The organism is Polaribacter porphyrae, from assembly GCF_002954685.1.
GTDB lineage: Bacteria > Bacteroidota > Bacteroidia > Flavobacteriales > Flavobacteriaceae > Polaribacter > Polaribacter porphyrae.
In genome coordinates this window covers 270485-328155 of sequence record NZ_MSCN01000001.1, presented here as the reverse complement: position 1 = coordinate 328155, position 57671 = coordinate 270485, and the positions used below count along the sequence as shown (strand labels likewise).

At 29.0% G+C, this 57671-nt stretch carries 49 protein-coding genes (1 of these 49 cut by a window edge); 30 read left to right on the top strand and 19 right to left on the bottom strand.

The window, feature by feature from the left end:
• From BTO18_RS01480 to BTO18_RS17550, 8 genes are all read left to right on the top strand, one after another.
• A protein-coding gene (locus BTO18_RS01480; RefSeq protein WP_105014519.1) for a DUF6452 family protein crosses the window boundary here: on the top strand, nt 1-75 show its final stretch. The gene continues 408 nt to the left of window position 1, outside the view; 75 of the gene's 483 nt are visible here — the last part of the coding sequence; the start codon falls outside the window, past its left edge; it ends in the stop codon at nt 73-75.
• Complete coding sequence (locus BTO18_RS01475; protein WP_105017465.1) at nt 56-778, top strand: DUF6048 family protein; 723 nt, start codon at nt 56-58, stop codon at nt 776-778. The genes BTO18_RS01480 and BTO18_RS01475 overlap by 20 nt, the downstream gene beginning before the upstream one ends.
• Nucleotides 779-905: 127 nt before the next feature.
• Nucleotides 906-1853 (top strand): isopenicillin N synthase family dioxygenase, encoded by a 948-nt coding sequence (locus BTO18_RS01470; RefSeq protein ID WP_105014518.1) that lies wholly within the window; start codon nt 906-908, stop codon nt 1851-1853.
• Nucleotides 1853-2176 (top strand): translation initiation factor, encoded by a 324-nt coding sequence (locus tag BTO18_RS01465; RefSeq protein ID WP_105014517.1) that lies wholly within the window; start codon nt 1853-1855, stop codon nt 2174-2176. Before BTO18_RS01470 ends, BTO18_RS01465 begins: the two co-directional genes overlap by 1 nt.
• 52 nt (nt 2177-2228) lie before the next feature.
• Complete coding sequence (locus BTO18_RS01460; RefSeq protein WP_105014516.1) at nt 2229-3173, top strand: DUF1835 domain-containing protein; 945 nt, start codon at nt 2229-2231, stop codon at nt 3171-3173.
• The gene (locus tag BTO18_RS01455; RefSeq protein ID WP_105014515.1) at nt 3174-4043 is read left to right on the top strand and encodes a nucleoside phosphorylase; all 870 of its coding nucleotides are present in this window, start codon (nt 3174-3176) and stop codon (nt 4041-4043) included.
• Nucleotides 4044-4904 (top strand): substrate-binding domain-containing protein, encoded by an 861-nt coding sequence (locus tag BTO18_RS01450; protein WP_105014514.1) that lies wholly within the window; start codon nt 4044-4046, stop codon nt 4902-4904.
• A gap of 3 nt (nt 4905-4907) precedes the next feature.
• Nucleotides 4908-5060 (top strand): hypothetical protein, encoded by a 153-nt coding sequence (locus tag BTO18_RS17550; RefSeq protein WP_170063216.1) that lies wholly within the window; start codon nt 4908-4910, stop codon nt 5058-5060.
• Between the two features lie 122 nt (nt 5061-5182).
• Here the strand turns inward: BTO18_RS17550 and BTO18_RS01445 are convergent, their stop codons facing one another.
• Nucleotides 5183-5848, bottom strand: coding sequence for a uracil-DNA glycosylase (locus BTO18_RS01445; protein ID WP_105014513.1), 666 nt, complete (start codon nt 5846-5848; stop codon nt 5183-5185).
• Nucleotides 5849-5877: 29 nt separating this feature from the next.
• On the opposite strand from BTO18_RS01445, the gene BTO18_RS01440 reads away from it, so the two are divergent.
• From BTO18_RS01440 to BTO18_RS01425, 4 genes are all read left to right on the top strand, one after another.
• Nucleotides 5878-7584 (top strand): T9SS type A sorting domain-containing protein, encoded by a 1707-nt coding sequence (locus tag BTO18_RS01440; RefSeq protein ID WP_105014512.1) that lies wholly within the window; start codon nt 5878-5880, stop codon nt 7582-7584.
• A gap of 15 nt (nt 7585-7599) precedes the next feature.
• Entirely contained in the window at nt 7600-9798 is a 2199-nt protein-coding gene (locus BTO18_RS01435; protein WP_105014511.1) for an endonuclease MutS2, read from the top strand.
• 60 nt (nt 9799-9858) lie between these two features.
• Nucleotides 9859-10608: a DNA/RNA non-specific endonuclease gene (locus tag BTO18_RS01430; RefSeq protein ID WP_170063215.1), complete on the top strand. Its 750-nt coding sequence runs from the start codon at nt 9859-9861 to the stop codon at nt 10606-10608.
• A gap of 180 nt (nt 10609-10788) precedes the next feature.
• The gene (locus BTO18_RS01425; RefSeq protein WP_105014509.1) at nt 10789-11148 is read left to right on the top strand and encodes a hypothetical protein; all 360 of its coding nucleotides are present in this window, start codon (nt 10789-10791) and stop codon (nt 11146-11148) included.
• A gap of 62 nt (nt 11149-11210) precedes the next feature.
• Here BTO18_RS01425 and BTO18_RS01420 read toward each other — a convergent pair whose 3' ends face one another.
• Nucleotides 11211-11435, bottom strand: coding sequence for a DUF8828 family protein (locus BTO18_RS01420; RefSeq protein WP_105014508.1), 225 nt, complete (start codon nt 11433-11435; stop codon nt 11211-11213).
• Between the two features lie 23 nt (nt 11436-11458).
• The gene (locus BTO18_RS01415) at nt 11459-11968 is read right to left on the bottom strand and encodes a DinB family protein (RefSeq protein ID WP_105014507.1); all 510 of its coding nucleotides are present in this window, start codon (nt 11966-11968) and stop codon (nt 11459-11461) included.
• Between the two features lie 46 nt (nt 11969-12014).
• Between BTO18_RS01415 and hutI the strand changes: the two genes are divergently transcribed.
• The 5 genes from hutI to secA all read left to right on the top strand — a co-directional run bounded on the left by hutI (nt 12015) and on the right by secA (nt 18167).
• Nucleotides 12015-13247 carry an imidazolonepropionase gene (gene hutI / locus BTO18_RS01410; RefSeq protein WP_105014506.1) on the top strand — a complete coding sequence of 411 codons (1233 nt, stop codon included), beginning with the start codon at nt 12015-12017 and terminating at the stop codon, nt 13245-13247.
• The gene (locus BTO18_RS01405) at nt 13247-13738 is read left to right on the top strand and encodes a hypothetical protein (protein ID WP_105014505.1); all 492 of its coding nucleotides are present in this window, start codon (nt 13247-13249) and stop codon (nt 13736-13738) included. Before hutI ends, BTO18_RS01405 begins: the two co-directional genes overlap by 1 nt.
• A gap of 60 nt (nt 13739-13798) precedes the next feature.
• Complete coding sequence (locus tag BTO18_RS01400; RefSeq protein ID WP_105014504.1) at nt 13799-14371, top strand: cob(I)yrinic acid a,c-diamide adenosyltransferase; 573 nt, start codon at nt 13799-13801, stop codon at nt 14369-14371.
• A gap of 92 nt (nt 14372-14463) precedes the next feature.
• Nucleotides 14464-14685, top strand: a complete 222-nt coding sequence (locus BTO18_RS01395) for a DUF2795 domain-containing protein (RefSeq protein WP_105014503.1) — start codon at nt 14464-14466, stop codon at nt 14683-14685.
• A 140-nt stretch (nt 14686-14825) separates the two neighbouring features.
• Entirely contained in the window at nt 14826-18167 is a 3342-nt protein-coding gene (gene secA / locus BTO18_RS01390; RefSeq protein ID WP_105014502.1) for a preprotein translocase subunit SecA, read from the top strand.
• 126 nt (nt 18168-18293) lie between these two features.
• On the opposite strand, the gene BTO18_RS01385 is transcribed toward secA, so the two are convergent.
• From BTO18_RS01385 to nadC, 11 genes are all read right to left on the bottom strand, one after another.
• Nucleotides 18294-19391 carry a redoxin family protein gene (locus tag BTO18_RS01385; RefSeq protein WP_105014501.1) on the bottom strand — a complete coding sequence of 366 codons (1098 nt, stop codon included), beginning with the start codon at nt 19389-19391 and terminating at the stop codon, nt 18294-18296.
• Between the two features lie 44 nt (nt 19392-19435).
• On the bottom strand, nt 19436-20404 hold the full coding sequence (locus BTO18_RS01380) for a hypothetical protein (protein WP_105014500.1): 969 nt from the start codon (nt 20402-20404) through the stop codon (nt 19436-19438).
• 5 nt (nt 20405-20409) lie between these two features.
• Entirely contained in the window at nt 20410-21021 is a 612-nt protein-coding gene (locus BTO18_RS01375; protein WP_105014499.1) for a HEAT repeat domain-containing protein, read from the bottom strand.
• Between the two features lie 150 nt (nt 21022-21171).
• The gene (locus BTO18_RS01370; RefSeq protein WP_146106869.1) at nt 21172-21702 is read right to left on the bottom strand and encodes an RNA polymerase sigma factor; all 531 of its coding nucleotides are present in this window, start codon (nt 21700-21702) and stop codon (nt 21172-21174) included.
• A gap of 120 nt (nt 21703-21822) precedes the next feature.
• Nucleotides 21823-22011, bottom strand: coding sequence for a hypothetical protein (locus tag BTO18_RS01365; RefSeq protein ID WP_105014497.1), 189 nt, complete (start codon nt 22009-22011; stop codon nt 21823-21825).
• A 226-nt stretch (nt 22012-22237) separates the two neighbouring features.
• Complete coding sequence (folE, locus tag BTO18_RS01360) at nt 22238-22906, bottom strand: GTP cyclohydrolase I FolE (RefSeq protein ID WP_105014496.1); 669 nt, start codon at nt 22904-22906, stop codon at nt 22238-22240.
• 132 nt (nt 22907-23038) lie between these two features.
• Nucleotides 23039-24457: a histidine--tRNA ligase gene (gene hisS, locus BTO18_RS01355; RefSeq protein WP_105014495.1), complete on the bottom strand. Its 1419-nt coding sequence runs from the start codon at nt 24455-24457 to the stop codon at nt 23039-23041.
• A gap of 268 nt (nt 24458-24725) precedes the next feature.
• The gene (locus tag BTO18_RS01350) at nt 24726-25670 is read right to left on the bottom strand and encodes a YihY/virulence factor BrkB family protein (RefSeq protein ID WP_105014494.1); all 945 of its coding nucleotides are present in this window, start codon (nt 25668-25670) and stop codon (nt 24726-24728) included.
• 42 nt (nt 25671-25712) lie between these two features.
• On the bottom strand, nt 25713-26189 hold the full coding sequence (locus BTO18_RS01345) for a hypothetical protein (protein ID WP_105014493.1): 477 nt from the start codon (nt 26187-26189) through the stop codon (nt 25713-25715).
• Nucleotides 26186-26770: a pentapeptide repeat-containing protein gene (locus BTO18_RS01340; RefSeq protein ID WP_226789135.1), complete on the bottom strand. Its 585-nt coding sequence runs from the start codon at nt 26768-26770 to the stop codon at nt 26186-26188. Before BTO18_RS01340 ends, BTO18_RS01345 begins: the two co-directional genes overlap by 4 nt.
• A gap of 67 nt (nt 26771-26837) precedes the next feature.
• Nucleotides 26838-27695, bottom strand: a complete 858-nt coding sequence (nadC, locus tag BTO18_RS01335) for a carboxylating nicotinate-nucleotide diphosphorylase (RefSeq protein WP_105014491.1) — start codon at nt 27693-27695, stop codon at nt 26838-26840.
• 160 nt (nt 27696-27855) lie between these two features.
• On the opposite strand from nadC, the gene rlmH reads away from it, so the two are divergent.
• Complete coding sequence (gene rlmH, locus BTO18_RS01330; protein ID WP_105014490.1) at nt 27856-28329, top strand: 23S rRNA (pseudouridine(1915)-N(3))-methyltransferase RlmH; 474 nt, start codon at nt 27856-27858, stop codon at nt 28327-28329.
• Between the two features lie 61 nt (nt 28330-28390).
• Here the strand turns inward: rlmH and BTO18_RS01325 are convergent, their stop codons facing one another.
• Nucleotides 28391-29206: a helix-turn-helix domain-containing protein gene (locus tag BTO18_RS01325; protein WP_105014489.1), complete on the bottom strand. Its 816-nt coding sequence runs from the start codon at nt 29204-29206 to the stop codon at nt 28391-28393.
• Nucleotides 29207-29409: 203 nt separating this feature from the next.
• Between BTO18_RS01325 and BTO18_RS01320 the strand changes: the two genes are divergently transcribed.
• The 4 genes from BTO18_RS01320 to BTO18_RS01305 all read left to right on the top strand — a co-directional run bounded on the left by BTO18_RS01320 (nt 29410) and on the right by BTO18_RS01305 (nt 32981).
• Nucleotides 29410-29991 carry a non-canonical purine NTP diphosphatase gene (locus BTO18_RS01320; RefSeq protein WP_105014488.1) on the top strand — a complete coding sequence of 194 codons (582 nt, stop codon included), beginning with the start codon at nt 29410-29412 and terminating at the stop codon, nt 29989-29991.
• Nucleotides 29992-30022: 31 nt separating this feature from the next.
• Entirely contained in the window at nt 30023-31051 is a 1029-nt protein-coding gene (locus BTO18_RS01315) for a FecCD family ABC transporter permease (RefSeq protein ID WP_105014487.1), read from the top strand.
• A 5-nt stretch (nt 31052-31056) separates the two neighbouring features.
• Entirely contained in the window at nt 31057-31854 is a 798-nt protein-coding gene (locus tag BTO18_RS01310) for an ABC transporter ATP-binding protein (RefSeq protein WP_105017464.1), read from the top strand.
• Between the two features lie 68 nt (nt 31855-31922).
• Nucleotides 31923-32981, top strand: a complete 1059-nt coding sequence (locus BTO18_RS01305) for a M28 family metallopeptidase (RefSeq protein ID WP_105014486.1) — start codon at nt 31923-31925, stop codon at nt 32979-32981.
• Nucleotides 32982-33053: 72 nt separating this feature from the next.
• Here BTO18_RS01305 and infB read toward each other — a convergent pair whose 3' ends face one another.
• From infB to rimP, 3 genes are read right to left on the bottom strand one after another with little or no spacing between them, the layout of a single operon-like run.
• Nucleotides 33054-35837: a translation initiation factor IF-2 gene (gene infB, locus BTO18_RS01300; RefSeq protein ID WP_105014485.1), complete on the bottom strand. Its 2784-nt coding sequence runs from the start codon at nt 35835-35837 to the stop codon at nt 33054-33056.
• 59 nt (nt 35838-35896) lie between these two features.
• Nucleotides 35897-37153, bottom strand: coding sequence for a transcription termination factor NusA (gene nusA / locus BTO18_RS01295; RefSeq protein WP_105014484.1), 1257 nt, complete (start codon nt 37151-37153; stop codon nt 35897-35899).
• Between the two features lie 12 nt (nt 37154-37165).
• Nucleotides 37166-37627, bottom strand: coding sequence for a ribosome assembly cofactor RimP (gene rimP / locus BTO18_RS01290; protein ID WP_105014483.1), 462 nt, complete (start codon nt 37625-37627; stop codon nt 37166-37168).
• 183 nt (nt 37628-37810) lie between these two features.
• Here rimP and BTO18_RS01285 point away from each other — a divergent pair, with 183 nt between their 5' ends.
• Genes BTO18_RS01285 through BTO18_RS01275 form a run of 3 tightly spaced genes read left to right on the top strand, consistent with a single transcriptional unit; the run spans nt 37811 to nt 39331 of the window.
• Nucleotides 37811-38641: a universal stress protein gene (locus BTO18_RS01285; RefSeq protein ID WP_105014482.1), complete on the top strand. Its 831-nt coding sequence runs from the start codon at nt 37811-37813 to the stop codon at nt 38639-38641.
• Between the two features lie 39 nt (nt 38642-38680).
• Nucleotides 38681-39091, top strand: a complete 411-nt coding sequence (locus BTO18_RS01280; RefSeq protein WP_105014481.1) for a lipocalin family protein — start codon at nt 38681-38683, stop codon at nt 39089-39091.
• A gap of 48 nt (nt 39092-39139) precedes the next feature.
• Nucleotides 39140-39331, top strand: coding sequence for a hypothetical protein (locus BTO18_RS01275; protein ID WP_105014480.1), 192 nt, complete (start codon nt 39140-39142; stop codon nt 39329-39331).
• 208 nt (nt 39332-39539) lie between these two features.
• Here the strand turns inward: BTO18_RS01275 and recR are convergent, their stop codons facing one another.
• The gene (gene recR / locus BTO18_RS01270; protein ID WP_105014479.1) at nt 39540-40157 is read right to left on the bottom strand and encodes a recombination mediator RecR; all 618 of its coding nucleotides are present in this window, start codon (nt 40155-40157) and stop codon (nt 39540-39542) included.
• Nucleotides 40158-40250: 93 nt separating this feature from the next.
• On the opposite strand from recR, the gene BTO18_RS01265 reads away from it, so the two are divergent.
• From BTO18_RS01265 to BTO18_RS17545, 5 genes are all read left to right on the top strand, one after another.
• Nucleotides 40251-41690, top strand: a complete 1440-nt coding sequence (locus tag BTO18_RS01265) for a sodium:solute symporter (protein ID WP_105014478.1) — start codon at nt 40251-40253, stop codon at nt 41688-41690.
• Between the two features lie 14 nt (nt 41691-41704).
• Nucleotides 41705-42130 carry a hypothetical protein gene (locus tag BTO18_RS01260; RefSeq protein ID WP_105014477.1) on the top strand — a complete coding sequence of 142 codons (426 nt, stop codon included), beginning with the start codon at nt 41705-41707 and terminating at the stop codon, nt 42128-42130.
• 2 nt (nt 42131-42132) lie between these two features.
• The gene (locus BTO18_RS01255; RefSeq protein WP_105014476.1) at nt 42133-43581 is read left to right on the top strand and encodes a glycosyltransferase family protein; all 1449 of its coding nucleotides are present in this window, start codon (nt 42133-42135) and stop codon (nt 43579-43581) included.
• A gap of 443 nt (nt 43582-44024) precedes the next feature.
• On the top strand, nt 44025-54056 hold the full coding sequence (locus BTO18_RS01250; RefSeq protein WP_105014475.1) for a tandem-95 repeat protein: 10032 nt from the start codon (nt 44025-44027) through the stop codon (nt 54054-54056).
• An 868-nt stretch (nt 54057-54924) separates the two neighbouring features.
• Nucleotides 54925-57671 (top strand): hypothetical protein (locus tag BTO18_RS17545; RefSeq protein ID WP_170063214.1); only part of this gene is annotated, 2747 nt, incomplete at its 3' end.

The following is a 57671-nucleotide window of genomic DNA, read 5'->3' as shown; positions in this document are numbered from 1 at the left end:
TGGATAAAAGGTTTTACTCCAAATACATCAACAATAGAAAATCAAGATGAAGCACATGTCCAAATTTTTCATTAGTCTATTTTTTCTTTTTTGTCTTGTTGATGGTTTTTCGCAAGAGAAATCTAAAGATAGTATTAGCTCTAACAAAGATTCTATTGTATATAAATCTCCTTACGGAATTCGTATAGGAATAGACATCAGCAAGCCAATAAAAGCTTCAATTGATGGAGAATACAATAGTGGTATTGAACTTGTAGGTGATTATAGAATTACCAAAAGATTATTTATTGCAGCAGAACTGGGTTATGAAAGCGAAACTACTCAAGAAGATTTTACAAACTCTACATCTAAAGGAAGTTACATGAGACTAGGTATCAACTTTAATGCTTATGAAAATTGGTTAGATATGAACAACGAGGTTTTTGTGGGTTTTAGATATGGTTTAAGTATTTTTGAGCAGACTTTAAATAGCTTTACACCAAATGTAGTTACTGGGCAGTTAAACACCCCTCCTTATTTTACAGGAAATGTAAACAATGTACCAGTATCAAGCGATTTGAATGCACATTGGTCTGAAATTATGGTAGGCATAAAAGTGGAAACATTTAAAAACTTTTTTATAAGTGCTAGCGTATCTTATAAAGTAATGATAAGTAATACAGAACCCAATAACTTCAAAACCTTGTATTCACCTGGATTCAACAGAATTTTCGAAAGCGGAACTGGTTTTGGTTTTAACTATACACTTTCTTATTTAATACCATTCAAAAAGAAGTAGTTTTTCATAAAAATTCATTCTAACCTCTTAAAAAAATAGATTACCTAATTTTCATGGCTTTTTTTTATGATTTTTGGTAACCTTTTTTTTGTAACTTTAAACCCGTTTTATTTTAAATCAATCAACAATGAATAAAATACCTAGTGTAAATCTTGCAGATTTTTTATCTAATGATAAAAACAGAAAACAAAAATTTATTGATGAAATTGGACATGCTTATGAAAATATAGGTTTTGTTGCTTTAAAAGGTCATTTTTTAGATGATAAATTAGTAAGTGATTTATATACAGAAATCAAAAACTTTTTTGATTTACCAACAGAAGTAAAAGAAAAGTATGAAATACCTGGAATAGGAGGTCAAAGAGGTTATGTTTCTTTTGGTAAAGAATCTGCAAAAGGCAAAAAAGAAGGGGATTTAAAAGAATTTTGGCATTTTGGACAATATGTAGATGCTGATTCTAAATACGCAAACGAATATCCAGATAATGTAACAGTTGAAGAATTACCTAAATTTAATGAAGTTGGTAAAGAAACCTACCAAATGTTAGAAAAAACAGCAAAATATGTGTTGCGTTCTTTGGCTTTGCATTTAGGTTTAGAAGAAACCTATTTTGATGATTATATTAAAAACGGAAATAGTATTTTACGTCCTATTCATTATCCACCAATAAAAACTGAACCAAAAGGAGCAGAAAGAGCAGCAGCTCATGGAGATATTAATTTGATTACCTTATTAATGGGTGCTCAAGGAAAAGGTCTACAAGTTCAAAACCATAAAGGAGAATGGATTGATGCTGTTGCAGAACCAGACGAACTAATGATTAATGTAGGAGATATGTTGTCTAGACATAGTAACAATAAATTAAAATCTACGATACATAGAGTTACAAATCCACCAAAAGAAATGTGGGGCACTTCACGTTATTCTATTCCGTTTTTTATGCACCCTGTTTCAGATATGAAACTTGATGTTCTTGAAAATTGTATAGATGGAGATAATCCAAAGCAATTTGATGATATTACAGCAGGTGAGTTTTTAGATGAGCGTTTAAAAGAGTTAGGATTGAAAAAATAATGGATTTAAAAGATCAATTAAAAAACTTGTTTCCAGATCATAAAGAGACTCTAGAACCTAAAGTTGAAAAATCTAATGTTTGGCTACAAAATGAACCAATTCTTTGTAAGTATGAAAAAAGAAAAGGGAAACCTATTACTATTTTAGATGGTTATAATGGAGCAACACAAGATTTTAAGATTCTTGCTAAAGAAATAAAAAAAACACTTTCTGTGGGTGGTAGTTTTAAAGATGATAAAATTATTATTCAAGGAGATTATAGAGATAAAATAATGGCTATGCTAAAAGAAAAAGGATTTAAAGTAAAACGTGTTGGTGGTTAATCTTCATCAACATCACACAATTAAATAAAACCAAAAAACGTTAGTAATTTTTATGGGGGCTTCAATTTTACACATAACAAATGGAGATAGCACAACAGATTATCTTAAAAAACTAAATTTTTCAGGTGATTTTATTACTTGGAGAGAAATGCTTTGTGAAGGCAAAACTACTATAGATGTTGGTAGTGAATCTTTCTGGAAAAACAGATTTGATTTTTTTAAAACATCCTATAAAATAACAAAGAAAAAATTTATAGATTATACTCTAAAAGAATATAGAAATCTTTGTAACAAGAAGAATACAAAAGAAATAGTTCTCTGGTTTGAACACGATTTATTTTGTCAAATTAATATGATTGCTGTAATTAGTTGGTTAAAACGTTACAGAAAAGGCTATCATATTTCTTTAGTTTGTAGTGGTAAGGTTAAAGGATCAAAAAAATTAAAAGCTTTAGGAGAACTTACAGAAAATCAACTAAAAAATCATTATAAGAACAGGGTAGAATTATCTCAAGATGATATAGAATACGCAGATTATATCTGGCAATTATACTGTTCAGATTCGCCTTTACGTTTAGAAACTGTTAATAGCTTTAATACTAGCAATACATTTCAATATTTAGTAAGTGCAATAGAAGCTCATATGTTACGTTTTCCATCAATTGAAAATGGTCTAAATACTATAGAAAACACTATTATTAAAACTGCAAATTCTCGCAACTTTTCTAACCAGAGAGAATTAGTTGATCAATTATTAAAAGATGAAAAAAATTATGGTTTTGGAGATTCACAATACGAAAACAAAATAAATAACCTTAAAAAATTATTTACTTCATTCAATCCTATAAAACTCAATAAAAAAGGAAAAGCTGTTTTAGAAAATCAAATTAATTTTTATGGAGAATTAAGAAATGATTTATCTTATCTTGGTGGAGCTAAAAAATACAGTTTTCTACGTCACAATGAAACTGATAAACTGTTACAAATAACATCATAAATGTCATTGAAACAATCTGAATTAATTTTAAATGATGATGGTAGTATATATCATTTGAATTTAAAACCAGAAAATATTGCTCAAAATTTTATTTTTGTAGGGGATCAAGAAAGAGTAGATAAAGTAACCAAACATTTTGATTCTATTGAATTTACAACACAAAAACGTGAGTTTAAAACAACAACTGGTACTTATAAGAACAAGAGAATAAGTGTTATTTCCACAGGTATTGGACCAGATAATATAGATATCGTTCTAAACGAATTAGATGCTCTAGTAAATATTAATTTAAAAACTAGAGCAATTAAAAAAGAACACACAGCGTTAAATATTGTTAGAATTGGTACTTCTGGTTCTTTACAAAAAGATATTCCTGTAGATTCTTTTTTATTAAGTTCTCATGCAATAGATTTGAATGGAATGTTACAAGCTTATCAAGTTGATGAAATTTCGCATCCAGAAATTGAAGATGCTTTTGTAAAACATACCAATTGGAGTCTTAAAAAAAGTCATCCTTTAGTAATTTCTAATGCAAATAAACTAGCCACAAAAATCACTTCAGAAAAAACATATATAGGAATTACTGCAACTGCTGGAGGTTTTTACGGCCCACAAGGAAGAGTTTTAAGATTAAATTTACAAGACGCAAATTTAAACTCAAAGATTGATAGTTTCAATTTTATAGATAACAGAATTACAAATTTAGAGATGGAAACCTCTGCCATTTATGGTTTATCAAAATTATTAGGGCATAATGCTGTTTCTATGAATGCGATTATTGCTAACAGAGCTAATGGTACTTTTAGCGAAAACCCAAACAAAGTTATTGCAGATTTAATTATATACACACTTGATAAATTAGTGGAATAAATGACAAATCTTAAAGTTGGTGGAGTTCCAGAACATTTTAACTATCCTTGGTACATCACTCTAAAAAATAAAGAATACAGCAAACATAACATCAATTTACGCTGGCAAGATTATCCTGGAGGTACAGGTCAAATGTGTAAAGCCTTAAGAGAAGGCACAGTTGATATTGCTATTGTGTTAACAGAAGGAATTATCAAAGATATTGCTGCTGGTAATCCTTCTAAAATTCTACAAACTTTTGTAAAAACACCTTTAATCTGGGGAATTCATGTAAGTGCAAAATCAAAATTTAAAACTATTGCTGATTTAGAACACGCAACAATTGCGATTAGTAGATTTGGTTCTGGTTCTCATTTAATGGCAATTGTAAATGCATATAATCAAGGTTGGGATGTTTCTAAACTAAAATTTAAAGTGATTAAAAACCTACAAGGAGGTATTGATGCACTCACAGCTGGAGAAGCAGATTATTTTATGTGGGAACATTTTACAACAAAACCATTAGTAGATAATGGTACTTTTAGAAGAATTGACAACTGCCCAACTCCCTGGCCTTGTTTCGTAATTGCAGTTAGAAACGAAGTTTTATCAACTAATTTTGATGAAGTAAAACAAGTTTTAAATATTATTAATAACGAAACAAAAGATTTTAAAAAAATAAATAATATTGATAAAATTCTTGCAAAAAGGTATGAACAGCAATTAGAAGATATTCAAGATTGGCTAAAAATCACAAAATGGAATGCTGGAAAACCAATGACGAAAAATTTAATTACACGTATCCAAAATAAAATGGTGCAATTCAACGTTATTGAAGAGAAGAAAAATTCGGAAGATTTCATAAAAAATATGTATTTTTAAACCATGAAAAAAATCACAGTTAAAAAAGTAGCATTTATTGCGATTTGTATTTTAAGTCTTATCAGTTTTTCTTCTTGCAGAAGTACTTCTAGTTCTTGCGGTTTAGCAGAAAATATAACTATTCAACCAGTTAATCAACAAGCTGATTTCATGTAAATCTAGTTTGTTTCTTAATTTCAAATTCAATAAATCCGCTTTTAGCGGATTTTTTCCTTTATTATACTAAACTTGTTTCAGTATCTCTTAAATTACTTCTCAACATCTAAAGCTATATAAAATTACCAATCAATTTCTTTTTCATTGATGGATTTTAAAATAGTATTTGTTTTCGAAAAATGTTTATTTCCAAACCAATACCCTCTATTCGCACTTAAGGGTGAGGGATGACCAGATGTTAATATATGGTGTTTTTTACTATTAATTAATTTAGATTTCTTTTTAGCAAAACCACCCCAAAGCAAAAACACAATATTTTCTTTTTCATTAGAAATTTGTCTAATTACCTCATCTGTAAATATTTCCCAACCTTTTTTTTGATGGCTCCCAGCCTCATGAGCTCTTACAGTTAAAGTTGCATTTAATAATAAAACACCTTGTTTTGCCCATTTTTCTAAATTGCCACTTTTTGGATAATCTACATTTAAATCTGTTGTAATTTCTTTAAAAATGTTTATTAATGAAGGTGGATGTGTAATACCATCTTTTACAGAAAAGCACAAACCATTAGCTTGGTTTGGCCCATGATAAGGATCTTGACCGATAATCACTATTTTTAGATCATCTAAAGAACAAAAATCAAAGGCAGCAAAAATATCCTTTCCTTTAGGATAACAAGTATTATTTTTATATTCCGACTTTACAAAATTTGCCAATTCTTTAAAATAAGTTTTCTCAAATTCAGTTTGTAAAATATTTTTCCAACTATCCGCAATTTTTACATTCATTGTTTCTTATTTTTGTGATAAAATTAGTTATGAAAACAAAATTACTATTAATAATTATCTCTTTCTTAATTTATAAATCTTCTTTTTCTCAACAAATATCTATACCAGATAGCAATTTTGAAATAGCCTTGATAAATTTAGGTATAGACAATACTGGGCAACTAGATGGTTTTGTTGATAAAAATAATATGCTAGGTGTAGAAAGCTTAAATATAGTTTTTAGGAATATTATAGATTTAACAGGTATTGAACACTTTGAAAATCTAAAAGAATTAACTGCTTTTGCTAATAACATAGTTAACCTAGATTTATCAAAAAATCTTGAGCTAAAAAAAATAGATTTAAGACAAAATAAACTTGAGACAATAAACTTACCAAACAATAACAGTTTAGAAGAAATAAAACTTTTTAATAATAATTTAACTGAATTAGATTTAAAAAATAATTATTATTTGAAAAATTTGAGTTGCGGTAATAACAAACTCACAAATCTGAATTTGGAGAACCAAAATAGTTTGGTTGATTTATCTTTTTACAAGAACCAAATAAGTTCTTTTGATTTCAACTCCTTAAGTTACATTTCAACACTAAAGAGAATAAATTGTTCAGAAAATAATTTTACAGAAATCTATATATCTAAATTAACTAGATTAGAATCATTTAGTTGTTATGATAATCCTTTAACCAAACCTTTAGATATAAAAAATAACCTACAAATAAATAATTTAAGTCTAGGTAACTTTAATCAAAAAAGTTTAGATCTTTCTGAACATAAAAATTTAGCTTTTTTAACTTGTATTAATAGTAATTTAGATTCGTTAGATTTGTCTAATAACACAAAATTAATAAGACTCGACTGTAGCAGTAATAATTTTAAAAAATTAAACATCAAATACTTATCTGACCTAGAATTTTTAAATTGTTCAAATAATAAAATTGATACTTTAAATGTTTCAAAAAATATAAATCTAACTGAATTATATGCCTTTAATAATGAAATATCATCTGTTGATTTATCTTTAAATTTAGAACTTAGTGGATTATCTTTAAGTAATAATAAATTAAAAAATATAGATATTAACTCAAATGAAAAATTAAGAACTTTCTACTGTTCTAGAAATGAAATCAAAACTTTCGATATTACAAACAATATTTTAATAGAACGTCTTTCACTTCATAATAACCCAATTTCTAGCTTAAATTTAAGTAATAATGAGCAATTAAATGAGTTGACTCTACACAATACCCAATTAGAAACATTGAACTTATCAAATAATAAAAACCTTGAATACATCAGGTTAAATTATGAAAATAATTTAAAATTAATAGATTTGAAAAATGGAAATAATACAAAAATTAAATTAATTGAACTTGAAGGTATTGATAATACAACTTGTATAATTGTAGATGATATTGCATACAGTGAATTAAATTGGAACGATGGTGTAAATAGAAATTATGTTAATAATGAAGCTGATTGTAAGTCTTTATCATCAGATAATTTTAATAAAATTAATTTTCTAATATATCCTAATCCTGCAATACAAGAAATTACTATTAATAGTAATCAAAAATCTAATCTAATTATTTACTCTTTGGATGGTACTCTTATCAAAAAAGAAATAATATTTATTGGAGAAAATATTATTCCTCTTAAAGACATATCGAAAGGTATTTACTTTTTTAAAATATTTAATGAAAGTAACTCATTGATTAAAAAAATAATTATTAATTAACAAGACAAATTATACTTGAACATTTCAGGTAAAACATTACAAGATTTAGAATTTACAACGGTTTTACAACAAGTTGCAGAATTTTGCATTACAAGTTTAGGCAAACAAAATGTTTTTGAGATAAAACCAATTGTTAATAGAAAAGAATTATTCAGAGAATTACATCTAGTAGATGAATATTTAGCTTCATTTGAAAATGAAAATCGAATTCCAAATCATGGTTTTGATAATATTACAGAAAGTGTAAAACGTTTGGCTATTGAAAACAGTTTTATTGAAACAGACGCTTTCTTAAAAATTGCAACAACTTCTGTAACTGTTAATGAACAAATAAAGTTTTTTAAAAAATTTAAAGAGCTTTTTCCTACTTTTTTTGAACTTTCTCAACAAGTTGAGTTCACGACTTATATTGATGATGAAATAAAAAAAATCATTGATATTTCAGGAGAAGTAAAAAGTAATGCTTCATCTAATTTAAAACAGATTAGAAGAGGTATTAACAATATACGTGGAAAAATAGGAGCTAGTTTTAACAGTGCATTAAGCAAAGCTATTGCTGCTGGATATTTAGATGACATTAAGGAAACCATTGTTGATAACCAGCGTGTTTTGGCGGTTTCTGCTATGCATAGAAGAAAAGTAAACGGAAGTTTATTAGGTTCTTCAAAATCTGGAAATATCGTATATATAGCACCTCAAGCAACTTTAGCATATTCAAGAGAATATCAAAATTTGGTATATGAAGAAAAGCAAGAAATTATTCGAATTTTAAGAACGTTATCTGCTACAATTCGACCAATGATAGATCTTTTAGAAGATTATATCACTTTCCTAACACATTTAGATACTATTGGAGCTAAAGCAAAATATGCAAAAGAAATCAATGGATTATTGCCTGCAATTACGAAAGAAAAACAATTGTATTTTAAAGATGCCTATCATCCTATTTTATGGAAAAAGAATAAAGATCAACATCTAAATACAGTTGCACAAACCATTCAACTGCATCAAAAACAACAAATTATTGTTATTTCTGGTCCTAATGCTGGTGGAAAAAGTATTACGTTAAAAACAATAGGTTTATTACAAGTTATGTTACAAAGTGGTTTATTAATACCAGTTGCAGAACGAAGTAAAACATATATTTTCGACACCATTCTTACTGATATTGGAGACAACCAATCAATTGAAAATCAATTAAGCACATATAGTTATCGTTTAAAGAATATGCGTTATTTTTTACGCAAGTGCAATGAAAGTACCTTGTTTTTAATTGATGAATTTGGTACAGGGTCAGATCCTGAATTGGGTGGAGCTTTAGCAGAGATTTTTCTGGAAGAATTTTATAATAAAAAGGCTTTCGGAATTATTACAACCCATTACTCCAATTTAAAAGTTTTGGCTAACGAATTAGATAATGTAACCAATGCGAATATGCAATTTGATGAGCGTTCTTTAGAGCCTTTGTATAAATTATTTATTGGACAAGCAGGAAGTTCTTTTACTTTTGAAGTAGCTCAAAAAAATGGCATTCCTTTTAGTTTAATTAATAAAGCAAAAAAACGCGTTGAAACTGAAAAAGTACGTTTGGATAGAACCATTTCTAAATTGCAAAAAGAACGAAATCGTCTTCAAAAAAATTCTGAAAGTCTAGAAAAGCAAAAATCAAAAGGGCAAGAACATTTAGAAAATCTACAAGAAAAAGAACAACGAATTCAAGATAAATTGGCTGGTTTTCAAGAACTGTATGATAATAATCAACGTATGCTTTCTTTGGGTAGAAAAGTAAATGAATTGTTGAACAAGTATTTTCAAACAAATAATAAAAAAGAATTGAATAGTAACTTTAATAAATGGGTTGCAGATGAAAAAGTGAAACATGCTAAAAAAAATCCTATAAAACCTAAAACTAAATCGCAAAAACAAAAAGCAAAAATTGTTGCCAAACAAATGCAAGAAACTATTAAAAAAGTTGAAAAAGATGTTTTAGAAAAAGTGGTTGAAGTACGTAAAGAAAAGAAAAAAGAAGAAGCTAAAATTGCAAAAGAAAAAGCAAACTATAACTTTAAAGTAAATGATAAAGTAAGAATTATCGATTCTAATTCAGTAGGTACTATTGACAAGATTGATAAGAAAAGCGTAACAATTAACTATGGAATATTTACCACTAAAACAAGTGTTAATAAATTAGAGTTAGTAGAAAAGGCTAAATAGTACTTCTTTTTATTACATATAATTCAGCTATATTTGATGGTAAAACCAAACTATATAGCTATGATAGATGCTTCTAACTTAAAAAAAGAAACCAGATACGGTTTACCAGCTGCAGATCAAATTTTATTCAACAGACATTATGTTTTAGGATATTCCTACTATTTTAGGCAAGCAAAATGGGCATTAGAAATTGTTGATAAAGACAAAACTCAAATTCAACGAATTGAAAATTTTAGACCAGATTATAGAATTCCTGAACGGTTTAGAGCAGATTTAGCCAATTACTTAAATTCTGGCTATGATAGAGGCCATTTAGTATCTAGTGCCAATCAGATAGAAACTCAACTACAAAATAGTGAAACATTTTTATTATCTAATATGTCTCCACAAAACCCAAGTTTTAATAAAGGTGTATGGAAACGATTAGAAAATGCAGTAAGGGTATTAAATGAGACTAAAAATATTTTAGAAACCTATGTAATTTCTGGCCCATTATTTTTATTCGATCAAGAAGTAAAAGTAATTGAATCTAAAAAAGAAGAGGGAGTTACTCTACCTATACCACATGCTTATTTTAAATCTGTACTAACAGAAAACCATAGAGGTACTTTAAGAATATGGTCTTTTATAATACCAAATGAACCAATAGATTTAGATGATCCTAAATTTGAAGATGGCGTTTTAGAACATTTTCAAGTAGCTACCACAAAAATTGAAAAAATATCAGGTTTGTTTTTATGGGAAAGTTTAGTAGGTACAAAAATAACTCGAGATAAGAAAAAAATTCGTAAAATGTGGAAGTATAATTAGTTTTACACCTAATAAAACTTGTTATTTTTTAAAAAATCCTCATTTTTTTAACAATTAACGTTAAAAACTGTTAACCAAATGTCATTTGTGTTAATTAAGTATTAAAGTCACTTTTCAACTGAAACGTTTTTGAAATATCCTCGTCTTTTTGATATACACGTTTAACTTAATACTTATAAAATGAAAAATTTAAAATCAATCATCGCAATCTTAGCAATTAGCTTATCAACAGTATTTTCAGTGAATGCAACTGAAAAAGAATCAGAAAAAGAATATGCTACGAAAGTAACCAAACAATTAAGAACTGAAATAGTATCTATGCTAGGTACAAAAATTCAACTAGAACTTAAAAGTGACACAAAAGCTGAAGTATCTTTTATGATTAATAGTAAAAATGAAGTGGTTGTAATATCTGTAGACTGTAAATTAACAGAGTTTAATTCTTTTGTAAAAAGTAAATTAAACTACAAAAAAATAGATGTAAAAGGAGTAAAAAAAGGAGAAATTTATAAAATACCTGTAAAAATTAATGCAGCGTAAATAAACAACTGGTTGGTTAGTTGGAGCCCAATATTAGCTTTATAGTTAAGTTGGGCTTTTTTTTATTCATATTTCTCCATTTCAGTATCATAGAAATCTTCAGCTAGTTTTATCAAATGCTCTAATTCATTAGCTATTTCATCTTCTTTTTCTCCAGACAAATCATCTAACCACTCTACCTCATCATCTTTTAGGTTAATAACAAAACGTGGAAACTCTGTATGCAGAATAAAAATATCTTCTGGATATTCGCTATTATCTGCCAATAAAAACTTGGGTAAATTCATCATTAAATTTTAGTAGTACAAAGTTACAAATATCTTTCTTTAATTATGTTTAAATGATGAATTTGATGCCCAGCAAATAAATACCCTAAAGCCCTAACAGACATTTTATTACCAGATGCTATTCCAATTCTTAACAAAGCCTCTTCAGAAAAACTTTGATATAATTGAACTGTAGAGTTACGTAAAACAGTCATCTCGTCAAGTAAATCTTTAAACTCTCTATCATTTGCAGTATCGTTAGCTACAAAAACATCTTGGTCAAAACCAGGTAATTCAGTAGTATCATTTCTTGCAAAACATAAAGCTCTGTAACAAAAAATACGTTCTGTATCAATAATATGTTGTATCAATTCTTTTAAAGTCCACTTACCTTTTGCATAAGCGAAATTATTTTTTTCTTTAGGTAGATTTCTCAAAATAGTATCAAATTCTTTTTGAGAATCTATCAAATTTTCTAAAATAGATTTTTCTTCACTTACTATTAAAGAAATATATTGCTCAAAATAAGGTGCATATTCATTTTTTGGAATCATTAATAAACTTTTATTATGTTTGTTTAGCGAAAATAATCATTTTTAAATGACTAAATTATTCATTAATATCAAAGAATTAATTCAAGTAAGAGAAACTAACATAAAAAAAGTTTCTGGTAAACTAATGGCTATTTTACCAACTCTAAAAAATGCTTTTTTGCTAATTGAGAATGATATAATTATTGATTTTGGAAAAATGGAAAATACACCAAAATCCGCAGACAAAACAATAGATTGCACAGGCAAAATGATATTTCCTACTTGGGTAGATTCTCATACACATATTGTTTTTGCTGGTAATAGAGAACAAGAATTTGTAGATAGAATTAATGGCTTTTCTTATGAAGAAATAGCTAATAAAGGAGGTGGGATTTTAAACTCTGCCAAAAAATTACAAGCAACTTCTTTCGATGATTTGTACCAACAATCTGCAAAACGGTTAGAAGAAGTTATTGCTCTAGGAACTGGAGCTATTGAGATAAAGTCAGGTTATGGACTAACTGTTGAAGCTGAGTTAAAAATGTTGAGAGTTATCAAAAAACTCAAAGAAAATTACAATATTCCTATAAAAACAACTTTTTTAGGTGCACATGCAATTCCATCAGAATTTAAAAATAATAAAGAGGGTTACATCAATTTAATTATTGATGAAATGTTACCAAAAATCGCTGATGAGAATTTAGCAGATTTTATAGATGTATTTTGTGAAGTTGGTTATTTTTCTGTGGATGATACTCACCGAATTTTATCAGCTGCAAAAAAATATAATTTAATACCTAAAATACATGTAAATCAATTTAATGTAATTGGCGGAATTGAAATTGCGACAAAACATAATGCTTTATCAGTTGACCATTTAGAGGTTTTAAATGATGAAGATATAATCCACTTAAAAAATGCTGAAACAATGCCTGTTGCACTTCCCTCCTGTTCTTTTTTCTTGGGAATTCCCTATACACCAGCAAGAAAAATAATTGATGCAGGTTTACCTTTGGCTTTGGCTACAGATTATAATCCAGGTTCTACACCTTCAGGAAATATGAATTTTGTTGTATCAACTGCTTGTATAAAATTAAAAATGACTCCAGAAGAAGCTATAAATGCAGCTACAATTAACGGAGCTTTTGCCATGAATCTCGAAGATAAAGTGGGTAGTATAACCAAAGGGAAACTAGCCAACTTTTTTATTACAAAAGAAATCTCTTCATATAGTTTTTTGCCTTACAGTTTTGGTTCTAATTTGATAGAATCCTTATATTTAAAAGGAAAAAAACAATAATGTTTAGATTTATTTCTTATTTAAAATTCCTCTTAGAATCAAAAAATCAACATGGAGTGCATTCTCCTTTTGTGTTTGATTTTGTTACAAAAGGATTGTATCAAAAACTTCCAAAAAATATGGGTTTATCACAATATGAGCGACTAGAACTTCTTTCTAAAAAAGAACAGAAAATCTTATCAAAAACTATCAACTATTTTAAGATTGATGCCATTCATACTGAAATAAAAACCGACTTAAAAACTCAAGAAAAAAAACACAGATTACTATATATCAGCAATATTAATAACATAAATTCTATTTTAAATGATGAATTAGTTTCAAACTATTTTATAGTAATTCATAATATTCATAAAAACAAACAAACACAGCAAAAGTGGTTAAAAATCATTCAAAAAAATAATGCAACAGTAACCATAGATTTGTTTTATTTTGGATTAATTTTCTTCAGGGTATCACAAGCTAAAGAACATTTTATAATACGAGTTTAACATTTTCTCATACAGAAACTTTGTAACTTTGAAACTTTCAACTTTGATACAAATTTTAAAATGAAAATATATACAAAAACTGGAGATAAAGGTACTACAGCACTTTTTGGAGGCACCAGAGTAAAAAAATACAATTTACGTATAGAAAGTTATGGTACTGTAGACGAATTAAACTCTTATATTGGGCTTATAAAAGATCAAGAAATTAGTGAAGAAATTAAAGAATCGCTTCTAAAAATTCAGAATGAGTTATTTACTTTAGGAGCAATGTTAGCTACTCCTCCAGAAAAAGAAACATTAAAATCTGGTAAAGAACGCTTAAACATTCCTAAAATTAACGAAGAATCTATTATTTTTTTAGAAAATGATATTGATAAAATGGATGCTGAACTTCCGCAAATGACACATTTTATTTTACCTGGTGGTCATCAAGCTGTGTCATTCTGTCACATTGCAAGATGTGTTTGTAGACGTGCAGAACGTTTATCAGTTGAATTAAATGATGAAGAATCTATCAATAACAATGTTATAAAGTACTTAAACCGACTTTCTGACTTCCTATTTACGTTGGCACGAAAATTGTCCAAAGACTTATCAGTAGAGGAAATTAAGTGGATTCCTCAAAAATATTAACAAGTTCTTTTTTTATCGATTTTATATTTCTTAAAAAATACTTGCATAATTCAGTAAAAAAATTATTTTTGCACAAAATTAAATAATAAGAAATGTATTGGACATTAGAATTAGCATCTTATTTAGCAGATGCACCTTGGCCAGCAACCAAAGACGAATTAATAGATTACGCTATTAGAACAGGAGCTCCTTTAGAAGTTGTAGAAAACCTACAAGATATTGAAGACGAAGGTGAAGCGTATGACTCTATTATTGAAATTTGGCCAGATTATCCAACAGAGGATGATTATCTTTGGAATGAAGACGAATATTAAACTCAATAAAATACACTAAAAAGTCTCTAAAGAGGCTTTTTTTTTGTTTGCTTTTCATCAAAAAAAGAAAAGCAATTTTGGTATTTTAATTGATAAAAAATACAACTAACAGTTTTTTATAAACTGATAAAAACATAACTATGGGCATATTAGATTCTGTAATAAAACTTTTTGTTGGAGATAAACAGCAAAAAGATTTAAAAATTTTACAACCAATTGTAGATGATGTTAAAAAGTTTGAAGCTGCTTTAGCTCAACTTTCTCATGATGAATTAAGAGCTAAAACAATTGAGTTCAAAACTAAAATTGCAACAGCTACAAAAGAATTTGATGATAAAATTGCTGTTTTAGAAGAAGAAGCAAAATCTGCTGATATAGATAGACAAGAAGACATCTATTCAGAAATTGACAACTTAAAAGATGAAGCATATACCATTTCAGAAAATACCTTGGCAGAAATTATGCCAGAAGCTTTTGCTGTAATTAAAGAAACCGCAAAACGTTTTGTAGAAAATGAAGAAATAGAAGTTACTGCTACTCCTTTTGATAGAGAATTGTCTGCTACAAATGAACACATCTCTTTAGAAGATGACAAAGCCTATTGGGCAAATTCTTGGGATGCTGCAGGGAAACCTGTTACTTGGGATATGATTCATTATGATGTACAGCTTATTGGTGGTTCTGTATTACATCAAGGTAAAATTGCAGAAATGATGACTGGTGAGGGTAAAACATTAGTTTCAACATTACCAGTTTACCTAAATGCATTAACAGGAAATGGTGTTCATGTTGTAACTGTAAACGATTATTTAGCAAAGCGTGATAGAGCTTGGATGGCTCCTATTTTTGAATTTCATGGCTTATCAACAGATTGTATCGATTTTCATCAACCCAATTCAGATGAAAGAAGAAAAGCCTATAATGCAGACATCACTTATGGTACAAATAACGAATTTGGTTTCGATTATTTACGTGATAATATGGCTAGCTCTAAAGACGATTTAGTACAGAGACCACCAAATTATGCTATTATAGATGAGGTAGATTCTGTATTAATTGATGATGCAAGAACACCTTTAATTATTTCAGGGTCAATACCTAAAGGAGATGTTCATGAATTTAATGAACTAAAGCCTTTGGTTTCTGATTTAGTTGGTTTACAAAAAAAGCACTTGGTTGGTGTATTGGCAGAAGCCAAAAAACTAATTGCTGATGGTGATGATAAAGAAGGTGGTAAATTATTATTGAGAGTTTATAGAGGTTTACCTAAAAATAAAGCACTAATTAAATTTTTATCACAAGAAGGGATTAAACAAATCTTGCAGAAAACAGAGAACTTATACATGCAAGATAATAACAAATTAATGCCAGAAGTTGATGAGGATTTATGGTTTGTTGTTGAAGAAAAAAATAATCAAATTGATTTAACAGATAAGGGTATTGCTCATTTATCTGATAAAACTAATAATGATACTTTCTTTGTGCTTCCAGATATTGGAGTTAAAATTGGTGAAATTGATGCATCAGAAACAACACCTGAAGAAAAAGCTTCACAAAAAGAAGAACTATACAAAGACTTTAGCATTAAAAGTGAACGTATTCACACAATGAATCAGTTGTTGAAAGCATATACTGTTTTTGAGAAAGATGTAGAATATGTTGTAATGGAGAATAAAGTAATGATTGTTGATGAGCAAACAGGACGTATTATGGATGGGCGTCGTTATTCTGATGGTTTGCACCAAGCAATTGAGGCTAAAGAAAATGTAAAAATTGAAGATGCAACACAAACGTTTGCAACTGTAACTTTACAGAATTACTTTAGAATGTATCGTAAGCTTTCTGGTATGACAGGAACTGCAGTAACTGAAGCTGGTGAATTTTGGGAAATCTATAAATTAGATGTAGTTGAAATACCCACTAATAAGCCAATTGCAAGAGATGACAAAGAAGATTTAGTCTATAAAACTGCGCGTGAAAAATACAATGCTGTAATAGATGATATTGTAAAACTCGTTGCACAAAATAGACCAGTATTAGTAGGTACAACATCAGTAGAAATATCAGAATTATTGGGTAGAATGTTGCAAATGCGTAAAATTCCTCATAATATTTTAAATGCAAAATTACACAAACGTGAGGCTGATGTAGTCGCAGAAGCTGGTAAACCTGGGCAAGTAACTATTGCTACAAATATGGCTGGTCGTGGAACAGATATTAAGCTTTCTGATGAAGTTAAAGACGCTGGTGGTTTGGCCATTATTGGTACTGAACGTCATGATTCTAGACGTGTTGACAGACAGTTAAGAGGTCGTGCAGGAAGACAAGGTGATGTGGGTTCTTCTCAATTCTATGTAGCATTAGATGATAACTTAATGCGTTTGTTTGGTTCTGATAGAATTGCAAAAATGATGGATAGAATGGGCTTAAAAGAAGGTGAAGTAATTCAGCATTCTATGATTACCAAGTCTATTGAAAGAGCACAAAAGAAAGTAGAAGAAAATAACTTTGGTATCAGAAAACGTTTGTTAGAGTATGATGATATTATGAACTCTCAACGTGAGTTTGTTTATAAAAGAAGGCGAAATGCGTTAGATGGTAAGCGTTTACAGGTTGATATTGCAAATATGATTTATGATACTTGCGAATCTATAATCAATAATAATAAAGCTGTAAAAGATTTTCAAAATTTTGAGTTTGAATTGATTCGTTTCTCTTCTATGACTTCCCCTTTTTCTGAAGAGGATTTTGAAAAATTATCTGAAAAAGAATTAGCTGATAAGTTATACGATATTGTAACTGAACATTACAAAAGTAAAATAGAAAGAAATGCAGTTTTAGCGTATCCTGTTATTAAAGATGTTTATGAAAATGAAGGCGATAGATATGAGCGTATTGTAGTGCCTTTTACAGACGGAATTAAATCTTTACAAGTTGTTACCAACTTAAAAGAAGCTTACGAGAGTGAAGGAAAATCGTTAATAACTGATTTTGAAAAAAATATAACATTAGCGATTATTGATGAAAACTGGAAAGATCATCTGCGTAAAATGGACGATTTAAAACAATCTGTACAAAATGCATCTTATGAACAAAAAGATCCTTTATTAATTTACAAGTTTGAAGCTTTTGAATTGTTCAAAAAAACTGTAGATGAAATTAACAAAGAAGTATTATCGTTTTTATTTAAAGGAGAATTACCAACTCAAGATACCTCACAAATTTCTGAAGCTCGTCAACAAAAAAGAGAGCGTTTAAATACCAGCAAAGCTGATGTTCAAAATACCACTGAACAGGCGATCTCTAATTCTCGTCAACAAGAACAAGCACCTGTTGAAACAATTGTAAGAGAGCAACCAAAAATTGGTAGAAACGAGAGAGTTACCATCAAAAATGTAATGAGTGGTGAAGAAAAAGTTGTTAAATACAAACAAGCTATCCCTTTAATTGAAAAAGGTGAATTTGTTTTGGTGGGGAAATAAATAAACTTTTTCATTCTTAACTTTGTTTCACAACAAGAAAAGATTTTATAATTAAAGTAAATTCAAAGTTGATAAAAATCCGTTTAGAAAATTTTCTAAACGGATTTTTTATTTTGTGTTGATTTATTAAATCATTTTTTTAATATCTTTTTCAATATCTTTTGAAAAACCATGATATTCTTTTTGAATTATCCCATTTTTATCAATCAAAAAATATCTTGGAAAACTATTTACACTAAACGTGTTTAGTAACTCTTTAGTTCCTAAAAGATTGGTAAATGTAACGTCTTTTTTTTCTACTAATCTAACAGCTTGTTCTTCATTTTCTGTTACAATGCCAATTACTTTTAAATCTTTATATTTTTTAGCAAGTTCATCTACTTTTGGAAAAGACTGGATACAGTAGCCACACCAAACTTCCCAAAAGTCTATTAAAATTACTTTTTCTGTTTGTAAGCTTTCTACTTTTTTAGAAATCAAGTTTTGCAAATTAATTTTTGGCAAATGAGTTCCTAATAATTTATTCGGTATTATTTCTTCTGGAAGAATTTGTTTATAATCTGCCAAAACAGCAAGTTGTTCTTCAACTGTTTTTTGAATAGTTTCATTGGTTTTAACATCAGAAAAAATATAGGTAGAAGTTTGTTTATGATTAGCTATTTCAGAAAAATGGTATGTATGAACTCTCCTTAAAAGATTAGTTTCCTTATCTATTTCAATTACTTTTTTCCTACTTACGATATTATATTGTTTATTATCAGCTAAATGGTATGTAATTTTATAAGTATCTTCAGTAACTTCTAAATCTTTACTAATAGCTTCTTCATCAAAATTAAAAATATCTTTATAAACCATTTGACCTCCAGGGCTTCCTAGAACATATAAACCAGCTTGTTCTTGTTCAAACTCTTTTGTGTCATTCTCTATACCAAAATGATTATATTTATTATAAATAGATGCACTATTATGTTTTAAATTTATAGCGTAATAAGAGAACCCAAAGATAGTATCGTTCTTGTTTTTTTCTAGTAAAGCTTTCCCTTTTTTATTCCATATTGTACCACTAGAAAAGGTATCAATTTTTTGCATGTTGTATGATATTTTTTCTATAGAATTCAATTTGTTTTTATAATCGGTTAAAACATCATCAACAGTTAAATTTTTCTTTTTTTTACAAGCACTTAATAGAGTTACAAGCAATAAAAACAATGCGGTCTTGTTCATAGTTTTATGATTTTAGTTAAGCTTTATTATAAAAAATAAAACTACTATTTTTTTCTCAAATAAACATTTCCAAAACCACCATTTAATTTCATTTTTATTTTACCTGTACCATATTTTAGTTTCATTTTTGTAGTTTTTTGCCATACATCATCAACTTCTTCTTCTTCAAGAACTTTAAAATCAACATCACTATATACAGATTTGCCAATTACATCTACTAATAAATTAGATTTTTCTGGAATTTGAATATCTATAAATCCATTATTAGTATAAATAGAATACAAAGCTTTCGGATATTTTTTCTCGAACTCAACAGTTACATTACCACCAATTGTGTTAATTACTACTGGTCCAGTAACATCTTTCAATTTTGTATTGTTTAGGTTAGATGCAATCTCAACCTCTCCGTCAAAGTTGGATAGTGTTGAAGATTTTGAACTAAAAAAGCGATATTGATTAGAGCTATTCTTACTATCACACTTACTGGTTCTCCAAACTAATTTTAAAGTATTCGGAATTTTAAGCAAATAATTCTCATTACTACTCATAATAAATCCTGCTCTAGATTGGTCTTTAAAGAGTAATTCTCCATCTTTTTGTTCAATGGTAAAATAGATGCCTAAATCTGCATTTTGGTTTTTAGCACCTAGTTTTTTTAACCCCTTTTTTCTACTTATATCGTTACCTGGATAAACCAATGTTCTAAATCTTGAAGAGTCATTTTTTCTGGTTGATTGACTAACTCTCCCTACTCTAGCTAAACCATTATTAGAAGCTATACTATAAGCATTTTGATTAGATGTACCACTTACAACAAAAGTTGAGTTTTCTCCTCTTTTTTCATGTAAGCTTTTAATAATTACTTCATTACCATCATAACCTTCTATTTGAAAGTTTTTGGAAGAGCAAATTTTTAGAGTTCCTTTACTAAATTTTATTTTCTTTTCTTGCCCGTTAACATTTAAAAAGGTAATTGTTAAAGCAAATACTACTATGTGTTTTAAAGTTTTCATTATTCTTATTTATTAATTTCGTTCATAGCTAAAGTTGCATTGTTTTTAACTATGGGATAGGTTTGTTCATCTTCTATAATCTTTTCAAGAGGTTTTTGTGCACGGTTTTCTCTTAAAAAAGTTAATGCTTTTATTAATTTTATTTGTACTAATGGTGCCTCTTCTTTTTCTAAAGCACTAATTAAATTTTTTCTGATAATTTCATTTTTAGGAAATTTTAGTAATGCATCAATTGTGGCAATTTTTACATTATCATTTTCATCTTTATGAATAATTTCTATTAGTCTAGTAATTATTCTTTCGTCTTCTTTTAAATAATCATCATTAAATTGATACACACCTTCTAATCGCTTTCCTGCAGAGTCATCATCTAAATTGGCTAGTAACTCTTTTTGTACTGGCGATAATTTATTTTGATTGATTACCCAATTTCCAGCAAAGAAAACTAGGGCCAAACATGCAGCAATAGAAATATATTTTAAATACACCATTTTTCGTTTTTTAGGTTGATGCAATTCTTGCTTCAATAATTCCTCAAAAGAAACATCTGCCAGTTTAGATATTTTTTCTTGAGTAAATTCTTCTTTATGTTGCTGTATAAATTCTTTTAACTTCATTCTATATATTTTTCAATTCTTTGTCATTTCAACCTTTTAGAGAAATCTATAACTTTTCTTTATTAAGATTTCTCAATTTCGTTTCACTTCATTCGAAATAATAAACTAACTCTCAAAAGTATTTTTTAAACTCAAAAATGTTAATTTTACTTAATCAACTTTACTTTTTATCAATTGCAATAATTGTTCTTTACCTCTTCTGTATTGGTTTCTTACTGTACTTTCTTTTATGTTTAGCATTTCACCAATTTCTCTGTGATTGTAATCTTCTATCATATATAAAACCAAAACTATTCTATATTTTTCTTTTAATTGGTTGATACACTTTTTTACAAAATCAACAGAAATTGATGGTTCAATATCATCTTTTTCTTCTGGTTTTTCCTCTAAAATATACGTATCATCTGTATAAGTGATTTTATTTTGATTTCTAACAGTATCTAATGCCTTATTCACAACTATTCTTTTTAACCAAGCTCCCAAATTTGCATCCTCTTTTAATTGATGTATTTTTTGAAATCCTTTAATAAAACAATCTTGCACTATATCTTCTGCATCTATATTACTTTTTACTATTCTTAAAGCAGCACCAAACATCATGTTTTTGTAAGAATGGTAGACTCTTAATTGAGCTGAATAGTCGTTTTGTTTACATTTTTGTATGAGTTGTTTCGTATCCAAAGGTTGGTTAAAGTTTGTTTACACTATAAGAACGGAAAAAAATTAAAAGTGTCGCAAAAAAAATAAAAAAACCGTTTAGAAAATTTCTAAACGGCTTTATATTTTTATAATTCCAGATAATTAAAATCCTGTTCCTGGACTTTCTGGACTTTGAGCTTGAGCCTTTTGTGGGTTTAAAATTATGTAAGTACCCAATGCAGTTAATGCAGCATATTTACCATAATTTCCTATTTTTTTTATCGCTTCTTTGCGAGTAATTTCTTGCTTATTATTAATAGATTTTTGAAGTAAACTAATCTGGTTAACCAAAGTGGTTTACTAGTTTGGTTGACCAATTTATAATAAAATTTAATATTTCCAAAATTTTTTTAAATAAATATAGATTTGATACTTAAATCCTATTTTTTTGAAAAACTTATAATAATAACCTGATTACTAGAAAAAAACTATATGATCTATTAAGAAAAAAACCGTTTAGAAATTTTCTAAACGGTTATTGAATGTTTTATTAAAAGATGTTGAATCAAGTTTGCAGTTAATCGAAATCAGTATCCATCTTTAAGTAATCTAAAAATTCTCTTTTGGTTTCTGTTTCTTTAAATTTACCCCCAAATTCTGCAGTAACTGTTGAGCTTTCAATATCTTTTATTCCTCTAGAATTTACACACAAATGTTTTGCATCTATAACACAAGCAACATTTTGAGTACCTAAAGCTTCTTGCATCGCTTGTACCACTTGCATTGTTAAGCGTTCTTGTACTTGTGGTCTTTTTGCAAAATACTCCACAATTCTATTCATTTTTGATAAGCCAATAACTTTTCCATCAGAAATGTAGGCTACATGAGCTCTACCTATAATTGGTAATAAATGATGTTCGCAAGTAGAATACACCACAATATTTTTTTCCACCAACATTTCACCATAATTGTAATTATTATCGAATGTGGATGCTTTTGGTTTATTTTTAGGATTTAAACCCATAAAAATCTCATTTACAAAAGCTTTAGCAACTCTTTTTGGTGTGCCTTGTAAACTATCGTCTGTTAAATCCATACCTAAAGTCTGTAAAATATCTTTTACGCTTTCTTGGATTCTACTTATTTTTTCTTCATCAGAAATAGCAAAAGCATCTGCTCTTAAAGGTGTTTTGGCTGATGTACCAACGTGATCTTCTCCTAGTTCTTCTATTCTTTCGTCGTTCATTATATTGATAAATTCAAATAGTTGAATCGTATTTTTTGGAATGCAAATTTAATATATTGTTATTTAATATTGAAGTTTCTAAAATGAGATTTCTCAACTTCATTTCATTTCGTTCGAAATGACAAGTAAAACTTACAATAAAGTTTGTATCAATTCTAATAAACTACATTTTGATTGCTCACCAGAAACCATATTCTTTAATGTAAACTCATCGTTTTCAATTTCTTGAGAACCCACAATAACCACAAATTCAATTTCGCGTTTGTTAGCGTAATTCATTTGCTTTTTCATTTTTGCAGCATCAGGAAATAATTCAGACTTAATACCTTTAACTCTTAATTGAGAAATTGCTTTCATACAGTACAAAGCTTCATTTTCTCCAAAATTGACAAACATTACTTTTGGCTTTGGTAAAGCCACAGTTTTAAACAAACCTAATTCTTCTAACACTAAATAAATTCTGTCTAAACCAAAAGATATTCCAACCCCAGAAACGTCTTTCATTCCGAAAATTCCTGTTAAATCATCATATCTTCCACCACCACCAATTGACCCCATTTTTACACCTTTTGGTGCTGAAACTTCAAAAATTGCTCCTGTATAATAATTTAAACCTCTTGCTAAAGTTACATCAACCTCTAAACTGGCTGATTGTAAACCTAATTCTGATATTGAATTGATTACAAAACGTAATTCTTCAACTCCTTTTGTGCCTTCTTCTGAAGTGGTTAGCATTTTTGCTAAAGCATCTAAATTCTCTTGATTATTCCCATCAAAACTAAATAAAGGTTGTACTTTTTGAATGGCTGCTGACGTAATTCCTTTGGATAACATTTCTGTTTCAACTTTTTCTTGACCAATTTTATCCAATTTGTCTAAAGCTACTGTAAAATCGATCAATTTATCTTGAGCACCAATGACTTCTGCAATTCCAGAAAGTATTTTTCTATTGTTGATTTTAATCGTTGTTTCTGCTAAACCTAATTGTGTAAAAACAGTATCATATAATTGGATAAACTCGACTTCTTGCCACAAAGATTTGCTACCAACTACATCTGCATCACATTGATAAAATTCTCTAAAACGTCCTTTTTGAGGTCTATCTGCTCTCCAAACTGGTTGTACTTGATAACGTTTAAAAGGAAACGTAATTTCATTTTGATGTTGTACTACATATCTTGCGAATGGTACTGTAAGGTCATAACGAAGTGCTTTTCCTGAAATTCTATTTGTAAACCTATTCAATTCAATTTTTTCTTTAGATTCCAAATCATCTAAAGAATTGAATTTTAACTTTTCATAACTTTCAGGTAAATCAATTGAATCTTTTTCATAAAAGAAATTACCAGAATTCAAAATCTTAAAAATCAAACGATCTCCTTCTTCTCCGTATTTTCCCATTAAAGTTGATGATTTTTCAAAACTTGGGGTTTCAATAGGTTGAAATCCAAAAGTTTCAAACGCAGTTTTAATCGTATTAATTATATAAGTACGATTAGCTACTTCTGTTGGCGAAAAATCTCTTGTTCCTTTTGGGATACTTGGTTTCATTATTTTATCCTAATTTATCCTGCAAGGTTTTTTTAACCTTGTAGGTATCTATACTTATAAATATCTTATTCAAATTGCTTAATACCTGCAAGGTTTAAAACCTTGCAGGTATTACAAACTTTTCTAATTACTTAACCTACAAGGTTTTTGAAACCTTGCAGAAACGACAACTTTACGAAAAATCTGACGGGTCGCTAAAAGAAAAATCATAATTCCATAAAAATGGAAAAATAATAAATCGCTCTGTGAGCACAAATATCGTGAAAAGTTATAATTTTTTAGGTGTTGTAAAGGTTTTATTTCGTCTTCGTAAAGAGTAAATAGACGCATTTAACTCAAAACCTAATAATAGAATTATAGCATTCAGCCAAATAAAAAGCATTAGTATTAATAAAGTTCCTATTGAGCCATACAACTCGTTGTATTTTGCAAATTCAGTAACATAATAGCTAAATAAATAGAATGTTAAGATAGATAAAACTGTGGTAAAAACTGCTCCTGGAGAAAAAAAACGAGAGTATTTTGCTTCTTTTACTCCATAATGATACAACATGGAAACTGTAATGAATATCATACTTAAAAAGATAAAACCTCTGCCTAATTGTAGCCAAATTAAATTGTCTTCCAGCCAACCTAATGTAACAATTTCTTTTAAAATCAATTCAAAAAATATAACTAACATTACTGTAATTAATAAAAAAACAACGATAACAATGGTAACTAACATGGCTATGAAATAAGAACGAAATACATTTCTGATTTCTTTTACATGATATGAATATTCAAAACCACCAAATATGGCATTTACGCCATTAGTCATTAAAAAAATGGATGCTAAAAAACCAAAAGATAGTAAACCTCCATATTGATTTTTGATAATATCGATAATTACAGAGTCTACTGCATCAAAGGTTTTTGGAGGTAAAACATCAGAAATTAAGGATAATAATACTTCTTGAGCACCTTCTATAGGTACAAATGGAATTAATGTTAATACGAAAAGTAAAAAAGGAAAAATTGCCATGAAAAAGCTATAGGCAATCCCTCCAGCTCTTGTGGTTAGAGCACCTTCAATAATTCCTATAAAATACATTTCAATCACATCATACAAAGACATTCCTTCTAAACCTGGAATTTTTATTCTTTTTCCAAAACGCACCAAAGCACATACAATTGGTATTTTATCAAGTTTGTCTTCTATTTCTTTTGTCATATGCCTCTTTGTCTTTCAGACATTTCTCCAAAGGAGAAAAAATTACTCTAAATATATTTTATTTTTTTCAAGCATTATTTCTTTAAAAATTGCTTCATTTTTAAATGATGATAAAGAATCTTTTAAGAATAAAAAATCTGCACCCCAAACTGAACTTGATAAAAGTCCATAATTTTTGTGAAAAACCAAAGTTATAGTATGACTTTTTATGGTTTTGGGTTGATACATTTTATATTCGTAATCTTTGGTTTTATAACTTTTTTTAATAAAATAAAAAGTATCTTTTTCTGAAACTAAAAAATCTTTTTCAAGATTGTAAACGATATTTAAATCTTTAATTGAATCTTTTTTATTTGAGTAAAAGTAAAGTTTATTATGATTTTCTTTTTTAATCTCTAAAAGAAATCTTTCTGCTTTTGATTTCTGAAAAGAATATAGATAGATGTTTGAAGAACTTTTTTCATCACAAGAAAGCAAACAAAAAGCTATAAAAACAGAGCTTATTTTATAAAATTTCATTCCACAATAATTTTATATTTTGATAACAATCCAATTACATTATCCTTACTAAACTTTGCTCCTTTAAGTTGATTTTCTTCAGGATCGATTTCAAAGTTTTGAGCAGTTATAAAATCTGTTTTCTCTAGATTGGTTCTATCAAAAATGGTGTTTTTTAGATTACAATCATCAAAAAATGAACTATTTATATTCGCTTCTGTAAAATCTGCTTCTTCTAAATTACAGTTAATAAATTTTGTGTTCGGAATTTTCAGTTGATAAAAAGAGCTGTAATTCAGTTGACAATCTTTAAATGAAAACTGTAATAAAAAAGTATCTACTTCATTAAATTTTACGCCAATCAATTTACAATTGATAAAATTTACATCTTTAAAAGCGGAATCTTTTATAATAGTATTGCTAAAATTACAATCAATAAATTCGCATTCTACAAACTGAATATTTGATGCGTGAATATTCTCAAAATTACAATTGGTAAAAGTACAATTGTCATATTCTCCTTTTTTGATTTTCGTTTTTGTAAAATCAATTTTAGAAAAATCTTGTTCGTCAAAATAATGATCTATCATACTTTTCGTCATTCTGAACTTGTTTCAGAATCGCATAATTTGTGAGAAGCAGAAATAAATTCAGCTTTACATTTAGTTACTATATCGCTTTTAGACTCAAATCCATATTATAAACTGAATGTGTTAATGCACCAGAAGAAATAAAATCCACACCACATTCAGCATATTTTCTAATGGTATCTTCGTTAATTCCTCCAGAAGATTCTGTTAAGCATTTATCACCTATTAAAGCCACAGCTTTTCTAGTATCTTCATAATTAAAATTATCAATTAGAATTCTATAAACACCTTCGTTTGCTAAAATTTCTTCAATTTCTATCAAACTTCTAGCTTCTACAATAATCTTGATATCCAAACCTTTATCAGCTAAATACTTTTTAGTTTTTGTAATTGCTGCTGTAATTCCACCAGCAAAATCTATATGATTGTCTTTAATCATCACCATATCATACAAAGCAAATCTGTGGTTTTCTCCTCCTCCAATTTTTACAGCCCATTTTTCTAAAGCTCTAATACCTGGAGTAGTTTTTCTGGTATCTAAAACTTTGGTTTTTGTTCCCTCCAACAAATTTGCAAAAAAAGTAGTTTTTGTAGCAATTGCAGACATTCTTTGCATTGCATTCAACACCAAACGTTCTGCCATTAAAATGGATTGCGATTTTCCTGAAACGTGAAAAACAATGTCTCCATAATTTACTTTTTCGCCATCATCGATAAATGTTTCTACTTCTAAATCTGCATCTACATATTTAAAAACTTGCTTTGCAAATTCAACTCCAGCAATAATTCCATTATCTTTTACCAATAATTTTGCTTTTCCTGTTGCATCAGCAGGAATACAGGAAAGCGAAGTGTGATCTCCATCACCAATATCTTCTCTAATGGCATTTTTTATAATTAAATCTAATTCGTTTTGGAATTTTTCTTCTGTTATCATAATTGTTTATTCTGATGTAAAAATAAGAATGATTTTCATTTTTTTGTGAGTTCTTTAGAGTTTATCTGTTAAATCTGATAAATTTGTAATGTACAATTAAAAGATTTCTCGATACAATTTTCTCATAAAATCGAAAATCACTCGAAATTACAGTTCGTATATGAAAATTAAACTTTTAGCGATTGGTAAAACAGATAATAAGCAATTAATTTTGTTGATTAATGAATATCAAAAACGCTTAAAACACTACATAAAATTTGAATTAGAGATTATTCCTGATATCAAAAATGTGAAGAACCTTTCTGAACAGCAACAAAAAGAAAAAGAGGGAGAACTCATTTTATCGAAATTGCAAAATACAGATCAATTGGTCTTGTTAGATGATAAAGGAAAGCATTTTACATCGATAGAATTTAGTAAATATTTGCAAAAAAAAATGAATTCAGGTTTAAAACAATTGGTTTTAGTTATTGGTGGTCCTTATGGGTTTTCTAATGCTGTTTACAAAAAAGCTAATGCGAAAATCTCATTATCTAAAATGACATTTTCCCATCAAATGATTCGTTTGTTTATTGTTGAACAATTGTATAGAGGTTTTACTATTTTGAGAAATGAGCCTTATCATCATGAGTAGAAAACCTCAAAGTCTTATCTAAATTCTTTAAAAAGGCAAGAATTCTTTTCTTTTTAAAGTTTTACTTATTCTTAATTTTAGACATAATTTTATATATCAAAATAATTTCAAAAATCTCAACAACGGCTTGTGTAAATGCACCTATTGGTGCTAAAAGGATTACTAAAAAACAACTTCCAGTAATAATTTCGAAAATACCTGTCCATTTAGTTAGGTTTCCAAAGTCTTTTAGACGCATTATAGCTACTCCAACCAAAATACTTAAAATTCCATAAGTAATGAGTTTAGTAAAGCCTACTAAACCTGAAAATTCTTCCCATAAATAGAGACAAAGTACATCTAAAGTAGAAATAAATAATGAAAAAACTATCACTAAAAAAGCACTAATTTGAAGCAAATAGTTTTTGTAAAACCCAGCTGTAATTACAAAACCTCTAAAAAAGAATACTAAAGAAATAAAAGAAAGAGACTTTACAAAAATATAAATTACCTTAAATAACCAATTTTCTTTAAATGCTAAAAAATCTACTGCTATTTCAAGAAAACCTGCTATAAAATAAATGATTCCAAAAATGAAAGCTGTAAAAAGTTGCTTTTGAAGTTTATCCTTATTAATTCCTAAAATATTATCTAATTTCCCAGACTTATATTTTTCTTCTAAAACTTCAGAATAATCAAAACCTAACACATCAAGAATAGCTTTTATGGTATAACTTCTTGGTGAAACATCTCCAGCTTCAATTCTTTGAATTGTCCTTACATTAATGTTGCACTGTTCTACTAACTCTTCTTGCGTAAATCCTTTTTGTTTTCTTAGGGCTAAAATTTTCTTACCTAATTCTGGTTGTTTCATAATATGTACTTTTTTAAATTCCATACAATTTTAGTTCAGTAAATTAAGGTGGCAAATTTTTAGAACACTTTTTAACCCGACATTTTCACGACAAATCAATGATAACAATACTTACAGCGTTTTTAAGTTTTTGCAATTTAGTTGATTTATTTTACTATTTCTATAGATTTACCAACGAATATTCCTCTATAAATTGATTACATTTGTAAAAATCAATATCATTTTTAATGAAACTCGTTTTTGCCACTAACAATTTGAACAAACTAAAAGAAGTGCAAGAAATGTTGTCTAGCTCTATTGAAATCTTGAGTTTAAAAGATATAAATTGTTTTGATGAAGTTGAGGAAACTGAAACTACTTTAGAGGGTAATGCCAAACTAAAAGCAGATTATATTACACAAAATTTTGGCTACAATTGTTTTGCTGATGATACAGGTTTAGAAGTTGATGCTTTAGATGGAAAACCAGGAGTTTATTCTGCTCGTTTTGCAGGAGAACCAAGAAATTCTGAACATAATATGCAAAAATTACTATCAGAATTAGAGGATAAACCTAATAGAAAAGCTCAATTTAGAACTGCAATTTGTTTAAATATTAATAAAAAACAATTTCTTTTTGAAGGGATTTGTAAGGGAGAGATTATAACCAAAAAACAAGGAGAAAAAGGTTTTGGTTATGATCCTATTTTTAAACCATTAGGATTTAATCAATCTTTTGCAGAAATGTCATCTTCAGCAAAAAATACAATTTCTCATAGAGGAATTGCAATTCAGAAATTAGTCAATTTTTTGAAGAATTATTCAGAATAAGACTTTTATTTTGTATTCAAGGTAACAAAAAATGGAACAAAAAAACTACACAAAACACTTTATAATTTTATCGGTTTTACTGGCGGTTTTGTTTTTTGTAAATATTAGTTTAGGTTCTGTTTCAATCCCTTTTAAAGATATTTTAAATTCTTTATTTGGGGGTGTTGTCTCAAAAGAAAGTTGGGAAACTATCATTCTTAATTTTAGATTACCAAAAGCCATAACTGCTATTTTAGTTGGTTCTGGGTTATCTGTTGCAGGCCTGTTAATGCAGACTTTATTTAGAAATCCGCTTGCTGGTCCATTTGTTTTAGGAATTTCTTCTGGGTCAAGTTTAGGAGTTGCGGTTTTAATTTTAGGTTCTTCTGTTTTTGGTGGATTTTTACTATCATCATCAATATCAAATTGGTCTCTACCAATTGCAGCTAGTTTAGGAGCTTTATTAGTATTATCTGCTGTAATTATTGCTGCAAACAAAGTAAGAAACACCATGTCAATTTTAATTATTGGTTTGATGTTTGGCAGTTTAACATCAGCAATAATTAGTGTATTAGCTTACTTTAGTGAAGCAGAACAGATTCAACAATATTTATTTTGGAGTTTTGGAAGTTTAGGAAACTTAAGCTGGAAAGAATTGTCTATTTTCTTTGGTTTTTATATAGTTGGATTATTAGGTACATTCTTTATTATAAAACCATTAAATAGTTATTTATTAGGGGAGAATTATGCCAAAAGTTTAGGAATAAATATTAAAAAAAGCAGGAATATAATTTTAGTAATTACCAGTATTTTGACAGGAGTAATCACTGCTTTTTCTGGACCAATTGCCTTTATTGGTTTAGCTATACCTCATATTGCTAGATTGTTATTTACAAGTTCTAATCATAAAATATTATTACCTGCTTCAGCTATTTTAGGAGCTATTATTTTATTAATTTGTGATTGTATTGCTCAATTACCTACAAGTGAATTTACGTTACCTATAAATGCAATAACTTCTCTGTTTGGAGCACCTGTTGTAATTTGGTTATTAGTAAAGAAAAAGAAAATTTTTATATAAATATATTGATTAAATCAAAAGAAAATATAATTTTAAAAACAGAAAACCTTTCCATAGGTTATCAATCTAAAAAAGCAAAAACTATTGTTGCTGCTGGTATTAATTTATCTCTAAAAAAAGGACAATTGATTACTGTTTTGGGTAAAAACGGTATAGGAAAATCCACTTTATTAAGAACTATTGCCAAAGTGCAACACCCAATTTCTGGAAATGTTTTTTTGAATGATAAAAACTTGCATGATTATACTAATAGAGAATTAGCTACAAAATTGAGTTTAGTGCTGACAGATAGATTACCAGAAAGTCAATTAACCGTTTTTGAATTGATTGCTTTAGGAAGACAACCCTACACAAATTGGATTGATAAACTCACTAAAGAAGATATTGAAAAAGTGAATATTGCAATTCATCAGACTGAAATTCAACACTTAAAAAATAAGCGTTTTTATGAGTTAAGTGATGGGCAATCACAACGTGTTCTCATAGCTAGAGCATTAGCACAAGATACTGAAATAATGATACTAGATGAACCTACTGCACATTTAGATTTGCATCATACTATTCAGATTTTTAAGCTTTTAAAGAAGTTGGTTAGCAAGACTTCAAAAACCATTATACTTTCTTCACATCAAGTAAATCTATCCATCAATTTTAGTAATTATATTCTATTATTTACTGATAATAATTTGCATTCAGGCATTCCAAATGAACTCATTACAAAAGGACATTTCGACAATTTATTTCCAAAAGAAACTGTTAATTTCAACAGGGAATTACAGCAGTTTATTATAAATAACCAATAATTTTGAGGTTACTACCACTTTTTATTATTTTTGGTAGTAATTCAAAAAGTTTAATTCAATTTTAATAGATGAAAAAAATACTTTATACAGCTAGTGCATTGATTTTTATGGCTTGTAGCTCTAGTAAAAATGCATCAAAAGATGATGCTAACGTAGATCAAGCTACAAAATACGCAGCTACAATTACAGCAAAAGATTTAGGTTCACATTTATTTACTTACGCTTCAGATGAATATGAAGGTAGAAATACTGGTGAACCAGGGCAAAAAAAGGCTGTTCAATATCTTAAGAATTTCTATATCAATACTGGAATTCCTTCTCCTTTAGGAGGTGATGATTATTTTCAAGAAATATCTACAGAATGGTTAAGTAGTAAATCTAGAAGAGGAAAGCTAAAAGATTCAGAAAACGTAGTTGCATTTATTAAAGGCACTGAAAAACCTGACGAAATTATTGTTTTATCTGCTCATTTAGATCATGTTGGTGTTAATAATGGAGAAATTTATAACGGTGCAGATGATGATGGTTCTGGAACTGTAGCTTTACTAGAAATTGCGGAAGCCTTTAAAATAGCTGCTGATAATGGAAAAGGCCCTAAACGTTCTATTTTATTCCTACACGTAACTGGTGAAGAGAAAGGTTTATTAGGTTCTAAATATTACACTGATGAAGACCCAATCTTTCCTTTAGAAAATACAGTTTGCAACTTAAATATAGATATGATTGGTAGAATAGATGCTAGGCACAAAGATAATCCTAACTATGTCTATTTAATTGGTTCTAATAAGTTGAGTACTGAATTACACAATCTATCTGAAGAAGTCAATAAAAAATATACAAATATTAGTTTAGATTATAAATATAATGATGATAATGATCCTAATCGTTTTTACTACAGATCTGATCATTACAACTTTGCCAAAAATAATGTACCTATTATATTTTATTTTAATGGTACTCATGTAGATTACCACAAACCTGGTGATACACCAGATAAGATTTATTATGAATTATTAGAAAATAGAACGCGTCTGGTATTTCATACTGCTTGGGAAGTAGCCAATAAAGAAACTAGAATTATTGCTGATAAAGCAAAACCTACTAAAAAGAAAGAAGTGAAAAAATAGTAAATGGTAATACTACAGTTACAAAAAAACCGAGCAAATTGCTCGGTTTTTTATGCTTTAAAAAGGAATATATTATTTTAGTTTTTTCTTAACTGCTACTTCTTCATAAGCTTCAATAACATCACCTTCGCTTATATCATTATAATTTTTGATTTGTAATCCACAATCATAGCCTTTAGCTACTTCTTTTACGTCGTCTTTAAAACGTTTTAAAGATGATAAAAGTCCATCATGTACAACAATACCATCTCTAATAACTCTAATTTTAGAATTTCTGTAGATTTTACCAGACATTACCATACAACCTGCAATATTACCAACTTTAGAAATTTTATAAACTTCTCTAATTTCTACATTACCAGTAACTTCTTCTTTCATTTCAGGAGATAACATTCCTTCCATGGCATCTTTTAAATCATTGATCGCATCATAAATAATTGAATACGTTCTAATATCTACCTCTTCTCTATCTGCAACAGTTCTTGCATTACCTTGAGGCCTTACATTAAATCCAACAATAATTGCATCAGATGCAGTTGCTAACAATACATCACTTTCAGTAATTGCACCAACCCCTTTATGTAAAATATTTACTTGAATTTCTTCTGTAGATAATTTTTGGAACGAGTTTGTTAAGGCTTCTACAGAACCATCTACATCTCCTTTTAAGATGATGTTTAATTCTTTAAAGTCTCCTAATGCAATTCTACGTCCAATTTCATCTAGTGTTAATGTTTTTTGAGTTCTAACAGATTGCTCACGTTGTAATTGAGAACGTTTTGTAGCAATTTGTTTTGCCTCTCTTTCATCATCAAAAACAACAAATTTATCACCTGCTTGTGGTGCACCATCTAAACCTAATATAGATACTGGTGTTGAAGGTTTAGCAGCTTTTACTTTTTTACCTTTATCATCAAACATCGCTTTTACCTTACCACTGTTTTTACCAGCTAAAATATAATCTCCAATTTTTAAAGTACCAGCTTGAACCAAAATTGTGGTTACATAACCTCTACCCTTATCTAATTGTGCTTCTACGACTGTACCAGTTGCATTCTTATTAGGATTTGCTTGTAGTTCTAAAACTTCTGCTTCTAATAAAACTTTTTCTAACAACTCATCAATTCCTTGACCTGTTTTCGCTGAAATATCTTGAGACTGAATATTACCTCCCCATTCTTCAATTAATAAATTCATTGAAGAAAGTTGTGTTTTTACATTATCTGGATTGGCATTTGGTTTATCAATCTTGTTAATTGCAAAAATAATTGGAACCCCAGCTGCTTGTGCGTGAGAAATTGCTTCTTTAGTTTGAGGCATTACATCATCATCTGCTGCTACTACAATTATTACTAAATCTGTTACTTGTGCACCTCTTGCACGCATTGCTGTAAATGCTTCGTGACCAGGGGTATCTAAAAATGCAATTTTTTCATCTTTTACATTTACTGAATAAGCACCAATATGTTGTGTAATTCCTCCACTCTCTCCTTCTACAATGTTTGCATTTCTAATATAATCTAACAAAGAAGTTTTACCATGATCTACATGCCCCATTACTGTAATAATTGGTGCTCTTTTTTCTAAATCTTCTGGTTTATCCTCTACTTCTTCTATAGCTTCTTCTACTTCTGCACCAACAAATTCAACTTTATGGTTAAATTCTTCTGCAACAATTACTAATGTTTCAGCGTCTAAACGTTGATTCATCGTTACCATCATTCCTAAAGACATACATGCTGAAATAATATTGGTAACAGGCTCTCCCATCATTGTTGCTACTTCACTAACTGTTACAAATTCTGTAACCTTTAATATTTTGCTATCTAAAACTTGTGCTTCTAGCTCTGCTTCTGATTGCTCTCTTCTAGCATCTCTTTTATTTCTACGATATTTTGCTCCTTTACCTTTGCTAGATTTACCTTGAAGCTTTTCTAGAGTTTCTCTAACTTGTTTTTGGATTTCTGCTTCTGTTGGTTCTTCTTTTTTAACAGTTGGTCTTTGGTTAGCTCTACCTCTTCCTTTATTATTGTTTCCTCTATTATTACCTCTATTATTTGGGCTATTTCTTGAATTTGGATTTGAAGAACCTGTAGATTTAATTCTTTTACGTTTTTTCTTGGTATCTGAATTTGAATCTTTTTTTGCTTCTGGTTTTTTCTTTTTTGGTTTTTCAAATTGCTTTAAATCAATTTTTTTACCTGTAAAGTTTGGTCCATCAAGCTTTTTATACTGTGTTTTTATAGTTTCTGCTGTTTCTGGAGTAACTTCTTCTTTAGTTTCCTCTTTTGCAGTTTCTCCTTTAGATTGAATTTTGGCTTCAACTTTAGAAACTGCCTTTTCTATAGGTGTAGCAGGTTTTGGTTTTTCTGAAACTTGCTCTTTTTTCTCAACAACAGGTTCTGCAACTGGTGCTTCTTCTTGTTCCTTTTCAGGTTCCTGCTCTTTTTTAGCTTCTTCCTTTTCCTTTTTAGGCTCTTCTTCTTCTTTCTTACCTAAATTATCAATATCTATTTTACCAACAGTTTTAAGTTCAAGTTTTTCTGCTTTGGCTTTTAAAACTTCTTCTTTTTTAGCTTCTTCAGCTCTTTTTCTTTCTTGCTTTGCCTCTAGCTCTAAACGAATAGCTTCTTTTTCTTTTCGTTTTTCTTCACCTACCTCTTTAGAAGCAGCTCTTTTGTTAGCATCAGTTTCAAAACCATCTAACAGAACTTCATACTCTTCAGAAGTAATTTTTGTAGTTGGTCTAGCATCGATTTGATAACCTTTGCTTGCTAAATGCTCTACAGCTCTATCTAAAGAAATATTTAATTCTCTTAAAACCTTATTAAGCCTCGTTGTTTTGCCTACAGACATATAATTTTTTTAACTTTATAATTGTAAAAATATACTTTTTACTTTACTTAAACGTTATGTTATTCTTCGAATTCTTCTTTTAAAATTCTTTGAACATCTATAATTGTTTCTTCTTCTAAATCGGTTCTCTTTACTAGTTCACCAACAGAAGTTTCTAATACACTTTTTGCTGTATCTAAACCTATGTTTTTGAATTCTGCAATAACCCAATCTTCAATTTCATCTACAAATTCTGTTAACTCTACATCTTCTTCTTCTAAACCTTCTCTTTGAACATCTATTTCATAACCTGTTAACTCACTTGCCAAACGAATATTAACTCCTCCTCTACCAATAGCTTTAGAAACCTCTTCTGGTTTTAAAAGTACATTTACACGTCCTTTTTTGCCATTCTTTTCTTCTTCATACATAGTTATTTCCATTGAAGTTACCTTTGCAGGGCTTAATGCTCTTGAAATGAATAATTGTTCGTTCTTGGTAAAGTTGATAACATCAATATTTTCATTACCTAACTCACGTACAATTCCATGAATTCTTGATCCTTTTACACCAACACAAGCTCCTACAGGATCTATTCTATCATCATAAGAATCTACAGCTACTTTTGCTTTTTCCCCTGGAATTCTTGCAACACCTTCAACCGTAATTAAACCGTCGAAAACTTCAGGAATTTCTTGCTCAAATAATTTATTTAAAAAAGCTGGTGCAGTTCTAGATAATATGATTGCTGGTTTGTTTCCTCTTAATTCTACTGTTTTTATAACTCCTCTTACAGAATCTCCTTTTCTGAAAAAATCGGAACGTATTTGCTCACTTTTTGGTAATACAATTTCATTACCATCATCATCTAATAATATAATTGCATTATGACGTATATGGTGAACTTCTGCACTGAATAACTCGCCTTCTAAATCTTTAAATTGTTTAAAGATGTTTGTACTATCATGCTCATAAATTTTAGAGATTAGATTTTGGCGTAAAGCTAAAATAGCTCTTCTACCTAAATCTATTAATTTTACTTCTTCAGAAACATCTTCTCCAATTTCAAAATCTGGCTCAATTTTACGAGCTTCAGACAATTCTATCTCTTCATTATCATCTTCAGAAAAACCATCTGCAACTACAACTCTATTTCTCCAAATTTCTAAATCTCCTTTATCTGGGTTGATAATAATATCAAAATTATCATCAGAGCCAAACTTACGTTTTAAAGCAGCTCTGAATACTTCTTCTAAAATAGACATTAATGTTACTCTGTCTATGCTTTTATTATCTTTAAATTCTGAAAACGAATCGATTAATGCTAAATTCTCCATTATTTATTTTTCTTAAAATACAATCTTCACTTTTGCTTCTTTAATATCCTTATAGTTTATTGTTACTGTTTTTTGTACAGTAACTTTACCTTTTCCTATTGGTTTTGGTTCTCTAGCTTTCCAGTTTAATACAATTTTGTCTTCATCTGCTTCTACTAAAGTACCTTCAAAATCTTCTTCTAAAGTCTTTACTTTTAGAATTCTATTAATATTTTTTAGATATTGTCTCTTCATTTGTAATGGATGAGAAATATCTGGGGTGGTAACTTCGAGAGAAAAATCTTCTTCTTCTCTATCTAAATTGTGCTCAACCTTTCTACTTATTCGAATACATTCGCTTAAAGAAACACCATTATCACCATCAACAGTAATTTGAATTTTGTTGTTTGATGATATCGAAATATCTATCAAAAACAAACTCTCATTCAACGCTAAAGCCTCATCTACTAAATCTTTTATTTGGTTTTGATTCATTATTTACCTATTAAAAAATATTGATTATGAGTATAAAAAGAGGGGACATTTGTCCCCTTCATTTAATCATCTAATGTTAAAATCGATGCAAATATACAAATTGTTTATTACTTATCAAACTGAAAAATATTCAATTATTTTCGTAACTTTAAGTACATCAATCAACTCAAAAAACTTCTAATTATGAAAAAAATTTTAGTCCCAATAGATTTTTCAAAAAAATCTGAATATGCCTCTAAAATGGCATCAAAAATTGCTAAAAAATCGAATTGTGAAGTTTATCTTTTACATATGATAGAATTACCTACTGGCATTGTAGATATGGGTGCAGGTAGTAATTTTAGTATTCCAGAAAGCATGCTGTACTTAAGAAAGGTAAAAGAAAGAATCATTGAATTTAAAGAACGTTTTTTCAGTAAAAATAAAATAGTTCATCATTCTATACGTTTTCAAAACCCTCATGAAGGGATTTTAAAATATGCTGATAAAGTTGAAGTCGATTTAATTGTAATGGGTTCTAAAGGGCACTCTAAATTCGAAGAAATTTTAATTGGATCTAACACAGAAAAAGTGGTAAGAACTTCTAAAATACCCGTAATTGTTGTTAAAAAGGATGAAGATAAATTTAGAATTAAAGATATTGTTTTTGCATCAAATTTTAAAAATGAAAATAAAAAGGAGGTATTTAGAAAGTTTTTAGATTTTGCCAATCATTTTAAAAGTGAAATACATCTACTTAAGGTAAATACGCCGTCAAAATTTGAGAATACTCATAATGCAAAAGAACAAGTAAAAGAATTTATTGCTGAATTTAAATTACCTAAATACTCGATAAATATATACAATGATGCATCTATAGAAAAAGGAATTTTAAACTTTTCTAGAGATATAGATGCTGATTTAATTGCTTTAAGTACGCATGGCAGAAGTGGTTTATCTCATTTATTCTCTGCAAGTGTTACAAAAAGCTTATCTAAAAAAGCAATGAAACCAATTTTAACAATTAAGGTATAAAGTAAGTATTATATTTGTGAAAATTTTACAACACAGATTATGAAAAGGTTTTTACAAATATTAGCTTTAGTTATTTTAATTAATTCATGTGGGTCAAATGATAGTGTAGTTTTTATTGATGATATAATTGTTGATGATTGGACTTTACTTTCTCAAAAAATAGATGGTTCTGAAACTATTACTGATTGTACAAAAAGTACAACCTTTTCATTTAGATCTAATGGTGTTTTAAGACAAGTTTTTTATGGTCTTTTAAACGGAGAATGTATTGTTGTATCTCAACCCACAAGCAATTGGTTAGTAGAAGATAATTCTGAATACAGAATTGAAGAAGCCAATGGTAACATTAGAATAATAAAGATTTTCTTTTCTGACAATGACAATAAATTTAGTCTTGAAGAAACAGATGAAAATGGGAAAAATATTGTTTCTATCTTTCAAAGAAGTTAATTTTTTATAAACTCTATTTAATTTTTAATTCTAATTAAATTAAAGATTTTGAAAAGATTTTTCGTTATTTTCTTTTTTTCTATTTTACTCATTTCCTGCAATAATGAAGAGACCGAATTTGACCCAATTATTGGTACTTGGAAAGTTACTTCGATGCTTATGAATGGTAGTGAAATTTATTTTCTTGATGGTTGTGGTAATAGAAGTGAAACCTCATTTTTTATGATGAAACATTTTTAGATAAATTTTACAGCAAAGATAATTCTGGTGAATGCATAGGTTATGAAAATATATCAAATTGGACTAATCTAGGAAATTCTAAATACTTAATTGGTGATAACGAAATAGAGCTTCACTTTTCAGAAAACAATACTATTTACAAGATTTTTCTAGAGATTAAATATTTAAATGATAGAGATGTTATTTTAGAAGTAACACACAAAAAAATCTAGCTTCTAATACTCTGCTCAAAAGGAATACGATTCACAATACTTCTACCCAAAGTTACTTCATCTGCGTATTCTAATTCATCACCAACTGCAATTCCTCTAGCTATTGTTGATGTTTTAATCTCGAATTTTTCTATTTGTTTAAAAATATAGAAATTAGTTGTGTCACCTTCCATTGTAGAGCTTAATGCAAAAATTAATTCTCTAATTTCTCCATTTTCGACTTTTTTAACTAAAGATTCTATTTCTAAATTTTGTGGGCCAATACCTTCAATTGGTGATATTTTTCCTCCTAAAACGTGATACAAACCATTAAATTGAGAAGTACTCTCAATAGCCATAACATCTCTTATATCTTCTACCACACAAACAATCTCTGGATTTCTTTTCGGGTTCTGACAAATGTTACACAAAATTGTATCAGAAATATTATGACATTTTTCGCAACTTTTTACATCATTTCTTAAATGTAACAAAGCTTCAGATAAGTATTTTGTATTTTCTGAAGGCTGTTTTAATAAATGTAACACCAAACGCAATGCAGTTCGCTTTCCAATTCCTGGCAAACGCGAAACCTCATTTACTGCGTTTTCTAAAATTTTTGATGAAAAATCCATAAGTGTAAAATTACAACTTCTAAAGAAAAAAGAATAGAGAAAAAAGACAAAAGAGTATATTCGTAAATTGTAATTGAATATTTGTAAAGCACTATGCAACCACTTCATATTATCCTTTTAATTGTTGGCTATTTTTCTGTTTTGATTTTCATTTCTTACCTCACAGGAAAATCAGCAAACAACAAAACATTTTTTAAGGCAGATAATTCGTCTCCATGGTATTTGGTAGCTTTTGGTATGATTGGGGCTTCACTTTCTGGAGTTACTTTTATTTCTGTTCCTGGTTGGGTAGAAGCCCAAAGTATGAGTTACATGCAAATGGTGCTAGGTTATGTTGTTGGGTATGCTGTAATTGGTTTGGTATTGCTTCCTCTTTATTATCGACTTAACTTAACATCAATTTACACTTATTTACAGGACAGATTTGGTAATTATTCATACAAAACAGGAGCTTCATTTTTCTTATTATCAAGAACTATTGGCGCTGCTTTTCGTCTTTTTTTAGTCGCAAATGTGTTACAATTATTATTGTTTGATGCCTATGGAATCCCTTTTTGGGTAACAGTTACTATAACTATTTTATTAATTTGGCTCTACACATTCAAGGGAGGCATAAAAACCATTGTTTGGACAGATACTTTGCAAACTTTATTTATGCTAATTGCAGTTGGTGTTTGTATTTATACCATTTCTGATGAAATGCAAATCAGTAATATTTTTTCTTATGTTGCTGATAGCGAACTTTCTAAAACGTTCTTTTTTGAGGATGTTAAAACAGGAGATTATTTCTGGAAACGTTTTCTTGCTGGTGCTTTTGTAGCCATTGTTATGACAGGTTTAGACCAAGATATGATGCAAAAAAACCTAACGTGTAGAAATTTGAAAGATGCTCAAAAAAATATGTTTTGGTTTACCATAGTTTTAGTAATTGTAAACTTTTTCTTTTTAGCATTGGGTGTTTTATTAACTGATTATGCTCAAAAAAACGGAATTGACGCACATAAAGATCAACTTTTTCCAATAATTGCAATCAAAGGAACTTTAGGTTTAGCAACTGCTATTTTCTTTTTATTAGGTTTAATTGCTGCTGCTTACTCTAGTGCAGATTCAGCATTAACATCACTAACAACTTCTTTTAGTATCGATATTTTAGAAATCGACAAAAAGAAAAGTGAAGTTGAGCAAGAAAAAACAAGAAAAAAAATTCATATTCTTTTCTCATTTATATTAATCGCAACTATTTTAATATTTAAATATTTTATTGCTGATGAGAGTGTCATCGCTAAAATATTCACCTTTGCAAATTATACTTATGGTCCATTATTAGGCCTATATGCTTTTGGTTTATTTACAAAAATAAAAGTCAAGGATAAATTTGTACCTACTATCTGCATTGCATCACCATTTATAACATATTTAATCAACTTTTTATGTTTGACTTATTTTAGCTTTGATTTTGGTTTTGCTCTATTAATTTTAAATGGATTCATCACTTTTATTGGTTTATCTTTGTTAAGAAAAAAAGTAAATTAAAAATTACTTCTATCATGAAAAAACTTCTTTTTACATTTTTTATTATTAGTTCAATATCTTGTTTTAGTCAGCTAAAAGTTACTGGTTATTTTGGTAAAGAAATTGGATTGTCTTATGTTTTTAATGATAAATTTCAAACAGAATTCAGAGTTAGCGATGATATAAATTCAGAGTTTAATTCTGAATTTAGTTTATTGTATAAAGTAATTTCTAAAAAGGATTACAATTTAAATTTTGGAATTGGAGTTTCTACTTTTCCTTTTAATTCTAAAAATATCGATTTTTTTGAAAGTGTATATCTACCACTACAATTAGAGGTTGTTCCTTTAAAAGAAGTGAAGAGTTTAGCATTTGTTTTAGAAAGTGCCTATCATTTTTCTAATATCATTAATGGTTCTGGAATAAGAAATTCAGTTGGTATAAGATATATTTTTAATTAAAAGTGATTCAAAAAATAAAATATATAGGGCTAGCTGTTTTTATTATTACTGCATTTTTTAGTGTTGGTCATATTCAATCTGATGAGTATTTTCAAATTATGGAATTTGCACAATATAAATTGGGTCAAATAAATGCGTCAGAATTACCTTGGGAGTTTAACGAAAGAATGCGACCTTCTTTACAGCCTTGGTTAGCGTATCTTTTTATAAAAATTTTTCATTTTATAGGTCTAGAAAATCCATTTTATATTGCTACTATTTTTAGGCTTTTGAGTGCAATTTTAATGTGGTCTATTTTTACAAGATTAAATGATTACATCGTTAATAAATATTTTAAAGAAAGTAAATGGCAAAATATATTTTATGCTTCTATTTTGCTATTGTGGTTTGTACCTTTTATAAGTGTTCGTTTTTCTTCAGAAAATTATGCTGCATTATTTTTACTATTATCCTTGTTAACGTTAACAAAGACTAGAAGTTATGGCAATTTAATTTTTATTGGGTTTACTTTAGGAATATCTTTTTTATTCAGGTATCAAATGGGAATAGCCATATTAGCCATTTATGCACACCTACTTTTTATTGATAAAACAAAGTTTTTAAAAGTATTGACTTCTGGCAGTATCATCATATTAATTATTGCGCTTGCTATATACCTAGACAGTCTTTTTTACAATCAGCTTACTTTTGCACCTCTAAATTATTTAAAATTGAATTTAATTGATGGTAAAGCTGCAAACTTTGGTACATCTCCATTTTTTGCTTATTTGTATTTGTTTTTAGCTTTTGCAGCTCCACCAATTAGTTTTATATTATTAGCATCTTACACAAAAGGAGTAATTATTTTAAAAAAACATCTTTTTGTATGGGTAAGTATCTTTTTTATTTTGATTCATTCTTTAATTGGTCATAAAGAAGTTCGTTTTTTATTCCCAATTATGTATCTATTTATTTTTATAGCCATTTATGGTTTGATGACTTACTTCAAAAACAAAGAAATAAAAAAGTGGCATAGAAGATTATTTAGAGTTTCTTTTGTTATTAACTTCTTATTATTGGTTTTTATGATGTTTAAACCTTTAAACGGAACTGTTAAACTATATGGTTTCTTATACAAAAATGTATCAGAAAAAAATAACCTTATTATTTCAACTTCTAAAGAAACATATCATTTTTTGGTGGATTTAAAATCTACTTTTTACAGACCAAAAAATATAACTTCACTGGCTATATATTCATCAGAAAATATTAAGAACTATTTGATTAAGAATAATATAAAAACTGCTTTTTTAGTTCATAATCAATTGTATTTTGATGAAAAATTTGATAATTATGAGATAAAAAGAGTTTATTCTGCATATCCTAGCTGGATTAAATCCATAAAATTTATAGATTGGCAAAAAGCGATTAGAACTAAAAGTGTGTATTTATTAACGCAAAAAAAGAAATAATCAGATTTATCATAAAAAACGCATAATCTATTCATTTTCATCAACTTAAATCTTCACAGCATTACCTGTTTTTGCATTATTTTGTCTATAAGAAACAGTTACTTAGATTAATTTTTTTATTTATAAAATAGATTTAAAATTTGTTTTAACATTACTTTAACCGCAAAAAAACCTATAAAATTGTTGAAACTACGATTCTTTTTATAGCTTTGTAATATCATTTAATCCCCCCATTAATGAGTACAACTACCAACTTTTGTCTTAAAAAAGACATCAAACAAAAATTAGCTTTTTTTCTAAAGCCCGTAAAACTAAAAAGTTTTAAAAAAGGATTCTGCCCAATTACAGATGCTAAATTGCATTTCTTTCGACATTAATTTCTATATGTCAAAAACAGTACATCATTTTATTATTTTATAAAAATCAACTTAGTCCCCCAAGTTATGAAATCAAAAAACAAATTATCATTTGTAATAGCTATTGTTTTACTTTCTATTACTTCAGTTTACTCACTTAATTTAACTGAAAAAGAAAACCTTCCTCCTACAAAACTAGAAAAAATACCACTTAAAAAAGAAAAATTTAATTGGTTGAGTTATGAAAATATTTTTGAAAAATATTCTTCAAATTATAGTTTTGACATTAATAATGATAGAACTGTAACAATTTCAAACAAAAAAATTAATAGTTCTAGAGATGATTCTTTTGAAGATAATAAAGGAAATAATTACCCAACTGAAATAGAATCAGGAAATATTAGATGGAAAGGTTTTAGATTTATTAATCTAAATATCCCAGCAAACGCCATTATTAACAATGTAGAACTTACTTTGTATGGCTACAAACAAGGCAATACAACTGTTAATGTAAAAGCAGAAAATTTATGGGAACCAACTTCTTATTCAGATGGTGATAATTATTTATCAACTAGAAACACAACATCCAAATCTGTTGATTGGTACATACCAAAACTCTCTAATGGTTTAGAATTAAAATCACCCAACTTAAAAGATATTGTACAAGAAGTAGTTGATAATCATAATGGTCTTAAAGATATTAGTATTATAATACAATCCTCAAAAAAATGGGAAGGATGGAATTTTGACGACAGAAGCTCTTCTTATTATCCAAAAATTGATATTAGTTATACTATTGCTAACCCAATAGCAAATGATGATGTAGCTACTATTGATGAAAATACTAAAGCAACTATCAAAATTTTTGATAACGATAAAAATATACCATCAAATGCAAATTTTTGGGTACATAAAACCCCAAAAAACGGATTTATTCAAACAAGTGATATAAACAATACACCTCAAGACAAAAGTGATGACGTAATTATATACACACCAAATCAAAACTTTGATGGTGTTGATAGTTTTGAATACACAGTCTGTGATAATAAAAATAATTGCGATAAAGCCATTGTAAATGTAACTGTAAACTCGGTTGTAGATCCTTGTGATCCTGTTGCTTCAGGAAATATTGATACTGATAAAGATGGTGTTTCTGACATTTGTGATTTAGATGATGATAATGATGGTATTTTAGATGAAGATGAATGCCCAGAGGTAAATCCTTTTACCTTTAAACTAAATGCTAATAATAAAACTTTTACAAATAGTAATACAAAAGGCGATGTTGGTGATGTAATGGTTTATAAAAATGTAGGTACTTATAATGGCACTAAAATTGACTTAAAAGTTACAGTCACTGCCAATTCTGATCCAGAAAATATGACTGTAGATATTAGCGGTTTTAAATTTGGTGAAGATTTATATCCAGTTTTATTAGGTGGTGAGAACAAACAAGAAGTTCCTTATGCTTCTGTAAAATTCGAATTTTTAAAAAATGGTTCTAATCAATTAGTAAATGTTGCTCCTTCTTTTATGTTTAAAGACGTGGACTTTTTAAATGATGGAACAGGAGAATCTGTAGAAATCAATAAAAATTTAGTAAGTAGTTATTCTCTATCTAAAAACCCAGCAACAAACCTATACATAGCTGAAAATATTACTAAAAATTATTCTGGTACTACTGGTGATTTTTTAAGAATAAACTCTAAAAAGGAAAGTTCAGGTCTTAATAATGAAGACCTATGGATTAATTTACAATTACTTGAAGTAAATTCATTCAATATCAATTTCTTAAAAAGAACTGGTAACACAGGTTATGTTTTCGAATCTGATAATTTCTCTAAATCTGCAAACACTATTCAATTAGATGCAAACTGTTCTCTAGATACAGATAACGATTCTATTCCAGATTATTTAGACACAGATTCAGATAACGATGGATGCCCAGATGCAACAGAAGCAGAGAAAAACTTAACCACAACAGAAACTTTAGCTGGTGGAAGTAATGGAGGAAGTTCAGGCAATTTAGGCACCAAATCTAATAAAAACGGAATTCCAATTCCTTTTGGTTCAACAAACGGAAATGAAACTAGAGGTCAAAAAATTACAGCAGCTACCAAAACAGCTGAAAGAATTTCACTAACTACATCAGAATTTACAATAATTGGTAATAATGGTAGCAATGTAACATTAGCTATAGATGCAACTGCAACTAAAACAAATACTTTTGCAAATGGAGTACCAAATTATGACGCTCCAAATGGAACTGATACGTCTAGTTCTTTGAGTTATAAATGGTACAAATCAACAAATGTTAATAATATTCTTTCTACAAAAAAAGCTTTTGACATTAATAACGTAAGAATAGATCAAGCAGGAGAATATAGTGTACTTATTACAGGCGCAAACTTAAACTGCCCTAAAGAAATAACTTTTACTTTAAAAATTAATGATACTCCATCTACTCAAACAGATTATGAAAATGCAGATGAAGATGCAAAAGATTTTAGTGTAGATGTTTTAAAAAACGATGATTTTGGTAATGATGGTCCAAATGAAGGAGCTATAAAATTAGTTTCAGATAAATCAGAAAATAATGGTACAATCACTGTAAATGATAATGGCACTCCTTTAAATCCAAGTGATGACAAATTACTATATACACCTTTCCCTAACTTTAATGGTCGAGATACTTTTGATTATACAATTACAGATGCAAATGGAGATACTGCAACTGGTACAGTTTCAATTTTTGTAAGATCTGTTAATGATTTACCAACTGCAAAAGCAGATGCCATTACTATAGATGAAGATAGTCCACAAGTAAAAATTAATGTAACTGATAATGATGATTTTGGTGGTGATGGTCCCAATAAAGGCAAAATAGTAATCTACAATAAATTCACAACCAAAAGAGGTCAGGTTGCTGTTGATGACAATGGCACTCCTAAAGACCCAACAGACGATGCTATTTTATACACACCACCTGCAAGTTTTAATGGTGTAGATGATTTTAGCTATAATATCATTGATGCGAATGGAAATCGTTCTCAAGCAAAAGTTACTATAACATTAAATGCTATTAACGATGTTCCTACTACAGCAAATGATACTGCTACTGTAGATGAAGATTCTGAAAATAACTATATAAATGTTTTAGATAATGATGATTTTGGTGGTGATGGCACTAATTCTGGTACAATTACATTACCCAATGCAACATCTAGTAAAGGTGGTTTGATTACTGTCAATGACAATAATACCCCTAACAACCCATCTGATGATGCAGTTTTATATTCTCCTGTTGCCAACTTTAATGGACAAGATACCTTCAGTTATTCAATAACAGATAGTAATGGAGATGTTGCAACAGCAACTGTTACTGTAACCGTGAATTCTGTAAATGATAAACCTACTGCAGCAGAAGACACGTTTACAGTTAACGAAGATACCAGCAACAATACTTTAGCTGTTTTAGCTAATGATTCTTTTGGTGGAGATGGTGCTAATTCAGGTAAAATATCACTTTCATTAGCAACATCTAATAAAGGAGGAACTATTTCAGTAGATGATAATGGTACACCTACCAATCCTACAGACGATAAAATTCTTTATACTCCAACAGCAAATTTTAATGGGAGTGATTTTTTCGAATATACAATTACAGATGCAGATGGAGATATTTCAACAACAAAAGCAAATATTACTGTTACAGCAGTTAATGATTTACCAACAGCAGCAGATGATGCTATTACTATAGATGAAGATTCGTCAAACAACACTATAAGCGTTTTAACTAACGATTCTTTTGGTGGTGATGGTTTTGCTGATAATGCCTCTATAATTATAGATTTAGAAAATAGTACAGGTACAGCAGAAGCAAGCAGTAATGGTACAAGTTCAGATCCAACAGATGATGTAATTTTATATACTCCAGCAGAAAACTTTAATGGTACAGATACTTTTACATACACTATTATTGATGCTAATGGAGATGAAGCAACTGCAACAGTTACAGTAACCGTGAATGCTGTAAATGATACTCCAACTGCAAAAAACGATACTATTGCTGTGGAAGAAGACTCTACAAACAACTCAATAAAAGTTACAGATAATGATGATTTTGGTGGTGATGGTGCTAATGCTGGAACAATTTCACTACCATCAACTACATCAACAGAAAACGGAACGCTCTCTGTAGATAATAATGCTACTACTACAGACCCTACTGATGATAAAATAGTTTATACTCCTTTTGCAAATTATCAAGGTCAAGATTCTTTTACATACGTAATTACAGATGCAGATGGAGACACTTCTACTGCAACTGTAACTATTACTGTAAGTTCAGTTAATGATGTGCCAGTAACTGCTAATGATGATGTTACTGTAGATGAAGACTCTATAGAGAATCTATTTAACGTTTTAGCTAATGATTCTTTTGGTGGTGATGGTCATAATTCTGGTAAAATTGTATTATCAGATTTAGTGTCAAGTAAAAAAGGAACACTTGCTGTTGATGATAATGGAACTGCTACTGATCCTACAGATGATAAAATTAAATATACACCATTAGCAGATTTTAATGGTTCTGATACTTTTACCTATTCAATTATTGATGCCAATGGAGATTCTGCTTCTGCTACAGTTTCTGTAACTGTTAATTCAGTAAACGATTTACCAACTGCAGTAAACGATTCTTTTTCAGTTGATGAAGATTCTTCAAGAAATATCATACGTATCTTTAATAACGATTCTTATGGTGGTGATGGAAAACCTACAAGTAATTATTTCGAATATACAAACCCTAATCAAGGTGGTAATCTCTTAATTAGACCAAGCAGAGGAAACAGAGTAAGTGCTGGTGTTGAGTATGACATTGTGTATTATACCCCTGCTGCAAACTTTAATGGTTCAGAAACATTTACTTATACTATTACAGATACAAATGGAGATACATCTACAGCAACAGTTACTATTACTGTTAATGGAGTTAATGATACCCCAAGCACATCTAATGATAGCTACACAGTAGAAGAAGATAGTGCAAATAATAGTTTTACAGTTTTAGCTAATGACGACTTTGGTGGTGATGGTACTAATTCTGGTACAATTACATTACCAAATGCAACATCAAACAAAGGTGGTTTGATTACTGTCAATTACAATAATACCCCTAACAACCCATCTGATGATGTTATTTTATATTCTCCTGATGCCAATTTTAATGGGCAAGACACTTTCGATTACACCATTACTGATTCGAATGGAGATACTTCAACAGCCACAGTAACAATTACTGTAAATGATGTAAATGATGTACCTATTGCTTCTAATGATGTAGTAACAGTTACTGAAGACTCATCAGATAATTCATTAACTGTTTTAGCAAATGATGATTTTGGTGGTGATGGAGCAAATACTGGTAAAATTATACTTACTAATGAAGTATCTGCTGAAAACGGAACGCTTTCTGTAGATGATAATGGCACTCCAAATAATCCTACAGATGATAAAATTAACTATACACCTGTAGCAAATTTTAATGGAACAGATACATTTAGCTATTCTATTATTGATGCAAATGGAGATACTTCTATAGCAGAAGTTACAATTACAATTACTTCTGTAAACGATACTCCAACAGCTGTTGAAGATACTGCAACTGTAGACGAAGATTCTACAAACAACAATTTAAACGTAGTATTAAATGATGATTTTGGTGGTGATGGAGCAAATGCTGGCACAATTACTTTAGTAAATACAACCTCACAAAATGGTGGTACACTTTCAGTTGATAATAATAGTACTGCAACAGACCCAACAGATGATAAAATTATATACACCCCAACTAGCAACTTTAATGGAACAGATACTTTTGATTATACAATAACAGATGCAAATGGAGATACTTCTAATACAACAGTTACAGTAACTGTAAATGCTGTTAATGATGTACCAACTGCAAATGATGATACAATAATTGTTGATGAAGACTCAACCACAAATACAATAAATGTATTAACTAATGATGATTTTGGTGGCGATGGAAAAAGCGATAGTGCAATTCAAGTTGCTACATCAAAATCAGAAAAAGGAGGTACAATTGCTGTAAACGATAATGGTACACCAACCAATCCTTCAGATGATACAATTACTTATACACCCGAAGCAAATTTTAATGGTTCTGATAAATTTACATATTTAATTGTAGATACAAATGGAGACACTTCTTCTGCAAGTGTTTCAATTACAGTAAATGCTGTTAATGATTTACCTTTAGCAGAAGATGATAGTTTTACAGTTGAAGAAGATTCATCAAACAATATCATTACAATTTTTACAAATGATTCTTATGGTGGAGATGGAAAACCATCGAGAAATTATCTCGAAGTTGGCACACCAAATCAAGGAGGAAGACTTTTAGTAAGAGCTAGTAGAGGAAACAGAGTTGGTGGTAGTACAGAAAATGATATTATCTACTATACTCCTGCCCCAGATTTCAACGGAATTGAAACATTTACATACTCAATTATAGATGCTGATGGAGATAAATCTGAAGCAACTGTTACAATTACTGTAACAGGGGTTAATGATAGTCCTGTAACTATAAATGATAATATTACTGTTGATGAAAATTCTACAAATACATCAATAAACGTGTTAGAAAATGATTCTTTTGGAGGCGATGGAGCAAGTTCTGGTACAATTACAATTACTAGTGATAAATCTTTAAAAGGTGGTACTATAATTATTGACGACAATGCAACCCCTACAAATCCAACAGATGATAAAATTACCTATACACCTTTAGCAAACTTTACAGGTATAGATTCTTTTGAGTATACCATTACAGATGCAGATGGTGAGACTTCTAATGGAACTGTTACTGTAACCGTAAACCCTGTAGGCACTAAATACAACCCTTTAGCAATCACAGAGTGTTTTAATATTTTTGTTCAAAACAACTTGACTCTTGGCAGTGGAAAAACTCATGGAAATATTGCTACTGGTGGTAATTTAGAGTTTAAAGAAAATTATTCTATTTCATCAGAAGATTGTGGTTGTTTTGCTGTAAATGATGTGAAAATCGGGCTATTAGTTGGTAAAAAAGTTATTTATCCTCAAAATGGAATTTTATCAATCTCAAATGAAAATCAATATGTAAAAATTGGAGAAGATGGTAATGGTACTGTTTGGTATCAAGATCCTGAAAACAGTTTTGAAAATATGAGAATTACACCACAAGCAGATTATAATGCTAGCTCATATATTCAACTTGCAAGAAGTGCAAGAGGTCTAGGTGTTTCTAATAGCGAAAACCCTGTTATTGAAAAAGATATTATCGATTTTGACAATGCTTTTCAGCAATTACAAACTGCATCTTTAAGCATGTCTTCAGAAGACAGTAATACATCAATATTAAATACAAGTTTTGAAGAAATACCGAGTAATAACTTACCATCAGAAATTGTAATCAATTTAGAAAATAATGTTAATTATCTTAATCTTACTGGCGAAAATTTAAACAAAATTACCAGCATCGATTTTTATGAAAAACCAAGTGAAGATAGAATTTTAATTATCAATATTGATGCAAGTGAAACTCTAGATTGGACAGTTGCTAATCAAAAAAATATTGATTCAGAAAACGCTGCTTATGTAATTTATAATTTTCACAATACTACTTCATTAAATATTGTTGGAGAAAACTCTTTATTTGGTAGTGTACTTGCCCCTAATGCTGATATTACAAAAACCGTAAATAAAGCAACTCTTTCAGGGCAAATTATCGGAAAATCACTAAATATTGATGGTAGTGAGGTTGAATGTGCCGTCTTTGAATCATCTGTATATAGTCCAGAAGATGCTAAAGTAGCCCCAACAGCAGACTATACAATTAATGATAATGACCAGTGTTTAGTTGGTAACTCTTTCGAGTTTTCAAATACAAGCAATACAGGCGCAAACACACAACCAACAGCAATAATAACTTATGCTTGGGATTTTGGTGATGGTACAACTAGCAGTTTAATGAACCCTATTAAAACTTACGATGAAGCTGGTGCATATACTGTAAAATTAACAGCTACAAATGCTTATGGTTCATCAGAAAAAATAAGTCAGATAAATGTTGAAGGTGTAATTATAGCAGACGTTGTTGAGTCTAATAGTACTAAAGATGAAGATGCTGGCTCTGTAACAAAAGAGTTTACATTAAATAATGATAGTGAATTTACAAATTACTCTTGGGCATTAGATGAAGTTGGCACTAACTTGTTTCCAAATGAAAAAACAGTTTCTTTTGAATTTACACAAGAAGGTCAGTACGTTTTATCGATTACAACTTTTAATGGCGATTGTAATAACTCTATAAAAATACCTGTAACTATTACATCAGATGAAGTTAGTACTGGAAATGATGGTGGTTTAGAAAGCGAAAGTTTGGGAGGTGCATTATCTAAAAGATATTTAAGACGAAAAATGAATAGTGTACCAACTATTTTTAAGAAAACAAATGATATCATTTACAACAAAAAGAAAATGGTAAAATCGTTAGCTAAAAAATCTAGTGATTTAACGTTGTTAGAAATGTTTCCAGAAAGATTAGTAGATGGTGATGTAGCTCATGTTACTTCTCCAACAGATATTCTAGATTTTACTGTTGCAGATGAAGTGTTGAGTGTAGATTTTTCTGTAGATGATAAAACTATTGGAGTAGTATTAGGTGTAAAAACGTTAGATCAAATCTATAATCACACCAAAGCTACTTGCGATAGATTAAGAGGAGCAGAAATACTAGATGTTAAAACTGTTGAAATTGACGGCTACAGCTTTTTACAACAAGCAATACAACAAAGAGATGGTATTATAGAACATGCAATTTCTTTTGCTGTTAGCAAAAACAATACCGAAGAATTCTATAAAATACAAACAAACTGGTATGTGTTCGATTATATTGCTGCAAACAATGTATTTAACTTTCAAGTTTGGGCATCAGACCCAGCAAATACTCAAAAAATGGTGTTAGAAATTCTTACAAATCTTAAGAATTCAAAACCAGTTGAGCAATCAGAAAAACAAAAAATACCAAGAACTTATGTTACTAAAGTTGCAAGAGTATCTAATATATTAAAAATGGATTTAAAGAGTTTTGAAGAAGTAGAGGATTTAGAAATATCAATGACAGAGAAACTTACTGAAACCACCACAAACTTAAACTCAAAATACAGTACATTAAACTCCAAAACAGAGCAAACATTAGAACTTGTAATTAACGATGGTTACGAATATGATGGTGATGTTATTTTTGATGGTGAAGTTCAAGATGCTTTTTATCATGCAGATGGTAACTGGGGATTAGATTATGATAGAAGATATACTACTGTTAATGAATATGAAGTGACAAACAATTTAAATAGAGAGTATAAAGATGATGAAATGCTAATCAACAGAAATGTGCACGTTAAAGCTTACAGTGAATTTGACTATTTAGCTGTATTTAAAGCCCTATTACCTGGTAATTTAGCCGCTGATTATTCTGAATATAAATACTTATCTTTTACTGCAAGTGGACAAGGACCTACACAATTAGTATTGGTTAAATCTGGGATAGAAAACTGGAGTGAACAATATAGAGCTACTGTAAACCTAACAGATGAAGAGCAAACTTTCTTTATACCATTTGAGTCATTTACATCAACAGCATCAACTAATAAAATTGCTGCAGACGACTTAACAACTGTTTCATTTACTTATGTAGCTACAACAGCTGGTACTAATAACCTAGATATGAAGATTAGTGATGTAAAGTTCACAAAAACAAACACTGCTTTAAATGTTGATGAGTTTGTTGCTCCTAAAGAAAATGAGTTCTTTGTATACCCAAACCCTTCTAAAGGATCAGTAAACTGTACTGTATTTAGTAATACAACAACGAAAGCTAAAGCAACATTATTTGATATTACAGGTAAAACTATTTATAAAGGAGAAATTAATTTATCTCAAGGTAAAAATAAACTTAATTTTAATTTTAATGCAAAAGCAGGAGTAATGTTTTTAAGAATAAATAGTACCGAAACTAATTATGGTACTTCTAAAATTATTTTTAAATAGTTAATTTTACAAAAATAACCTCTTAAAGAAAAGTTTAAGAGGTTATTTCATTGAATTTTAAGCTAATAAAGTATTAAAATCAACATGAGCTCGACTTTAAAGCACTGTTAATTAGTTAGTTGAGATTTTTGTTATTGAGATTCATGTTATCCTATGTTTGCAAAAAGAAGTTCTTTAAAAATTTTTTAAATTTATTTCAACAGAAGAAAGAGAAAAATAAAAGCTTAATTCTGTCATTAGTCAATTAAAACTGTTCGAAATTACAAAAATCTAATTATCAACCAAATAACCTCAAAATAATCAGAAAAAATATACCTAATTCACGTTAAAATCAAGTTAATTATTCAAAAAAACTTTTTTATATCAATAAAATAATTACCTTTGTATTGTAATAGCAATTAATTTAGGTTTTACATCTAAATATATCTTCCCCAGCAGTAAGCTTATAGTTAGCATTCATTAGTCATTAGGTTAATGTCAATTAACGGTAAATTTCGTTTATTTATCCAAAATTATTAACCCTTAAGAAAAAATATATTATATTTGTTCTTGAATTTAAAGTTATTAACCCTAATTAAAAACTTTTTCAAAGATGAAAAATTTATCCCTAAAACCTCAAAAACTACTGATACCTTCAGTATTACATCAATCAAATCCATTTATTAATAAATCTCAATTAGATTTTAAACTGATTACATCCTGATATAGGATTATAGTCTATTGTTAAAATTAATACTACTCTGTTTAGAGTGGTTGTATTATAACGTTATAATCTAACAAAGATATTCCACACCCTTAAGAACTAAACCCCTAGTATCTTCTCTAGTGCGAATAAAATTGTGAACCCTAATTGAACAATTTTAAAAACATGACAACAAAAATTACGCCCAGCCGAATTGTAAAATCTAATGCTTCTTTAGTTTTAAAGAACTTAAAGTACATATTACTTAATTCTAATAGTAAAATATTATTATTAGTTTTAGTTATTTTATTAAGTTCACAACAAATATTCTCTCAAACTAATCAAACTCATAATGGTAAAGAGAGTATTCGTCAAGCAAATGGAATAACTGCAAAATCTAAAAATAAAACTAGTTTCGAAGATTTTTCAGCATTAGATGCTTTTTATCTGAACAACAGAAGCAATATATGTTCTCCAGAAACTTCTTTAATTATTACAGAGGGCACATCTTATGGAATATCTAGATCTACTATCAACAACAATGGAGTTCCTTCTTTTTGTTTAAGTTTAGGTGATGATGCTCCTCAAAAAGATGATATTTATAATACAACTTTAACACCTGCAAGTGATATAAGTTTTAATAATCCGAACTTATCTAAAGCAACTATTCTAGAAAGAGTACAACGTACAATGTCTATTTTAGAGCATCCAAACTTTGCTCCAAGTTCACTACCTAATTCTCTTGAAGATGATTTTTATAAAGCAATTTCAGTTGTTGTTTGGAGTTGGACAAATAATTTAACTATTTCAAATAGTATAAACTATAGTTGGACAGGGAGTAATGGTAATACATATAATGCAAATAACTTAAAAAACTGGGTTATAAATAGCACTTTACAAAAATCAGATGTATTCTGGTTATTACCAGTAAATAATGATTTACAACCAGAAGTATTGATAAATCAGAATTCGTCTTCTAACTGTTGTCCTACGCCTCCAGTAATTACAACTAGTACAGTTGCACCAACTTCTGGAAATAACGGAAAAATTAAAATATCTTCTGCTACAGGAGCTCAATTTTATGGTATTAGTTCTTTAAACGCAGGTAGCTATAATGGCGCTACAACTATTGCTACTGCTACAAAAATACCCAATTCTTTACCAACAACAATTTTAAACAATGCACCATCTAATGGAGGTACTTATATTGTAAGAGTTTTCACTAATATAGATGGATGCTTTACAGATTACACAATTACAACTCCATCAAACTCAGGTCAAGGTTGTACAAATATTTATGCAGAATTTCAAAGTGATACTAATAACGTTGTAAATAAATTTAATGCAGAAGGTGCTCCTGATGGTAATTTTGCAAAAATTTACAATAGTAATCAACAATTAATTTTAGACTTTAACCAGACTTTTCCTGCAGGCACAGAATATAAAATTACTTGGCGTAAGAGAAATGGTCAGAGTGGAATTGCTTATATAGATTTATCAGAATCAACTTCATCAAATTCAGGTTTTATAAATCATCCTAATAAACCACAGACATCTACTTCAAATAATTTTATAACAACAACAGTAACTGCAAACTCTAATTTTAGATATCTTGCATTTGACAAAGGAAATATAAATAATACCGATTATGATTTAGATGCTGTAGAAGTAATTTGCGTTAACTGCGATGTTGCAGATAATAAAACTTCAAACGCTTCAATTACAGAATCGCAAACAAAAATATTAACAGGTTCACCTGCTAGTGGAACTTGGTCAGTAGTTTCTGGTGGTGGTTCTATTAATGGAAACATATATACTCCTGCAGATATCAATACAAACACAACTGTAAAAATTAGATATACAATTGCTGCTGACGGATCTTGTGCAGCTACAACTGATGATGTTACTTTTACTGTAACTCCTGTTTGTGTTACTGCTGATAATACTACAAGCTCTGCTTCTATCTCTGAAGGACAAACTAAAACTTTAACAGGTTCACCTGCTGGTGGAACTTGGTCTATTGTTTCTGGTGGTGGAACTATTAATGGAAACATTTATACACCAGATAATATTGCAGATAATGTAAATGTAAAAATAAAATATACAATAGCTGCTGATGGTGATTGTACTGCAACTTCTGATGAAGTAACTTTCAAAGTTGAAGCTTTTCCAGTAGCAACAGTTTCAAAAACTGATGTTACTTGTTATGGTTTAGATGATGGAACAATTACATTCACTTTTCCAGATATTTCATCAAGAACTCATATTGCATTTAGTTTAAATGGTGGTTCAACTTATCAAACAAATGTAGCTGATAATTCTGGAAGTGTAACATATTCTAACATAACACCGGGAACTTATGATGTTTGGGTGAGATGGGGTGATCAAGATTATCCTATGGATTTAGGAGCAGACGTTATAATTTCTGAACCTGCTGAAATTATAGCTGATAACACAACTTCGACTGCTACAATAAACGAAGGAGAAACAAAAACGTTAACTGGTAATCCTTCTGGAGGAACTTGGTCTATCGTTTCTGGAGGTGGAACTATTAATGGTAATATATACACACCAAGCAACATTAATACAAATACAACTGTAAAAATAAGATATACTTTACCTGCAAACGGAACTTGTGCAGCATCAACTGATGATGTTATTTTCACAGTAACTCCAGTTTGTCTAAATGCTTCAAACTCAACTTCAACAGCTTCAATTAATGAAGGTCAAACTAAAACTTTAGTAGGAAGTCCTGCTGGAGGAACATGGTCTATTGTAAATGGTAATGGAGTTATTTCTAATAATAACACATACACACCAAATAACATAAACAGTAATGATTCTGTTGAATTAAAATATACAATTCCTGCAGATGGTTCTTGTGCAGCTTCAAGCTCGTTTGTCTCATTTACAGTTACACCAATATGTGTAAC

What these genes read in the sequence shown, in the direction of transcription:
- BTO18_RS01280 (WP_105014481.1), top strand. Translation starts at nt 38,681, where the DNA reads ATGAAAAGGTTTTTACAAATATTAGCTTTAGTTATTTTAATTAATTCA.
- hutI (WP_105014506.1), top strand. Translation starts at nt 12,015, where the DNA reads ATGACTAAATTATTCATTAATATCAAAGAATTAATTCAAGTAAGAGAA.
- BTO18_RS01285 (WP_105014482.1), top strand. Translation starts at nt 37,811, where the DNA reads ATGAAAAAAATTTTAGTCCCAATAGATTTTTCAAAAAAATCTGAATAT.
- BTO18_RS01265 (WP_105014478.1), top strand. Translation starts at nt 40,251, where the DNA reads ATGCAACCACTTCATATTATCCTTTTAATTGTTGGCTATTTTTCTGTT.
- BTO18_RS01455 (WP_105014515.1), top strand. Translation starts at nt 3,174, where the DNA reads ATGTCATTGAAACAATCTGAATTAATTTTAAATGATGATGGTAGTATA.
- BTO18_RS01425 (WP_105014509.1), top strand. Translation starts at nt 10,789, where the DNA reads ATGAAAAATTTAAAATCAATCATCGCAATCTTAGCAATTAGCTTATCA.
- BTO18_RS01450 (WP_105014514.1), top strand. Translation starts at nt 4,044, where the DNA reads ATGACAAATCTTAAAGTTGGTGGAGTTCCAGAACATTTTAACTATCCT.
- BTO18_RS17550 (WP_170063216.1), top strand. Translation starts at nt 4,908, where the DNA reads ATGAAAAAAATCACAGTTAAAAAAGTAGCATTTATTGCGATTTGTATT.
- BTO18_RS01475 (WP_105017465.1), top strand. Translation starts at nt 56, where the DNA reads ATGTCCAAATTTTTCATTAGTCTATTTTTTCTTTTTTGTCTTGTTGAT.
- BTO18_RS01405 (WP_105014505.1), top strand. Translation starts at nt 13,247, where the DNA reads ATGTTTAGATTTATTTCTTATTTAAAATTCCTCTTAGAATCAAAAAAT.
- BTO18_RS01430 (WP_170063215.1), top strand. Translation starts at nt 9,859, where the DNA reads ATGATAGATGCTTCTAACTTAAAAAAAGAAACCAGATACGGTTTACCA.
- BTO18_RS01465 (WP_105014517.1), top strand. Translation starts at nt 1,853, where the DNA reads ATGGATTTAAAAGATCAATTAAAAAACTTGTTTCCAGATCATAAAGAG.
- BTO18_RS01400 (WP_105014504.1), top strand. Translation starts at nt 13,799, where the DNA reads ATGAAAATATATACAAAAACTGGAGATAAAGGTACTACAGCACTTTTT.
- BTO18_RS01315 (WP_105014487.1), top strand. Translation starts at nt 30,023, where the DNA reads ATGGAACAAAAAAACTACACAAAACACTTTATAATTTTATCGGTTTTA.
- BTO18_RS01415 (WP_105014507.1), bottom strand. Translation starts at nt 11,968, where the DNA reads ATGATTCCAAAAAATGAATATGCACCTTATTTTGAGCAATATATTTCT.
- folE (WP_105014496.1), bottom strand. Translation starts at nt 22,906, where the DNA reads ATGAACGACGAAAGAATAGAAGAACTAGGAGAAGATCACGTTGGTACA.
- rlmH (WP_105014490.1), top strand. Translation starts at nt 27,856, where the DNA reads ATGAAAATTAAACTTTTAGCGATTGGTAAAACAGATAATAAGCAATTA.
- BTO18_RS01260 (WP_105014477.1), top strand. Translation starts at nt 41,705, where the DNA reads ATGAAAAAACTTCTTTTTACATTTTTTATTATTAGTTCAATATCTTGT.
- BTO18_RS01470 (WP_105014518.1), top strand. Translation starts at nt 906, where the DNA reads ATGAATAAAATACCTAGTGTAAATCTTGCAGATTTTTTATCTAATGAT.
- BTO18_RS01375 (WP_105014499.1), bottom strand. Translation starts at nt 21,021, where the DNA reads ATGAAGTTAAAAGAATTTATACAGCAACATAAAGAAGAATTTACTCAA.
- BTO18_RS01305 (WP_105014486.1), top strand. Translation starts at nt 31,923, where the DNA reads ATGAAAAAAATACTTTATACAGCTAGTGCATTGATTTTTATGGCTTGT.
- BTO18_RS01325 (WP_105014489.1), bottom strand. Translation starts at nt 29,206, where the DNA reads ATGGAATTTAAAAAAGTACATATTATGAAACAACCAGAATTAGGTAAG.
- nadC (WP_105014491.1), bottom strand. Translation starts at nt 27,695, where the DNA reads ATGATAACAGAAGAAAAATTCCAAAACGAATTAGATTTAATTATAAAA.
- BTO18_RS01385 (WP_105014501.1), bottom strand. Translation starts at nt 19,391, where the DNA reads ATGAACAAGACCGCATTGTTTTTATTGCTTGTAACTCTATTAAGTGCT.
- BTO18_RS01350 (WP_105014494.1), bottom strand. Translation starts at nt 25,670, where the DNA reads ATGACAAAAGAAATAGAAGACAAACTTGATAAAATACCAATTGTATGT.
- rimP (WP_105014483.1), bottom strand. Translation starts at nt 37,627, where the DNA reads ATGAATCAAAACCAAATAAAAGATTTAGTAGATGAGGCTTTAGCGTTG.
- BTO18_RS01380 (WP_105014500.1), bottom strand. Translation starts at nt 20,404, where the DNA reads ATGAAAACTTTAAAACACATAGTAGTATTTGCTTTAACAATTACCTTT.
- BTO18_RS01395 (WP_105014503.1), top strand. Translation starts at nt 14,464, where the DNA reads ATGTATTGGACATTAGAATTAGCATCTTATTTAGCAGATGCACCTTGG.
- BTO18_RS01445 (WP_105014513.1), bottom strand. Translation starts at nt 5,848, where the DNA reads ATGAATGTAAAAATTGCGGATAGTTGGAAAAATATTTTACAAACTGAA.
- BTO18_RS01460 (WP_105014516.1), top strand. Translation starts at nt 2,229, where the DNA reads ATGGGGGCTTCAATTTTACACATAACAAATGGAGATAGCACAACAGAT.
- BTO18_RS01320 (WP_105014488.1), top strand. Translation starts at nt 29,410, where the DNA reads ATGAAACTCGTTTTTGCCACTAACAATTTGAACAAACTAAAAGAAGTG.
- BTO18_RS01340 (WP_226789135.1), bottom strand. Translation starts at nt 26,770, where the DNA reads ATGACGAAAAGTATGATAGATCATTATTTTGACGAACAAGATTTTTCT.
- BTO18_RS01420 (WP_105014508.1), bottom strand. Translation starts at nt 11,435, where the DNA reads ATGAATTTACCCAAGTTTTTATTGGCAGATAATAGCGAATATCCAGAA.
- BTO18_RS01250 (WP_105014475.1), top strand. Translation starts at nt 44,025, where the DNA reads ATGAAATCAAAAAACAAATTATCATTTGTAATAGCTATTGTTTTACTT.
- BTO18_RS01345 (WP_105014493.1), bottom strand. Translation starts at nt 26,189, where the DNA reads ATGAAATTTTATAAAATAAGCTCTGTTTTTATAGCTTTTTGTTTGCTT.
- secA (WP_105014502.1), top strand. Translation starts at nt 14,826, where the DNA reads ATGGGCATATTAGATTCTGTAATAAAACTTTTTGTTGGAGATAAACAG.
- hisS (WP_105014495.1), bottom strand. Translation starts at nt 24,457, where the DNA reads ATGAAACCAAGTATCCCAAAAGGAACAAGAGATTTTTCGCCAACAGAA.
- infB (WP_105014485.1), bottom strand. Translation starts at nt 35,837, where the DNA reads ATGTCTGTAGGCAAAACAACGAGGCTTAATAAGGTTTTAAGAGAATTA.
- nusA (WP_105014484.1), bottom strand. Translation starts at nt 37,153, where the DNA reads ATGGAGAATTTAGCATTAATCGATTCGTTTTCAGAATTTAAAGATAAT.
- BTO18_RS01440 (WP_105014512.1), top strand. Translation starts at nt 5,878, where the DNA reads ATGAAAACAAAATTACTATTAATAATTATCTCTTTCTTAATTTATAAA.
- recR (WP_105014479.1), bottom strand. Translation starts at nt 40,157, where the DNA reads ATGGATTTTTCATCAAAAATTTTAGAAAACGCAGTAAATGAGGTTTCG.